This is a genomic window from Mesorhizobium sp. M0139 (assembly GCF_040322455.1).
In the GTDB taxonomy this organism is placed as follows: Bacteria; Pseudomonadota; Alphaproteobacteria; order Rhizobiales; family Rhizobiaceae; genus Mesorhizobium.
This window is the reverse complement of the sequence record NZ_JAMYTN010000002.1, coordinates 279,490-335,424: the sequence shown is the minus strand read 5'-3', so window position 1 is coordinate 335,424 and position 55,935 is coordinate 279,490. Positions and strand designations below refer to the sequence as shown.

Genomic DNA, 55,935 nt, shown 5'->3' with positions numbered 1-55,935 from the left:
TCGCCGGCTTCATCACTGATGGCCTCGTGCGCGACGTTGTCGGGATCGAGGCTGTCGGGTTGCCGGTCTACTGTGCCGGGGTCATTGCGAATTCGCCTGCGCGCAATGGTCCAGGCACGGTCGGATTCCCGGTGGTGCTTGGAGGAGTGACTATCTCGCCGGGAGACATACTGGTCGGCGACCGGGACGGTATCGCCGTGGTCCCCCGCCTGGAGGCTGAGACTGTGCTGGCGCGGCTCGCCGCCATCAGGGCGTCCGAGCAGGCACTTGATGCGCTCGTGCGCCAAGGTCTTGAAGTGCCCGACTTTGCCAAGGTCGTCCTCAAATCGAACAGGGCGCGCTTCGTTGACTGAGATGTGAGCTTCTCTAGCTGCGGGACATATGAAGCGCAACACGATTTCGTCCTTCCGATTTGGCACGAAACAGAGCCAAATCGGCGGCATTGACGAAATCGTTTGGCGTCTCGTTCTCGGTGGGCACCGCTGTTGCGACGCCGACGCTGATGGTCACGCGATCCGGGCCGTGGGGTATGTTCAACTCCCGCACGCTCTGGACGAGCCGCTCGGCGATCGCACTGGATTGTTCCAGTATAGTGTCGACCAACACGATGACGAACTCTTCGCCTCCGTACCGCGCAGCGAGATCGGTGGAGCGGCCGGAACCGCTCTGGATTACGCGGGCGATTTGCTTGAGCACATCGTCGCCGGCCATATGGCCATAGGTATCGTTGTATCGTTTGAAGTTGTCGGCATCGATCATCAACAGCGACAGTGGGGACTGTGCGCGAAAAGCGCGTTTCCATTCAGCCGCCAGATATTCGTCAAAATAGCGCCTGTTGCCGAGACCCGTCAGGCCATCGATCCGCGTCAGACGTTCAAGCTCTAGATTTGCACTGATCAGCTGTCGCTGGCTTTCCCTCAGCGCTCGGTGTGCCGAGTCTCGCTGGACGTGATCCAGATAGGCCCGCGTGTGATATCGAATGCGTGCAATCAACTCGATACGATCCGGCAGTTTGACGAGATAGTCGTTCGCGCCCGCAGCGAAGGCTTCGCCCTTGGTGGCTGGATCTTCCTTGCTCGACAGCACAATGACTGGCACCGCGCGTGTCGACGCATGCTTCCTGTATTCTCGCACCAGATGCAGCCCATCGACCCCTGGCATCACGAGATCCTGCAGGATAACGGTTGGCTTTACCTCATCCGCGACCGTCATCGCTCTCAACGGGTCGGTGCAGAAGTGTAAGGAAATATCGGGCTCGTTGGCTAGAGCGCGCCTGACCGCCTCGCAAACCATGATCTGATCATCGATGAGCAGAACCATGGATGAATAGTTATCTGCGAGTGGCGGGACCAACTCTGGTTCTTGCGTCATCGGAAGGGGCCTTTCACGTGGAGCGCTCGCAGGCTTCGATTATACGTGAGCCGATCGCACCCAAAGGAAGAATATCAACAGCCGCGCCGATGTCGGCGGCGGCCTTCGGCATGCCATAGACGGCACTGGTTGCTCTATCCTGCGCGATTGTGAGATGCCCCTTGTCACGGAGCTGTCTCAGCCCGCGCGCACCATCCCTGCCCATGCCTGTGAGCAGAACACCAATCACCGGGCCAGGCCACCATTGCGCCGCACTTTCGAAGAACACATCTACGGACGGCCGATAAACATTGTCCTTGGGGCTGGGCGTATAGCCAAGTTGCTGAGCTGACTTGAAAACCAGATGATCCGCAGAACTGGCAACGAGAACGGTGCCCGCTTGAGGGCTATCCCTTTCCCCCGCCGGACGGATCGGGAGACGCGTATGCTGCCCTAGCCAATCAACAAGGCCTGGAACGAACTGAGCATCGAGATGCTGGACGAGCACAATCGCGCCGCCAAAATCAACGGGAAACGCGCTCAGGACTGCGGCAACGGCAGCCGGCCCGCCCGCAGAGGCGCCGATTGCTATCAGGCGTCGAGTTGACGGCTCAGCCGCACGTGACATCCGCCTTTTTGCCTGGGTAGGCGCATCACCGATCAGCTTGCCTATCGTTAGTATCTTGTTCGTCAAAAGCCGGGCGGATTGCGAGGACGCGTTGCCTTCGATGCCCACTGACGGAATATCGACTGCGTCAAGCGCGCCATGACCCATTGCTTCGTAGACGCCGGCGAGGTTGGCTTCGATACTGGCGGTCACCAGCAAGATTGAGCACGGGGTTTCCGCCATGATTCTGCGGGTCGCTTCCACGCCGTCCATCTCTGGCATCGCTAGATCCATGAGTATCAGATCCGGCAGATCACGTCTGCAGACCTCGACCGCCTCACGCCCATTAGTCGCGATCCACGCGACCTGATGTTCGCCGGTCAACAGAACCAGTCGACGCAGAAGTTCAACCGCCATCGGCATGTCGTTAACTACGCCGATTCTCATTCGCTGGCTTCCAATCTCGATCTCATTCAGCCGCCTCGCCAATCATGTCCACGACGGCATGGATCAGCGCCTCGTCCTGAAAACTACTCTTGGTCAGATAATAGTCCGCACCTGCGTCGAGCCCGCGCGCGCGATCTTCTTCCCGATCCTTGTATGAAACGATCATAATGGGTGTGTTCTTGAGATCAGCATCCTTTCTGATCAAACTCACCAGCTCGATGCCATCCATGCGAGGCATGTCGATGTCGGTGACGACGAGATCGAAAGGACCAGACCGGACGGCATTCCACCCGTCCATGCCGTCTACCGCCACTTCGACCTCATAACCGTAATTGCCGAGCATCTTGCGCTGGAGTTCGCGAACCGTCAGTGAATCGTCAATCACGAGCACGCGCTTGCGCCTGCTCGCTTCGGGACCGCCCGCGGCGCGCCGAAGAGCTCGAAATCCGCTGGACGATGCAAGCTTTTCCACCGATCGGATCAGATCGTCGACGTCGAAGATCAGAACAGGCGAACCGTCTTCCATCAGGGCCGCTGCGCTGATGTCCTTGATCTTGGCAAACCGTGGATCGAGAGGTCTGATCACTAACTCGCGTTCCCCGAGAAAACGGTCAACGATCAGGCCGTACGCATCGCCCCGACCCGCATCCACGACGACGACCGATAGTTCGTTCGGTTCCGATCCGGGCTCACCTCGATCGAGCACCTCGCGAGCGGTGACCAGCCCGATCTGTCGATCGTTCAATCGAAAATGCGGCCGGCCCTGCAGGACGTTGATCTCCGTCCGTTGCAGTTTCAAAGTCTTGGAAATGGCAGCGAGTGGAAAAGCATAGGGCTCTCCATCGACATCGACGAGCAGCGTGCGGAGGACCGACAGTGTCAGCGGCAATTGCAGTTGAAATCGGGTTCCGTGGCCAAATTCTGAGGAGACGCTTGCGACTCCCCGGACTTCCTTCGTCATGGCTTGCACTGCATCGAGCCCCACACCGCGACCTGAGACGTCGGTAAGGCCCGCTTTCATGGAAAAGCCTGGCAGAAACAGAAACGCGAGCAATTCGCTTTCGCTGAGTGTTTCAGCACTTTCCCTGGTTGCAAGTTGCCGGGCGACGACGGCCTCGCGCAGCTTCGAGAGCTCTATCCCCCTGCCGTCGTCCACCACGGCTATCTGCAGCAGCCCGGCATTGTGCCTCGCTTCGAGCCTGATGAGCCCCTCTTCGGGTTTGCCCATCGCGAGGCGCTCCTCAGGCGGTTCAAGCCCATGGTCTACAGCGTTGCGCAGAAGGTGCCCCAAAGGGGCATCGAGCTGCTCGAGGATATCGCGGTCGATGCCGGTCGAGCCGCCTACGATCTCCAGTCGCACCCGCTTGCCAAGGGTACGACCGAGGTCGCGGATCATTCTCGCATAGTGTCGCACGCCGTCCTCAAAAGGCCGCATCCGGCTCGCCAACGTTTCGTCGTACAATCTGTTGGCAAGATCGGTCGCTTTCCGATCCACTGAATCCAACTCATCGAAACGCTCCGCCAGGAACGCTTGGCTCAACCGAAGCTTTCGCTGCGCTTCAGCCAGCGCCTCCACCACCGCCGCATCGTTTGAAACCGGCGGCAGCACTGCATGGAGATTGTCGAACGCACTTGCGAGGTCCGATTGAAGTCGCTTCAGCCGTAGCAGCCCGTCAGCGAATGGCCTGAGCCGCCGAGCTTCCATCAGCGACTCGCCAGCCAGCCCGAGCAATCGGTTCAGGCTGTCTGCCGTCACCCGAACCATTCTATCAGAGCCGATGCTGCCGTGGGCTTGCGGTACCGCCGCAACGAGGAGGTTCGCGGAAGAGCTCGTCGTCAGTTGCTCCTGGGCATGATCTGGAGTTGCGAAATCAGCTGCAGAATCTTGGGGCCCGGGCTTTGCCTGGGGGAGGGACAACCCCTCGAACTTCGCGAGAAAGGTTTCGACTTCTGAGTTGGCGCTCTCGCTCGATGATCCCGATGCGATCAATTTCAAAAGGTCAGAACCTTGCAGAAGCGCATCTATATGCTCCCGTCGCACCCTCAGATGCCCGCGTTGCGCTGCGACCAGGCAGTCTTCCATCGCATTTGCAACTTTGACTGCGGGCATCAGGTCGATGATGCGGGCAGCTCCTTTCAGAGAATGCGCGGCACGCATGCATGCTTCCAGGGCGTCGGCGGCGATAGGATCGCGTTCGAGTGCCAGAAGTCCAGAGGTTAGAGCCCGTGACTGCGTCTCCAGTTCGGCCTGGAAGAGGCTGAGCATCGAAACCTGGCTGAAGTCTTCATCTGTCATGCGATGCTCCGATCCAGCATCGTGAGCAGTTGTCGTGGATCGAGACAGCCAACGGCTCGTCCTTGCCATGGCAGCACGGCAACCGTAGCGGCCGACAGTGCCTTGCCAATCATGGCCGGAACAGCGAGAGTGTCGCGTTCCTGGTACCGATGTAAGCCGTGGATCTCATCAACCATAAAAGCAACCCGCTTGTCGCGCTCGCCTACCACGACAAGGCGGCGAAATACCTTGGTTCGTGTGCCTTGTTCCCCTTCCTTGCGCTCGTCTATCCCGAGCAATTCGGCCAGGGACAGGCAAATGAGCAATTCACCACGGACATTCGCAATGCCGAGCAGTGCACTGTTCCTGCGATGTGGAAGTGAATGAACGCGACGAGATTCAGCCACTTCATGAAAAATACCGACCGGAAGTGCCAGCCATTCCTCCCCCAAACGGAAGAGAACGGCCGTCTGCAGCGCGTCGCTGTCTGCCGAATCGATCCCTGCACGACCAGCGTTGTCAGGCCATTCGTCGCGAGATGCCGAGGGAGCTGCACGGTCGAGGAGGCGTCGTGCGATCTTCTTGTAGGTCGGGCAATTGCGGCAGTGGAGATGCTGCTCTAGTAGCGGACATGACTTGTCACCCCGTACGCCTATTTGCCGCCAGCAGTCGTTGATTTCGATCTCCTCCACCGGCTGAGCGATCCTTGTCGAAGCCGCCATCAACTGCCGCTCCTTTTCTGGACCCGACCCAGCCGGCCGGCCAGCGCCTCGGCGCCGTTATGGTCGCCTTGCTTGCTAAGCAGCAAGGCCAGATGGACAAGAGCTTCTCGATGATTTGGCGCGAGATAGAGCGCCTTGCGATAACTTTGCGCGGCTTCGGGTGCAGAACCATCCGCATCCTGGACGAGGCCCAGCAGGTAGAAGATTTCTGCGGAAGGACCGAACTCCCTGAGATGCGCCAGGGCGACCTCCTGTGCCTCCTTTACGCGTCCTGCATTGGCGATCCGTTCAACCGCGATGAGGCTTTCCGAGGCGTGTGCAAGCGGCTTGGCCGGAGCCTGCCCGCGGCCTTCATTGCCAATTGTCGGTCGGAACGGACGAAGAGGCTCGCTCTTGTTGACCTTAGGGCTTGGCGTCCGCACCGGGACGGCGGCCGAAACCTTTGGCGCCGTGGTCTTGACGGGCTCCGATTTCAGAAAGGCGAAGGCCAATGGCCATTCAGCGGAAAGAAAGCCATGCACCCTTGGAAGAGCTGCTTCCGCCGGACCGACCAGAAGAAGTCCGTCTTTGGCCAGCAAGTCCTTCAGGCAGATCAATGCGCGATCCTGCAGCTCTCGATTGAAATAGATCAGCAAATTGCGGCAAAGCAGGATGTCATAGACCTCTTGCCCGAAAGGCGCGTGAGAACCGAACAGGTTTCCTACCATGAACCGAACCTGTTTCAGCACCCCAGCAACAGGCCGCAACCCGCCCTCGGCCGCTTCGAAATAGCGATCCTTGAATTCTAAATGGCTGCCGCGAAACGAATTGCGGCCATAGATGGCGTGTTCAGCCGTCGCGATATTGCGGCTGCTGACGTCCACGCCATCGATCTTGAACTCATGCGCCTCAAAGCCGGCATCGAACATGGCCATGGCGACCGAGTAAGCCTCTTCGCCGGTTGAACATGGCAGGCTCAGGATTCTTAGCGGCTGAGCAGGCTTGTGCGCGCTCGCATGCCGCGCCAGCATCGTGAACGCTTCTCGGTCACGAAAGAACCAGGTCTCTGGGATCACCACCGCATTGATCAGCTCCTGCAGCTCCTGCGAGGAACCGGCCAAGTGTTGCCTATAGGCCTGAGGGTTGGTTATCCGGCATGCTTCCATCCGTTCTCTGACCGCCTGACGAACCACTGTCGGACCAACGCTGGCACTGTCCAGTCCAATGGTTTCCGTCAGGAGCTTTTCTATTGCTCCGGTCATTGATCACCTATTGCCGCCTGGCGGAGCAAAGCGGTACGAATCTCTTCCGAAAGCAGCGCTTCCACTTTGACCCACTGAATGACCTCCAAACCATCGGAAGCCACCGGCCCAAGATAGGGCGGGGTTCCTGGTTCCAGTCCGAACGGCGCGAAATCGGCCGGGTCTCGCTCGATCGTATCCGTCACCCGTTCCGCGATCAGCCCCAGCAGGCGTCGCTCGCCATCATCCGCCGGATAGCGCGTCACAACGATCCGGGTGCTCAACAGGCGCTCCGATGGTCGGCCAAGCGCAAGAAGGGTGACATCGATCAGGGGGATGGGTATTCCGTTATAGCTGACCAAACCCACCACACCAGTTGGCGCACCCGGAAGAACTTTCACGTCGATATAGGGCAGCACCTCTTCAATTTTGTGGACATCGATCAAGTAGCGATCCGGACCCATGCTGAAGGCGAGGAATAGCATTGTCACCTCCTACTGCCGGCTCGCTATGCTCGTAGCTTGAACCTCGATATGCTACTTCGCATGCCGCCTGAGACTTGATTGAGCTCCTCGATCGCGAGCGTCGATTGCTGAAGGGACTCGACTGTTTGCTGAGCTGCCTCGCTTAGCTGGGTTAGCGTGTCGCTGATCTGCCCCGCGCCGGTCGCCTGTGCTTGCATGCCTTCATTGGCGACTTCGAAACGTGGCACCAGCCCCTGAACCTGCTGAATGATCTCGAAGAGTTGCCCGCCGACCTGCTGGATGTCCTGCATACCCCGACGGACCTGCTCGGAAAACTTGTCCATGCCCATCACCCCGGCCGCGACTGCCGACTGGATGTCCTTGACCATTTGCTCGATATCGTAGGTGGAGACAGCTGTCTGGTCCGCGAGCCTTCGGATTTCCGTCGCCACCACTGCAAAACCCCGGCCATATTGGCCTGCCTTCTCCGCCTCGATGGAAGCGTTGAGCGACAACAGGTTCGTCTGATCGGCCACTTTGGTGATGGTCGTCACCACCTGATTGATGCTGCCGGCTTTCTCGCTCAGGATCGCCAGTTTGGAATTGATCGCGCCAGCCGCTTCCATGACCTGCTGCATGGTTTCTTCCATACGGGTCAGCCCCGCTTGCCCCCCGCCAGCCACGGCAGCGGTTTGTTCGGCAACTGTGGAGACCTCGTTCATCGTGCGGACCAGTTCGTTTGATGTGGCGGAGATTTCCTTGGCTGTCGCTCGGATTTCTGTTGTGGTCGCTGCGATTTCAGTCGCAGTTGCCTGCTGTTGCTTGGAGGTGGCGGCGATCTCAGTTATCGACGTGCCGACCTGTATGCTGGACCTTTGAACCTGACCAATGAGGGTTGTGAGATCGTCCGCCATTGCGTTGAAGCCGTCGGCAAGCACGCTGAATTCGTCTCGGCGCCTCAGATCGAGCCGTTCGCTGAAGTCGCCTTGCCGCATCAATTGAACCGCGTCGACCAAACGGGTGAGCGGACCTGTAATGGCGCGAAACAGCTGGTAACCCAAAAGAAGGGCTAGCCCGAGGGCTATCAACAAGCCAACGCTCAAACCGACTTCGGCCGTTCTGACGATCGAGCTGATCCGCTGCGTCGCGCTGTTTGCCTCGCCTCTGTGATCCTCAACCATGGCCTGCAGAGCGGACTGCAATTTTACAAAGATCGGCTCTACTTCGTTCTTGATAGCTGGGCTTTCATTGGGAGTTTCACCTTTCGACAAGGCAGCCCGGCTTGTTTCCAGCACAGCAGTTTCAGCCAGACGGAATTGGTTGGCGAGTTGTTTGACGGCTGCATAATTCTGCTTGTCGATATCGGAGACGATCGTTGCCTCATAGTCGTCCATCGACCGCTGCACCTGGTTGCGATTGGTCGTGATCGCGTTTTCAACCGTGCTTCTGTCTGACGGGTTGTCCTGAAGGGCATATTCCTGAAGCAGACTATGGGCCGCCATCTGGCCCGTCATGATCTCGGTACTGTGATAAAGGTCCGGAAGGATGCCCTTCTCGACCTCAGTCGCCTCCTCCCCCGCCTGAAGAAACCAGGCGTACGCGATGAGGGCTATCACGGACATGACCACCAGAACGGCTGCGAAACTGACGAGGATGCGGTGGCGTATTGTCAGACTCTTCATGGAACCGGTTCACCAATGGGGGGCATCGTGGGCTGCGCGACAAGCGCTCGTTCCGACATAGTCGAAAAGGTGCGTCGAAAAGCGGTAGTCTGATGCTGAATGGTTTCTTTTCCGTTCCATAGCTAATGATGGCGAGGCGGCTCGCCAATCGGCGCCGCCAGAAGCGGTGGTCAAAGGACGACTGCCGTCCACGCACATCAGCCCGACATCGGCTGGATGGCACGCCGCGTCAGGAGGAGCGTGGATGAGCTGCTTGAGGCCACGAATTGAATGACTGCTTAGGCCAGGTCGAGGCAAGAAAGCCGACGTCCTGCTTGCTGCCCCTAAGCTGCCAGGCGGGAACGCGCCTCATATCAGCCGTCCAGCATGATCGTCGCTACTGAAAGCGGAATCGCCGAAACCAGATGTCGCAAACTGGCCAGCGCGTAGATTGGCGTCGAGTGCGGGTTCGGCATTTGCAGGTGACGATAACTAAATGGCAAGCGCCCCCGCCTGAGGCCCTCAGGACTAAAAGATCTTGAGAAAACCAGTTTCAAATGCGCATCCTCAAGCGGCGGCCGCCCACCGCACGAGGATGGGCACAACGTGACGAGCGCTCTGGAGCCTAGAGAGAACTGACCCGACACCACCTTCCTTTGCGGCATTGCGGCGGCGCAAAAAGATTACGAGATGGAGCAGGCGTATTGCCAAATGGGTCCACCAGCGAGAGTTCGCGTTTTCCGCCTCGGCTGTGAACCCCACTTCCATTCGCGGGTCTTGCTCAGGTCGAGGTCTACTTTGCCATCGAGGGCTCATGTTGCAGCTCATAAGCAGGCGGTTGGGTAGGTCTCGGCCAGCACACGGTCCGGTGGCACTCACTGCGGTCCACACCGCAGTTGAAACTGACCACCCGACCCAGGGTTCGAAGACGGTCCCCGATCGGAACACCGAGCAGAGTGTGCTCGCGCTCCTCAAGTCACCGATATCCTTGGTGAAGACGTTGAAGGCGTGTGCAAAGGACGCCTCGGCGGAGTGATTAAACGGCTCGGCTACCGGATGCTTAGACATCGTTGACAAGGGTGCTATGGGATCATAACGTACCTGATTGGTATAACAGGTATGCCACATGATCGGAGTTCTGATCAAGCAGCGGAAGCTTTCGGACGAGGTGGCAGCGCACCTCGAACGGATGATCCGAGAGGGAGAGTTGGCCGAAGCCGACCGTCTCCCATCTGAACGGGAACTCATGCGGCAGTTCGGGGTAGGGCGGCCTTCCATCCGTGAGGCGCTGCTGCATCTGAGCAAAATGGGCCTTGTCGAGGTAAAATCGGGGGAGCGTGCCCGCGTCACTCGACCCACTCCTCAATTCGTGATTGACGCCCTTTCAGGGCCGGCTCGGCACATGATTTCGGCGCCGGGAGGGGTTCACGACTTCCAGAGCGCGCGCTTGTTTTTCGAGGTCGGTCTTGCCCGCAACGCCGCTGTGCATGCTACCCCGGAAGACATTGACAGCCTCAAGGAGGCGCTCGAACTCAACCGGCAGTCGATCGGCGATCTGGCGCGCTTCGAGCGCACGGACGTAGACTTCCATTACGTGCTGGCGGTAATCACCCGCAATCGGATCTTTACAGCTATTCACGCGGCCTTGGCTGAATGGTTGCTCGAACAGCGTCGCACCACATTGGCCAAGGGTGAAGACCGCAAGGCCTACCAGGCTCATCGCGAAATCTTCGAGGCCGTCGCCGCGCGCGATCCAGACGCGTCAGAGACGGCCATGCGCAGCCATCTCGAATATGTGGCCAAGCGGTATCTGCAACTTGCGAGGCCCAAGTGATGACCGGATTTGTCGTCTGGGTCGATTTCCGCCTGAGGCCTGGTGCCCGGGACAGATTCCGAGAACTTGTCGACGCCAATGCGACCGCCTCGATGCGCACCGAGGCCGGCTGTCGCCGCTTTGACGTGACGGAGGCGCGCGGCGAACTGGATCGGGTCCTGCTCTATGAGATTTACGATAGCGAGGCCGCATTCGAGGACCACTGCCGCACCGCTCATTTCGACGAATTCAATACGCAGAGCGCGCCGCTCGTCGTGACCAAGTTGGTGACGACCTGCGACCTCGTTCTTGAAGCCACGCATTGAAGCGAACAAAGGCGGATTGGCCCATTGGGGCGAACGGGAGGAAGTGCATGTCGGAGCCAAGTCTCAGGGCGTTAGCTTCTCACAGGCGGGTCAAGCTCGGTACGCTCGTCGCCGAGTTCGCCACGCCGGGAATCGGTCACATCCTGAAGTCCGCTGGCTGCGATTTCGTCTTTTTCGACATGGAGCATTCGGGATTTAGCTTGGAAACGCTGAAGAGTGCGATCCGTTATTTCGAGGCGGCCGATCTGCCGGTCATGGTGCGTGTGCCGTCGCAGGACTACCATTTCCTCGCCCGCGCCATGGACATGGGCGCCGAAGGCCTGATCGCGCCGATGGTGAGCAGCGTCGAACAGGCGCAGCACATCATCAACTCCATGAAATACCACCCTGCCGGCGCCCGCGGCGTGGCGCTGCAGATCGCTCATGACCGTTACCGTCCGGGCGCGGTCGCTGACAAATTCGAGGCCGCCAACAAGCGCTCGACGTTCATCTGCCTGATCGAGACCGCCGACGGCGTCAAGAACATTGACGGCATCGCGGGACTGGACGGGGTCGATTGTCTGTGGGTCGGACATTTCGATCTGTCCGTCTCGCTCGGCATTCCTGGCGGCTTCGCCCACCCCACTTTCACTGCTGCAATGGCCAAAATCGTTGCCGCCGCCAAGAAGCACAACAAATCGCTTGGACGCTTGGTGCCCAACGTCGCCCAGGGACACGAGTTCTACGCACAGGGCTTCGATTTCATTTGTTATTCAGGCGACGTTTGGGTCCTGCACGACGCGATCGCCGACGCGGTTTCCAAGATCCGGGCCGGGTGCCAATAGGAGCGGAGGAGACGATGGACAGCGTGAAATTCAGGGTGGCGCTTTCCGGTGATTTCCGCAGGCCGGACGGCTCGCCGACCTACCCAGATTTCGATCTGGAGCCGCTGCGCAATGCGACAGGTGTCGAGATGGTGTTCCTGGAGTCAAACAGTCCGCTTCGCGCCGACCAACTTGAGGATTTCGATGCGCTGATCCTCCTCGCCCATCGTTTCGATGCCACGAGTGTCCCCAGGAGCGGCCGCCTGGCCGTCGTTGCCCGCTTCGGGGTCGGCTACGACACTGTCGACGTTGAGGCATGCACCGCAGCCGGTATTGCCTTGGTCATCACGCCCGATGGCGTGCGACGGCCCGTCGCCGTATCCGTCGTCACCTTCATGCTGGCGCTGACCGGCAAGCTGCTGACAAAGGACGCGCTCACCCGCAAAGGGTCTGTTGGTTTTGAGAAGCGCTCCGAACATATGGGGGTCGGCCTCGTCGGGCGTACGCTTGGGTCGCTGGGCATCGGCAACATCGGTGCCGAGGTCTTCCGCTTGGCGAAGCCCTTTGACATGCAATTCATCGCCCATGACCCGTTTGCCGACAAGGGGGTCGCTGCCGACATGGGCGTCGAGCTGGTAGGGCTGGAGGATCTGTTTCGCCGCGCCGACGTGCTGTCGGTGAGTTGCCCCCTGTCGCCCCAGACCCACCACATCGTCAATGCCGAGCGGATCGCCCTGATGAAGCCGACAGCTTACCTGATCAACACCGCGCGCGGCCCGATCGTCGACCAGAAAGCGCTGACGCAAGCACTGCAGGAGCGCCGCATCGCCGGCGCCGGTCTAGACGTGCTGGAACAAGAGCCTCCCGACGCAGACGATGCGATCCTCAAACTCGACAATGTCATCCTGGCGCCGCACGCGCTTTGCTGGACGGACCAGTGCTTTGCCGGCAACGGTGCCGCGGACGTCAAAGCGGTAATGGAGGTGCAGCGCGGTCGCGAGCCGCGCGGCGTGGTCAATCGCGAGGTGCTTTCGAGCGAGCTGTGGAAGACCAGGCTGTCTGGGCTCGCCGCCCGCTTTGGAACCTAGGAGGACACTGATTTTCGGCGCGCCGCCGCGGCCTGTTTGCGGCGACCTTACGGGAGGAAATGCTTGACCGCTGCGCCGGCGGACGAGTGAAGCAAAAGGAAAATGGGAGGACCAAGCACTATGAACGATCGTGAAAAACGTGACTTTCAGGCAGGTCTCGAAGCAGAGGTCGACGCCTTCATGCGCGGCGAAACCACCCGCCGAACTTTCATCACCCGCTTCGGTCAGATGACCGGCATGTTGGCCGTGTCCGGCCCGCTGCTGGGGATGATGACCGATTGGGCGCTGGCGCAGCAAACATTGGAATTGGCGGACGGCACGTCGCCGCTCGGCCAGGCGCAGGCCGCAGCCCTGAAAGCATCGAAGGAAGGGCCTGCGGACGGTTCCGCCTTTCGCGCGGCGGAGGCGGCCAAGGCGCATTCGGGCGTCACCCTCAACATGACCTACGAGGCTGGCCTGCAGGCACTCGACCCGCGCAATTTCAGCGGGCCGATGTGGGAGCAGCTTACCGGGATGAAGTCGAATGTCGTCGAGCTGTCGAACCCGGACCAGTACTCCAAGGCGGTCGCCGAGCACATCGCCGGCTCGGGTGCCTATGACGTCCTCGACATCTCGCCGGCCTGGACGCCGTCGCTTGCCGATGGCGGCGTCATCGCCCCGCTAGACGACTACATCGCCAAATACATGAACCCGGCAGACCTCGAGGACTATCATCCCCTGTACAAGGCGCTGCCGACCTACAAGGGCAAGATCTGGGGATTCTTCGACGACGGCGACATGTTCGCTCTCTACTACCGCAAGGACATTTTCGAGGATCCGAAAATGATGGAGGCTTACCAGGCGAAGTTCAACGCCAAGCTTGGACCGCCCAAGACATGGGAAGAATATGCCCAGATCGCCCAGTTCATCACCGACCAGATGGCGCCAAAGGTCTATGGCGCGGGACATTTCCGCAAGGCGGGCAGCCCCGGCAATCAGTTCGACTTTCTGCAGCAGTACCGGGCCAACGGCGGAAAACTCTTCGGCGACGACATGAAGGCAGGTTTGGTTTCGGATGCCGGCGTCAAGACGCTGACAAACATGCTCGCCGCAAACAAGGCCTCGATCCCCGGCAACAACGAGCTCGACGCCGTCTCCTTGTGGGCGGCTTTCCTGACCGGCAAAGTCGCGATGATCTATTCCTGGCCTCCTAGCGGCCGTATGGCGGCGAACTATTCGCAGTCGGCCACGGCAATCAACTTCATTCCGCAGTCCCAAATCGCCGGCAAGGTCGGCTATGCCGTGGTTCCGGGAAATCCGGAACATGCCACCGGCTACAACAAGGCACTGTCGGCCGACTCGCCCAACCCTGAGGCGGCGTATCTGTTCATGCAGTGGGTATGCTCGCCACCCGTCTCGCTGGCACGTTGCATGCTGCCCTACGCGCTACGCGACCCGTACCGCATCTCGCACTTCAAGTCCGAGCTCTACGGCGCGCTCTTCCCGAGTGCCAAGGAGTACCTTGCCAACCTCAACAACTCGGCAAACGTCGGTCTGCTCGACCCGATCATGCCAGGCGCGCAGGACTACTTCTTGAGCATCGATCGCATGTGCACGGCGGTGTGGGCTGGTGCGGATCCGAAGGCGTCGCTTGAAACGGCGGCCGCCGAGTGGAACGAGACGACCGACCGACTGGGTGTGGATTCGCAGAAGGGCTTCTACACCGAGTTCTTGAAACTGCCTGGCGCCACCGCCGACAACACGGTGGAAAAACTTGGCATGGCGGTCACCCTCTGAAGGGAGGCGGACTCTCTGGAGCAATTGGTGTTGCGGGCGCTTGGCTCGCAACACCTCCCCGCTAAGCGGCGATTGGATACGCCTATGCAGCCCACAGCCACGATCCGCCATTTGAAGGCCGCCGGCGCACCGCCCCGGCTGTCTGCCTTTGCCCAATGGGCTGACCGTCATTTCAAGTGGCTGCTGGTCGCCCCCGCTGTGCTGCTGATATTGGCACTGTCGATCTATCCGCTTCTGTTCTCGCTGGTGGTATCCTTCATCAACTACGACTTCCAGGTGCCGGGCCACGCCTTTGTCGGATTGAAGAACTTCGAGCGGGTCGTGTTCGATCCCGTAGCACGTTGGTCCCTGTTGCTGACAGCATCGCTGTCGGGCATCAGCGTCGCTATAGAATTCGTTCTCGGCCTCTTGGTGGCGCTGACAATGGTGCGCAGCTTTCCGGGCCGCGGTGTGATCATGTCGATCCTGATCGTGCCGCTGTTCATCAGCCCGGTCATCGTCGGCCAAGCCTGGACGCTGCTTTTACAGCGGCCTTTCGGACCGACGAACTATATCCTGACGCAACTATTGGGGCAGGAGGTTACGATCGGCTGGATGACGGAGCGCCCGTGGCTCTACGTCTCGCTGATCATCGCCGATGTCTGGCAGTGGACGCCGTTCATGTTCGTCATCCTGCTCGCCGGGCTGACCGCAATCCCACCCAATCTCTATGAGGCGGCAGAACTCGACGGCGTCAACGCCTGGCAGGTTTTTTGGGCGATCACGCTCCCGCATCTCGGGCCGATGATGCTGCTGGCGCTGACCTTCCGTCTGCTCGACGCAATCCGTATGTTCGATACCATTTTCATCATGACAGGGGGTGGCCCGGGAACACAAACCTACACGGCCTCCTATTATCTTTATACCATCGGCTTCACACAGTTTCATCTGTCGCAGGCAACAGCAGGAAGTTGGCTGTTCCTGATCTTTACGGCGCTCATCGTGACGTTGCTGGTGCGTCGGCTCTTGAAGGTAGAACCGGTCTGATGGCCGCCGTCGCGCCCGCCCGCCGCAGGAAACGCCGGTCGTTGCCGATCGGCCGAATTCTGCTGCTGGGGTTCTTCCTGGTGTTCGTGCTGTGGCCGCTCTACTGGATGTTCAACACCTCCATCAAGCCCAGCGACGACTACCTCACCGTACCGCCTGTCTGGTTCCCCGCCGCTCCGACGCTTGTCCACTACAAAGCTGCGCTGTTCGCCTATCGTGGTCTCGACGGGCTCATCAACAGCCTGATTATTTCGCTTTCGGCCACGGTGCTTTCGGCGCTGCTCGGCACGCTGATGGCCTATAGCCTGGCGCGCTACGACACCGGCGGCAAGCATCTGTCTTTCTGGGTGCTGTCGCAGCGCTTTTTGCCGCCGATCGGGATCGTGCTGCCGGTGTTCCTGATCTATCGCCAGGTCGGGCTCTACGACACTCATGTCGGCCTGATCATCGCCTATACGGTCTTCACGCTGCCGGTCTCGGTGTGGATGATGTTCGCCTATTTCCGCGGCATGCCGAAGTCGATGGAGGAGGCGGCCCTCGTCGATGGCTGCACGAGATGGGAGGCGTTCTGGCGCGTTGCCGTGCCGCTCGCAGCACCGGGCATCGTCGCGGCGGCTGTCTTCGCCTTCATTGCATGCTGGACGGAGTTCTTCTTCGCTCTGATCTTGACCAGCCGAACTGCCTTTACACTGCCAACGGTCTTCCGCGCCTTCATCGGCTTCCAGGGCGCGCAATATGGCGAAGCCGCGGCCCTTGCCATCGTCTCCCTTGTGCCATCGATCGCCCTCGGGGTCCTTGCTCAACGTCATCTGGTGCGCGGGCTGACGCTCGGCGCCGTTCGCGGTTAGGAAAGCTCCCGCATGGCCGAAGTCAAAATTACCGGCTTGCACAAGCGCTACGGCGCGTTCCATGCCGTGCGCGGCATTGACCTCCACATCCGCGACGGCGAGTTCACCGTCCTGGTTGGACCGTCCGGCTGCGGCAAGTCCACGCTGCTCCGGACCATCGCCGGCCTGGAGGAGATATCGGAAGGCACGATCGAGATCGGCGGCGAGGTGGTCAATGATTTCCGGCCGCGCGATCGCGACGTGGCAATGGTGTTTCAAGATTATGCGCTCTATCCGCATATGAGCGTGGCCAAGAACATTGGCTTCGGCCTCAAGGCTCGCAAGATGCCGAAGCCAGAGGTCGAGGTGCGCGTGGCCGAGGCGGCACGCATGCTTGGCATCACTCCCTTGCTGGGGCGTTTTCCGCGCCAATTATCCGGTGGCCAGCGCCAGCGCGTCGCCATCGGCCGCGCCATAGTCCGCAACCCCCGCATCTTTCTGTTCGACGAGCCGCTGTCCAACCTCGACGCACAGCTTCGCGACGAAATGCGCGGCGAAATCAAACGCCTTCACCAGGACATTGCGACAACGATGATCTACGTCACCCATGACCAGATCGAAGCGATGACGTTGGCTGACCGTATCGTGCTGATGCGCGACGGGTCGATAGAGCAGCAGGGCGCGCCACTCGAGTTGTTCGAGCACCCGGCCTCAACGTTCGTCGCTGGGTTCCTGGGTTCGCCGCGGATGAGCTTCCTGCCAGGCACCCTTGCCTTGGACGCAGGCGCCGCTGCCATCCGGCTCGCAGATGCACTGCTACCCTTAGCGCCCGGCAGGGGGCTGAAGGGCGTCGCGGACGGACAGCAGGTGCTGCTCGGGTTAAGGCCAGAACACCTCACTCGTGCGCACACTGCAACGCCGGAGCAGGGCACGTTTCGCTATGAGGCAACGATCGACCTGCTGCAGCCGACCGGCTCGCGCAGTTACGCGACATTCCGACTGGCCGGCGCGCCGGTGATGGCTGAGCTGCAGGCGCACGATGTCAGCCGTCCGGGCGAGAAGCTTGCGATCGACATCAACATGAACCGGGCTTCGATCTTCGACGCCACGACGGAGCGGGCAATTTGACCTCGACAGCTTCCCTGGCAGTCCGCTTGTGTGGCACCGAACAGCTCGAGGCACCGCTGCGCACGCTGCGCGCCGGATCCTTGTCGGTCGCGTTCGACAATGGCGCCTTGCGTTACATCCGCATCGGGACGATCGAGGTCTTGCGCGGAATCTCGTTTCTTGTACGGGACGAAAACTGGGGAACATGTACCCCCGTTCTCGATGATCTGCGGATCGACGAGAGGCCGGATGCGTTCGCCATTGAATACCGTGCAACATGTGCCGCAACATCCGGCCGCCTGGTTTACCGGGCGCGCGTCTCAGGCCGTGGCGATGGTGCGCTGTCGTTTGTGGCGGAGGCAGAGCCCGAGACTGACGTTTTGACGAATCGGACCGGCTTCGTCGTCCTTCATCCGATCGAGGGCTTAGCCGGCAAGCCGATAAAGGTGCTGCATGAGGATGGTCACGACGAGCTATCGTTCTTTCCGGACCACATCGATCCAAAATGTCCGTTCACCGACATCCGGGCGTTGTCGCACGAGATCGCGCCTGGGATCTGGGCGACATGCGCCATGGAGGGTGATGCCTATGAGATGGAGGACCAACGCAATTGGTCTGACGCCTCGTATAAAACATATGTCCGCCCTCTGCGTCGCCCGTGGCCTTACAGACTGCCCAAGGGCCAGAAATTCACGCAGGCCGTCCGGCTTCACGTGTCAGGAACGCTCCCTACCGGGACGTCTGAAAATCGCAATCCACTCATCAACCTGACCATCGGCGGACCGGTCGGCCGAGTGCCCCGCACTGGCGTCGGCGTCGCCGCCGACGAGGCAAAGCACGCGCTCGAAACCCCCGAGCTCCTACGACGAATGGCTCCCCAGTGGATGGTCTGCCAGGTCGATCTCCGGATCGCACACGGCCAGGACGAACTAGAAAGCTACGCCGCGCTCGCACGGCTGACCGGCGCTGGAGTGGTCCTCGAGATTATCACCAAGGGCACGCGCGATCCATTCGGCGAATTGGCGCCGGTCGCGGATGCTGTCCACTCACTCGGCCTCAAACTAGAAGCTGTCTCCGTCTTTCCGGCGCAGGACATGACATCCGTACAGCCGGGAGCACCGTGGCCGACTATGCCCAGCTTCCACGAAAGCTACTCCGCCGCTCGCCGGGCTTTCCCGGGCATCGCGCTGGGCGGCGGCATGGCCGCTTACTTCACCGAACTCAACCGCAAGCGTCCGCCAGCCGAAGCGCTCGACTACGTGACCTTCACCACCTGTCCAAGCGTGCACGCCGTAGATGATGTCTCGGTGATGGAGACACTTCAGGCAATCCCCCATCTAATCCGTTCCGCGCATGCTTTCATGGGGGAACGCTTGCCACTGCGTATCGGTCCCATCCAGCTCGGCTGCCGTGAGAACCCATACGGAAAATCCACTGCGCCGAATGAAGCGAACGCTCGCGTCTGTCTATCGCGCATTGATCCTCGTCAGCGCGGGCTGTTCAATGCGGCTTGGACTGTCGGATATTTCGCGGCCTGCGCTCGCGAAGGAATCGAGGCCGTCGCGTTCGGTGACTTCGCCGGCCCCTTTGGCCAAATCCATAGGAAGGCTGATTTCGTGCAGCCATGGTATGATCAGCAGGATGGCCCAACGGTCTATCCCGCTTTCCATGTCTTGGCTGGTCTCTCAAAGCTCGGCGGAGCCACCTTGCTGTCGGTAGGAACTGCCGGCGCTGACGGCGTCGCCACGATCGCGGCTGAAAAAGATCGCCGCGTGACCCTGTGGGTCGCTAACCTTACCGCCAAGACGCAATCTGTGCGGCTTTCGGATTCGCCGAGCAGCGCCCGCATTGCTCTTCTCGGCGCCGAGCAGTTCGAGCGGGCGGCAACCGATCCCGACTTCATGGAAAGTTCCGCAAGACCGCTGGATGATCAAAGCATCTCGCTTGGCGCCTACGCCGTCGCGCGAGTCGACCTCGATCGATCGTCTTAGGCCTAGTGATGTTCGCTGTTTGGCCAAACCCCCGTCAAAGATGAGGGTGGTAGTTCCATACTCTAAGGCAGCGCGTGGAATCCATCTCGCTTATACGTTGTACTATCGCGACGGCGACCAGGCTCGCTAGGTTCCGCCTGCCGAGACGCCAAGTTTTGAGGACGCTCGCGCCGAAGCGATCCGTTGCGGAATCGGCCTGTTGGCTGATCTGGGCGATGACGATATGACCGGATGGTTAGTGCGCATGCGCGATCAGGCAGGCAACGAGCTTTGCACGATCAACGTCTGCGAGGCCGAAGCCGCACCGCAAACGGAAACAAGCCGGTTAGGCAGCACCGCTCATGTCTGTGTCGATACGCCAGCCCTTATTCAATTAGATCGTCGCCAGTCGGAACTTTTGTGATGTTGAGCCCTTGTCCATTGAACAGTGGAGGTACCAATGGCTAACCTGGGAAAATTGGCGATCGCGATGCTCGGCGTCTTGGCATACCAAAATCGCGACAAGATCGGCGACATGATCCGTGGAGCGGGTGATCGCAACCCAAATGATCCGCAAGGCGGGATTCTGGATCAGCTTTCAAAAGGCGTTTCGGGGACCGCGCTTGGCGATATTCTCGACCGGTTCAGAGGGGCAGGCGCCGGATCGAAGGTCGATTCGTGGGTAGGCACCGGGCCGAACGAGCCGATCCAGCCAAGCGAGGTGGAAGCAGCCATAGACGAAGACACCCTGACTTCCCTCTCGATGCAGACCGGCCTTTCGCGCGAGGAGCTCATAAGCCGGATCACGCGAGATTTGCCTGAGGCCGTCAGCAAAATGACGCCTACTGGTGAATTGCCCGTTGAGGCGCCGAAAAGCTCCGGTGAGACGACCTTGCTCGACGACGTGCCATCGCACAGGACGCAAGCGAATTCAGGCGGTCAAAGCGATATCTAAGGTGACGGCTATCCATCAGGGAGAGATACTAAATCGTACTGGCGCGCGAGTTGGCATGATCGGGCAGGGCGGTCACGGTGGTGATACAGCAAACGTACTTGCCGAGTTGGATCTATTGGCCGCGCTACTCGATTCCCGCTGGCGCATTCCAGGCACATCAATTCGTTTTGGACTGGATGCGCTCGTAGGTCTGGTCCCCGTACTCGGAGATGCGGCGACGGGCATTGTCTCGGCCTACATCGTCTTGCGAGCTCGAAACGTCGGTGCCGGAAATGGGTTGGTCGCCCGCATGCTAGGCAACGTGCTGCTGGATACGCTCGTAGGAAGTGTCCCAATTCTCGGCTCGATCTTCGACGTCTATTTTAAGGCGAACAATCGCAACATCACTCTGCTGCGCCGCCACATCAACAAGTGAGGCGGATAACCAATCGTCGCGATGCAATTCTTCTAAAAGGCTCGGAACCGACAGGGGCGCTGGGGCTTGAGTCGCGATTCCTGGAGTCGCGAGCATATGACCAGTGCCATTGACCGGCTTTCGTTCATCGAGTTCCAATCGCCCACACTGGTCGAGAAAGCTCCCGAAGGCGGAGATTGGCTTCACGAGATCAAATATGACGGCTACAGGACGCAGCTGGTCGTTGAAGGCGGAAAGGCGCGAGCATTCACGCGTCGCGGCTACGATTGGTCCCACCGTTACAAGAGGATTGTTCAGGCCGCGGCAAGCTTGCCGGTCAAATCCGCTATCATCGATGGTGAAGCTGTCGTCCTGGGCGACACCGGCCTGCCGGACTATCAAGCCCTGGAACGTGAGCTGGGCAACCCAAGTTCGCTGCGGATGACTCTCTACGCATTCGACCTCCTGTACCTCGATGGCCGTGATCTACGGGAACAACCGTTAGTGAAGCGCAAGGCTGCGCTGAAGAAGCTGCTGACCGAAACCGAGCCAACCCTGACTTATGCCGAGCATCTGGAGGTGAACGGCAAGGATATGTTCGACCATGCCTGCCGGATGGGCATAGAGGGAATCGTATCGAAGCGAGCGGATGCTCACTACCGCTCGGGCGTCCAGACCAGTTGGGTCAAGGTCAAATGTGTCAAGAGCGACACTTTTCCAATCGTGGCTTTCGTCGAGAAACTTGGCGCGCAGCCGCGCCGCATCGCATCGTTGTACATCGGCAGGCGAGAGGGCGACCGGCTGCTTTATGCCGGGAAGGCCCAGACCGGCTATACGCTGGACGCAGCCCGGCGCGTTAGGGAGCGGCTTAATCCGCTTGTTGTCGCCAAGTCACCGCTGTCGGAGCCGATCAAGAAGCCCAAGGCGACATGGGTCAAACCAGACGTTCTTGCCGAGGTACAATTCAGTGGCGTGTCTGACCGCGGCATCTTGCGGGAGGCGGTCTTCAAGGGACTACGCGAGGATCTTAAGGCAATCCCGCCCAAGCCTCCATCGCCCTCCAAGCGGAGGTCGGAAGGACAACACGGCGTCCCGCGCGAGAACATTCTCCAGCTGCTACCCGATGCGGTTGCACCTTCCAAGGAAGAGCTGGCAGACTATTGGCGGCGGGTCGCTGATCAAGTTCTAGTTCATCTCGTTCGGCGACCGCTGAAGCTGGTCCGCCACGCCTCTGGCGCAACCTTCTATCACAAGGGACCGCTACCTCGGATACCGGTGTCCGTGCACCAGCTCCGCGTTCAAAAGCGCGAAGGCGGCGAAGGCATTCGGGTATGGATAGATGACATGGATGGTCTGCTTGGCTTGGTCGAGATGGATGCCGTTGAGCTTCATCCTTGGAACGCGACGATTGAAGACATCGAACATGCGGACCGGCTCGTCCTCGACCTCGATCCCGGAGAAGGCGTGCCATGGGACGCTGTGATCGAGGCCACGCTGGCGCTACGGGGCATCTTGGAAGCGGCAGGCTTGGAGAGCTGGCCAAAGGTCACTGGCGGCAAAGGCATCCACTTGATGGCCCCGCTCGTTGCGACGATGAACCATGACAGCGCCCGGAAACTGGCCAAGTCGCTCGCCCACCGTCTGGTTGATACCGATCCTGACCGATACCTGTTGTCAGCTGACCCCGCAGCCCGAGGAGGCCGGATCTTTCTCGACTATCTCCGCAACGGACGGGGCAATACCGCAATAGGCGCTTTTTCCCCGCGAGCGCGGCCCGGCTTCCCAATTGCCCACCCGGTCACATGGAAGCAAGTCGAGGCGGGCATCCGGCCAGACGTTTTCACGCTCGCGCAGCCTTTCAGACCCGCTCGTCGAAAAGCCGCGTGATGCGTCGCGACCATCAGCCGATATCAGCCCGTTTTCTTGCCTCGCGTTCGAGCCTCTTCCGGTCGTTGCCGTGTTCTCTGATTAGCTCGCGGACCTGTTCTGGCGTGATACGATGCTGTTTGGCGAAATAGCGAACCTCATAATCTTCATCGACTGATACACGATTGCGATCTCGAAAATCACGCTTGCTCTTATCGTCTGCCATTATCTTTCCTCCTGATCAGAGAAACAACGACCGACGTTGTATGTTCCCGGCGCCTCACTTCGGCCGCCAGATGCGCGGGCTGTCTGACCGTACTGGGGCCGCAGGCATTGCGAAGGTGATCTGGCGAAAGTTGGTTGGCCAAAGGCGAGGGTGATTTCGTTTGCTGTTCGGGATAGCTGACCGTCGATCGAGCCTGCCTGCGGGCCTCTTGGTTTTTACGACGCCAGTCGGAACCCCGACGGGTCGCAGATGATTCAGATGCGCATCCGGGCTATCAACGAGATCGTGATCAAAATGGCGGGGGGTGACCACGAAGGCGACAAAGCTGAGCTCCGGGAGCCCAAAGTTTCGTCTAGGACGCATGACCCGGGTCACAGCGCCGCGGCACGAGTTCGACTTCATCACCAAGGTCGGCCGCATAGACCACGCCGGAGCTCTCGCAATGTTGCAGAGGCATATGGGAGATATAGAGGCGGTCTTTTTCGGAACTGATGTTTTGGCTAAAGCGCTAGACCAGCCTGCCGAGTGACGCTCAGTTAATCCCTATCGCGGCGCCCAGCCTGCCTTTCCGTTGCCGCTCAGTAAGCCGGCACAAGGCGCGTGTTTCGCAACGGCAAGGCCATGGTGAACTGCAAGCCGTCACGATGGTAGTTCAATTCGATCTTTGCGTTGCATTGCACGGTCACGACTTTTTCCAGAAGTGTCGTGCCAAACCCCCGGCGACTGGGCTGCTCGACTTTCGGCCCATCTCGTTCCCGCCAGTCAAGATTGACGATCTGTGTATCGCCGGACCCGCCTAACGACCAGCGGACATCAAGGCGGCCTCCCGTTTGCGAAAGCGCGCCAAACTTCGACGAATTGGAGGCCAGTTCGTGGAAAGCCATCCCGACGGGGACCGCAATGTCGGCGACTAGCGCTACGTTCGGGCCTTCCATAACGATACGCGGCCTGTCGCGCGTCTCATAGTGGTCAAGCTCGCTTTCGAGCAGCTTGTGCAGGGAGGCAGTCTGCCAATAATCGTCGGTAAGCATCGAATGGGTCTGGGCCAGGGAAACGAGCCTGGCTGAAAAATCGCGTACGAAATCATCGACGTTGCCGCTCGACTTGGCCGTCGCGCCCATCATGGCGCGAACGTTGGCCAGCGTGTTCTTGACGCGGTGATGCAGCTCGCGGATGAGCAATTTCTGCCGATCGGCGACCTCCCGCTTCTGTTCGATGTAGGACTGGACCTCACGCTGGCGGGCGCGGGCACGCAAGGCGGAGCGCACCGAGTTGGCGAGGCTCGAAGCCAGAAATGGCCGTTCAAGCACGATCAGATAGCGGTCCAGAAATGCCATCCGCGTGTCGACTTCGTTCCCCCGCATCGTCAGAAGCACGATCGGAAAATCCGACCATGCGGGTTGGGCTTCAAGCCAGGCCGCAAACTGCGTTCGATCGGAACTGAGCAGGGCCTCCTCGGCCACGACAAGGCACTGAGCCTCGTCGAGAAGCGGCACTGCCTCTTCCAAGCTGCCGCACACACGCGAGGCAATCTGGTTTGTAGCCAGGATGGAGGCCGCGATCCTCGCGTCACGGCCAAGCGGCGCCAGCACGAGAACGGCGGGGCTGGACGACATCACAGCGCCTTGTCCCTCAGAAGGTCTGTCTGCTTGCCTTCAAATTCCGGAGATCCCATCAGGATGCCGCGGAATTGTTCCAGTGGCTCACCTACGGCCACGCCGTTACCGCCGATTTTAAACTCACGAATCGTCTCTTCATGGGGGCCGACACGTTTCTTGACAACCGAAATCGCGCGTCTCAACTGACCTGCGTTCTCGAAGAAGCGTAGAAGCATGATGGAATCGCAGAGATAGGTCATATCGACCGGCGCTGCCGTTTGCCCAAACAGCCCGTGATTGGCCAACAGCAGGATCGTCGCCACTGCCTTCTGATTGAGATAGGTGAGGATCTCGTGCATCTGAAGCACCAGATGCTGTTCTTCGGACATGGCATTGAGATAGCCGGTTAGGCTGTCGATCACGACGATCCGCACATTGGATTCTTCGACGGCCGCTTGGATGCGCGAAGATAATTCGCCTGGTGAAAGCTCAGCCGGATTGACACATTCAAGCATCAGCGTGCCGTCCTCGGCAAACGGCTCCAGGTGCATGCCGAGCCCGGCGGCGCGCGCCAAGAAGATGCGCTTTGTCTCGTCAAACAAAAGCACCAGCACACGCTCGCCACGCTCGAGTGCGGCATAGCAATAGGTGCAGGCAATGGTAGACTTGCCAACGCCAGACGGCCCCATCAGCATCGTGCTGGTACCACGGGCCAGCCCGCCGCCAAGCAGGGTGTCGATCCGGTTGTTGCTCATGGCCGGCGTATCATGCTCGGCCACCTCATGCTCGGCTGCAACGAGCCGCGGATAGGCGACAACGCCGCCTGGGCGAATTACGAAATCGTGAAAGCCGCCCCGGATCTGCACGCCGCGCATTTTGATCACGCGTAGCCGCCGACGCTCTCCACCATAGACGGGCGACAGCTGCTCCATCCGAATGACGCCGTGACTGATCGAATGCAAATTGAGGTCATCCTGCTCAGCCGTCAGGTCGTCGAGCATAAGCACCGTCACATTGTTGAGCATGAAGAAGCTCTTCAATGCCAACACCTGGCGCCGATACCGCAATGACCCTTGCGATAAAAGTCGAATTTCAGAGAGCGAATCGAACACCACGCGATCGGGTCTGACGCGTCCGATCTCGGCCATGGCAGACTGCACGGTTTCGCCGAGTTCCAATTCCGAGGAATGGATCAAGGTCTGTAGCTGCGCCGGATCGAAACTGAGCTCCGGCGGCACAAGTTCAAGAATTTGCACCGCCTTCAGGTCCCAGCCGTGACGGCCAGCAACCGAGAGCAGTTCGCGCTTGCTTTCTGACAAAGTGATGTAAAGGCATGTCTCGCCTTTCTTGGCGCCCTCGATCAAAAACTGGAGGCCAAGAGTGGTTTTTCCAGAACCTGGTTTCCCTTCGATAAGATGGGAGCGGTTCCTGGCGTAGCCGCCACGAAGAATGTAGTCGAGCCCGCTAACTCCAGTTGCGATCGCTGAGGCGTCGTCTCTGTCCAACTAATCCCCCAATGTAATTTCGAGAACCAGATAACGACGGGCACCTTTGGCGGTTCCACGTCTCTCCGTGAGCGCTATTGTCGTGAGACGAAAAGGCGACAGGAAGCGCGGCAAAAAAGGGCGCCGTACCTCTCGGAGCCCTTTTTCAAGTTCAGTTTGGAACCGGCGACCTACCAGCCTTGCCGGCCATACCAGTCATCGATGTCGCGCTGAGCGCGGTCCTTCTCAATGCCGTAGCGCTCCTGAATCTTGCCTTCCAACTGATCGCGGTTACCGGCAATACGGTCCAGATCATCGTCTGTGAGTTTGCCCCACTGTTCCTTGACCTTGCCCTTTACCTGCTTCCAATTGCCTTCGACACGGTTCCAGTCCATGGCACCTATCCTTGTTTGTTTCGGACTGAGAAAAACGCCGTAACGCTACCGGAGTTCCCGTCAAGTTTGAGCAGATCGACCGATCGAAGCGTGGCGAGGTAGGCGGCCCCGAAGCAACCCGCTCTGGAACGCGATGATGGCTTGCCGCGCCGGCTGTGTTCTCCACAGTCTTGGCCACAGTCGCTCGCGAGACCAGCTTCGTTGGACAAACAGCGACAGGGACAGCGTGAAGCCAACTATGCTGCGTTGGTCATCCAAGCCTGGCGTCAGATACTAATTCTTGCTGTTGGGAGCCATGTTCCCTGCGGCTTTTGCCCTGAAGCGCCTTACCCGGCTGCGTGTGCCGCAGCTCTCATCCGAGCACCACCGCCTGCGCCCGCCACGCGAGGTGTCAATGAAAAGCCAACCGCAGTTCGGCCCGGTGCACTCGCGCACGCGGCGGCGGTCATTCCTGGACACCAAAAACTCGGCTGTCTCAAAGGCCACGCGGTGGCCGATCGTGTTCAGACTGGCTGCGTCGGTCCACTGCCAAGCGAGGCGGTCGCCGGACGGGAAAAGCGAGCGCTTCGGCAGGGCTAGGGCGACTGCATCGCGCACGATTTGCAAGGCATCGTCCGGCACCCGGGCGCCTGCCGCCTCGGCGTGGAGAGCCGCGTAAACGGCCTCGCGCAAAATCTTGGCCTTTTCCAATGCCGCCTCCGCAAGGAGCGGGCGGGCGGAAGCCTCCGCGAGCAGTGCTCGCGCCTCATCGACGTCGATCAAATCGGCACGTCCAGCCCAGACGACCAGGTCGGCATAGGTCTGCAAGAGGTCTGGGCCCCATACATCGCGTCGCGCGCCGACCGTGTTGACGAAGTCCAGGCAGGCGTGACCGCCAACCATGCGCATGTCGACGATAGTCTTCGCAAAATCCATCCCGGAAACATCGGTTGGCGGAACCGTATTGGCAAGAGGCCGTTGTAACGAAATAAACGTCTTGTGGCCGTTACGACGAACCAACAACGCCCAGCGAAGGCTGCTTCCGATGAACCGCAACACAGCGACATTTTTGGTTTTATGTGTGATCTGGGGCACCACGTGGATCGGTATCAAGGCAGGGATCGCCACCGTGCCGCCTCTGATGTTCGCAGGCACGCGTTTTACAGTAGCCGGCTTGCTGATCCTCAGTGCGACGCGCCTAAGGGGCGCTGCTCTACCAGGGGTGGCGAAAAGGAGTTGGCCGCGCCTTTTCGTTGTTACGTTGTTTATGATTCCGCTTTGCTATGGCCCACTCTTTTGGGGCATGCTCTACATCGATACGGGCACCGCGGCTGTTCTTGAGCTTTCGCTGACCCCCGTCACGCTGCTTGGCTTTGCGTTGCTTCTGGGGGACGAACGCTATGACGGCCGCAGGCTCTTTGCGATTTTGCTCGGTGCGGCCGGTCTGTGCGTCCTGTTCGGGCCCGAAGCCTATGCTAGTTGGACACACGCAGACCAGCAGGGCAGGGGGCTCCGGCTGCTGGCGATGACAGCGGTGGCGTCGGCAGCTGTAATCTATGCATGGGGTTCGGTGCTCGCGCGGCCGCTTCTTGAGGTATATTCATCGGACTTCATCGCCGGCTTCACCACCCTTTTCGGGGGCGCATTCCTAATTCTCATCTCACTCGTTGTGGAGCCAGGCGCGGCCGCGGCTCTAAAAGGCGATTGGGGCTGGCCGGCCTGGGTCGGGTGGCTGTTCCTCGTGCTGTTTGGTTCGTTCATAGGCTACACACTCTTTATCCAGCTCCTGCACGAAATCGGCGCCTCGCGCGCCGGAGCATTTGCCTTCGTCTCACCCGTGATTGCCGTCGTGCTTGGCATCATCACCTACGGCGAGGAGGTTAGCCTGATCGACATCATCGGCATGGCTATCATGCTCTTCGCAGCGTTTCTTGCGCTACGCGAGCGCAAACAGGAAACATCATCCGCTTCCCCGCCGTTGATTCCACGCTCCGCGCGGGCCGATGGCAGAATATGAAAGACGGCGCGCGCATCCAGCCGCCAATCAGCCTTGAGATGGAAAAGCACAAGGTTCGCGTCTATGCGAAAAGAGGGCTTTCCCGGCAGCGTATCCCGCCTACCACCGGCGGCGAGGAAAGCTCCAGCTCATATGACAACACTAGTCGGCGAGGGATTTTGCCGAGTTGCTGTCAAGATTGCAGGCGGGATTTGATGGAAAAATCGCGAGGCTGCAATCAGCGACCTATTCGTTCCGATCGCGATGCAGGCTATCCGCCAACGCGTCGACAAAGTGTCAGCCGCATCGCTTCAGTTCCGCCACCTGAACGCCGAGACGGAATGCCTGACCATCGGCGTAAGAACGTGCATAGCTTTCTGCTTCGAACGGAAACGTCAGGGTGCTGCCGTAGGCGGTGACGCGGACCGTCCACTTCTTGTCGCGAACGAGTTCGACCGAATTGTCGGGCGACGTCATGATTTCCTCCGGCACCAGCAAGGCGAAGGCACGGATAGCGTCGCAAAGGTTGTTTGAATGCAAACAATCCGACACGCTCATGTCGCTTGTTCTATACGCCTCGACCTTCTCTCGATTAGCGTAGCGCCACGGCTGCAATGTTGGTGGCGCTAAGTCCCCTAGCTGCCAAGACCTTTCCCATCGCGTCGGTCCCCTTGCGGCGTCACGCAGCGACCTTTCTGAACCCAATCGCCGAGATCGTCAGCCCGCAGTGTCATCGAGAGAATAGCCGGCAAGCCGCACGGTGCGAATGGCAACTCTGCGACGACTGCTTCAACAACTTTCGCGACTGGCTCATGTGAACGTCGACCACCTGGGCGCTCACACTGGCTTTCTGCGACCAGCCAGCTGCGATGAATTCATCTGATCACCTTTCAGGATTCTCGAGCCATGTGGCGCAGCAACTTGAACTCGATCGGACCAAGAGGAATTTTCCCCGGTGCTGCAAACACGGTGGTATCGAGCTCCATCTCGACGTCGCGATATGTCAGTGGTCTGCGCTTCTGCGCCAATTTCGTGACGGTAGCCCAATCGCGAGCCTTCGCAGGTGGTCGAGGAGCTATTGCGGCGCAAATGGTCTGATGAAGCGTTCGTCGACCCGGGCTGCAACAGCCTGTGCTGACCTTCAGCGCCTGGGGATATCAAGGCGACACAGGGCAGGGAATTGGTCCGGGCATCCCGCTTCAGCCGGCCGCTCCCGTCGCCAGCTCATTGTCTGGCCGACAGTCCAGCACAATTCCCACGCACCGGCCTTTTCGCGGCAAGACCTAGCGCATCATCGATCGAGCGGGCCAGCTTGCTGCCGAAACCATCCACCTGCAGAATGTGGCCTCGGAGCAGGTAGAACTCCGCATCCTGCGAGGGAGATGCACCGGCCGCGGCTCCGTCGAACTCAGCGAGGGAAACGGAAGTCAGCTCTTCGCAGTTCAACTTCGAGAGCAGACGTTCCTGGATTGGCCTTGGCACATTTGTGAACGGTCGATTCCAATGGCTGTCAAAGAGTACGGCGCGATATTGAGGCGCCAGCGAACCAGCTCGAAACCGGTCGAGCTAGTATCCGGGCCGGGTCAATCCGAGACAATTTCGTAGTGAAGAAGCTGGGCTTCGTCGAGGGCCGACTTCACTCCAGGCGAGATGACGCCGGAGCCGAAGAGGATAATATCTTCACGGCGTACGAATACTTCGTGGCCGAGTCCCATGGACACAAATGTGCCCGAAGAGCTTCGTTCGAGAAGCCGAGCTCTGCCATTCAATATGGTGAAGGCGGCGTGGCGCCTCGATACCCAGGGCCGCTCGACGATGATATCGCATTCCGCCGATCTGCCGATTGTCACGGATTCGCCGTTTCGACAGGATCGCAGCTGATCTCTGTAGCGGATGACCAGATGAATCTGCCGCGGCAGGACCGAGCGTCTATCTGTAGTGGCGCCATGGCTGGTGATCTGCGTACCGGGGGCCCCATCGTCGCTCCACAGCGTGTAGACATCGAAGAACTCTTGCTTCCCCTTCAAGGCCATTTTGTCGAGGAGCCGCAGGCCCTTGCGGCTTCTCGGGGAAAGGGCTTCGCAGAAGCTCTGGCTGATCAGCACCTCTCCGGGGTTCGCCGTGGTGGACAACCTTGCGGTGACATTGACAACGTCACCGAATATCGCGCCCCGCGCGCGAATGACCGCCCCGAAATGCAATCCGATACGGGCGCTCAACGGCCCTTTAGTCAGTTGATGGGTAATTTGGCAGACGGCCCTCAGCGCCATTTCCGGGCTCTCGAAGAGGCTGAGTATGTCATCGCCCTTCGAGTAAATGAAATCACCACCGTGCTTGGCGACGATCTCGCGCATCGTGTCCAGGCAATCCGAGACCTGCTGTAGAGCGGCATCGTCTCCGATCCGCTCATAGAGTGGCGTGCTGCCCACGACATCAGCTAAGAGGACTGCGGCAAGAAGCGTTTCCTGGTCCATCGATCTCGTGTCCGACCCAAAAAGTCAGCGTGCGTGTATAACACACGAGGTTGCCTGCGACATATCTGCTCGTGCGCCAGGGGCCGGGGCGATGCCTCAGGTGATCGTCGCGGACGGACGGGCGTATGCCATTCGTCGGCTTCGTGCCGACATCCAGAACCCTCTTCGCCCCAATCGTTCGCGACTTCGGTGCTATGAGTGGACTTGGTCTTTTAGGCTGACCGAGTTGCAACGGGCGACGGCCTTCTCATGCACCATCAACCACGACCCGATCTCGGCCCTCCGACTTCGCACGGAATAGTGCCAGATCGGCGGCTTTGACGAGATCATTCGGGCTCTCGTTCGTATTTGGGACCGGTGGCGACGCCAACGCTGTGCTTTGCGATAAGATCACGGATCCATTGATCAGATTTCAGGTATATTCTCTTTGAAAATCACCTGAAGTCGTGGTTGATGCGGTTCATAGTTCAAGTGCCTGACAGAGTGGCTTAAAATATTGAGCGCTTCCCGCGCCTCGACGCGCGGATTTTGATCTATGACCGCATCGAGCGTCCCATCCAACAAAAGTTCCTTGGTGCCGTCTGTCACCTCGTGGCCGAGAAAGAGAATGTCTTTGGCGCGTCCACGCTCCTTGAGCGCCCGAGCGATGCCGGTGTTGCCGGCGCCGACATTGTAGATCGCGGCAAGATCGGGGTGCCGGTCCAGAAGCGCTGATGCTTCCGAATAAGCCTTCTCTCGGTCATCCAGCATTTCGCGCATCTCGACGATCTTGAGATTGGGCGACTCCTCGGTCAAGATGTGCCGGAATCCCATCTCGCGTTCCTCATGGCCGCGATAGGACAGCGAGCCGGCGAACAGCGCCACCTTGCTTGGGCGTTCCGATCCCATGAAGCGGTTGAGCAGATAGCCGGCCAGCCGCCCCGCGGCGCGGTTGTCGATGCCGATATAGGCCACTCTCGGAACATGCAGGATGTCGGAGGCGATGGTCACCACCTTGACGTCATTGGCCGACAGCGAGCGGATCGCCTCGCGCACCGTTGGATGATCGAGCGCGATCACGCCGACGCCTTGTGTCTGTCCACGCAATTCTTGCAGCAGGCGGGCGAGCCGGTCGGGGTTGAAGCCCTCTATGGTGGCGATGTGGACGTCGAGATCGGGGCGCGCTAGGGCCTGCGCCTCGATGTGTCGATGCAGCATCTTGATGAAGGAATTGGTGCCGGCCGGCAGAGCGAAGTCGAGACGGATGACCTCTCCAGGTGAGGGCCTGGGCGGCGCTCCGTTCGGGCCCTCCGCGATGTAGCCGAGGCGCTGCGCCATTTCGAGCACTATCTCACGCGTGCGCGCCCGCACACCGGGCCTGTTGTTCAGCACGCGGTCGACGGTGGCGGCGGAAACGCCGGCTTCCCGGGCTATGTCAGTCAAGGTGGAACGCACCGTCTTCATCTCCTCAATGCATAAGATCGCACAATGCCGCTAGCCCGTCCGACGGCCACAGCTGCCAGCCATCAGCGATTCTGATGGGAAATGATGTATCCAGCCTAAGCCGATGCGCAAGGAAGTTGGGCTAAATCGCGTCGCCCGGCGTGATAGTCGCGTGCCAGAAAGGCAGATTTCCCATCAAATCGAGGCATTGAGCCGGTGTGTCGACCTTTGCATGACGTATTTTCTCCGCAGTTGCGGTGTTACGATGTATTTTGAGTATTTATGATGTTGACAGCCTTCCGGTGCTGCCGTCAATATCCCTCAATGGGCTCGTGGAGGAAACATCGGGCCTGAGGGAGGAATTCCAATGTCTGATTTGATCCGCATATCGCGACGCGGCTTGTTGGCGTCCGGAGGAAAGGCGGCGGCGTTCGTGGCTGCGGCCGGTATCGCACCGCAATTCATCCGTCCCGGCCGTGCCGTTGCGGCCGACGCGCTGGCGCCAGGCATGGTAGGCGGCCCCACCGGTTTCGAGGGCGCCGAGCGCTATCAATATGGCGCCGACACGCCGGAAGGCCGTGCCGTTGAGGCGGCCAAGGCCTTGAAGGGAGCAGGCAAGGCGCCGGCCAAGATCGTGCTTGGCCTGTCGGATGGCTCGATTGGTCAACTCACACAGCCTTTCCCGGCGGGTGCGCCGTCGATCAAGGAGCTGTGGGAAAAGGAAACCGGCATCCAGATCGAGATCGTCGGCCTGCCGAACGGCCAGGAATTCACGAAGACGATGCAGGACATCTCCACCAAGGGTGGGGCCTATGACATCTACTCGACGGAATGGAACCGCCTCGGCGACCTTGCCGAGACCGGCGGCATCGCCAAGCTCGACGACTTCGTCGCCCAGTACAAGCCCGAATGGGACGATCCCAAGACCGGCTATGTCGACGGCGCCAAGGGCGTGTCGCTGCTCAACAAATATCGCGGGTCCAACTATGGCGTGTCGCTGGACGGCGACTTCCAGACCTGGGTCTACCGCACCGACCTGTTCGGCGACGCCGCCGAGCAGAAGGCGTTCAAGGACAAATTCGGCTACGATCTGGCGCCGCCGAAGACCTGGAAGCAGCACAGTGACATCGCGGGCTTCTTCCAGCGGCCCGACAAGGGCCTGTTCGGCTCCACCGACCTGCGCAACCAGGGTTGGGGCTACACCAACTGGTATCAGCGCTATGTCTCGATGGCATCGCCCAACCAGTTCCTGTTCGGCGACGACGGCAAGCCGCTGATCAATTCCGAGCACGGCATTGCCGCCACCAACGAATATGTCGGCTCGCTCGTTCATCACTCGCCGGACGCGATCTCCTGGGGCTGGCCGGAGCAGTATGGAAATTTCGCCAAGGGCGGCGCGGCGATGACCTGCGCCTTCTCGAACCTGCCGAAATTCCTCGACAATGCCGGCAACAAGGATTCCGCCGTCACCGGCAAGATCGGCTCGATGCTGCCGCCCGGCCGCGAAGTCGACGGCAAGCTGATCAGCCGTTCCGTGCTGTGGTTCTCGCTGACCGGCATGGTCTCGTCTCAGTCGAAAAACCAGGAGGTCGCCTACCTTTTGCTGCAGTGGCTGGGCTCCGCCCGCATATATGCCTGGATGAGCGCCAATCCGGGCGGCTATCTCGATCCGTTCCGGCTCTCGGATTTCTCCGATCCGCTGGTGCGCCAGACCTACCACGCCTACCACATCGACGTGGTGCGCGAGACCGTCGCCCGCACGGTGCCGACGATCAACTATCCCGGCGCCACCGCCTTCCACAACGCATTGGACGAAAATCTGATGGCGTCGCTGACCAAGGCCAAGACAGCGGAACAGGCGATGGCCGACACGGAAGCGGAGTGGAAGAAGATCGCCCGCCGCATCGGCGAGGACAAATTGCTCGAAGCCATCAGGACGAACAAGGAGGCCTGGCCGACGGTTCTCGACCCGATCAGCTGATCCGTCTCCCTGGATCAGCGCTGGAGGGGAGGAGCATCTGTTCCTCCCCGCCGCAGTCAACGCCACCAGCAAAGCAGCCAGATGAAGCGTTCCGTCCCCTTCGAGATATTCCGCTACGCCGCGATCTTCGCGGCGATGGCGGTGACGCTGGTACCGATCCTGTGGATGGTGTCGATGGCCTTCAAGCCGATCACCGAATGGTCGGCGACCGGCGCCGACCTGACATGGTGGCCGAAGAACCCGACGCTCGGCAATTTCCAGTTCGTCTTCGGCGAGTCCAACAACAATCTGATCGTGGCGCTCGACCGCACCGCGCTGAAGCCGATCCTGTCGTCGCTGCTGTCTTCGGTGTTCGGCACGGCGATCGCAATGTCGGCGGGCACGGCTGCGGCCTACGGGCTGTCGCGTTTCGGCTCCGGCCAGAACCTGCCGCTGGCGCTGATCCAGCTCAGGCTGTTTCCGCCAATGGCGGTGATGATCCCGGTCATGATCATGTGGGCCTTCCTGAACTTCACCGACAGCTGGTTTGGCCTGGCCCTGATCTACGGCATCGTCACCCTGCCATTCGCTTTCTGGCTCATGAAGACCTTCTTCGACGACATGCCGCGCGAGATCGAGGAAGCGGCGCTTGTCGAAGGTTGTTCGCGGCTGCGCGTCTTCACCCGCATCACGCTGCCGATGATGCGCGCACCGCTGGCCAGCGCCGCCCTCTTCGTCTTCATCCTCAACTGGTCGGACTATCTGATCGCGCTGCTCCTGACGACGCGCGAATGGGTGACGATCCCCATCTACATGGCCTCGCTGTCCTCCTCGATGACCGGTCAACTCTATGGCGCCAAGGCCGCGCTCGGTCTTATCGCCGCGGTGCCGCCGGTCATCATGGGCATTGCCATCCAGCGCCATCTGGTGCGCGGGCTGACGTTCGGCGCGCTCAAGCAATGAGCGCGGTGACCGTGACTGTCTCGAAGGACGCAAAGGCCGCGCTTGGCAAGCCCGCGCTGCGGGACGAGGGAGCGCGGCTGGGATTCCGGCTGACGCTGCCGGCGCAGATCCTGGTGCTCTTCATCTCCGTCTTCCCGCTGCTGATGCAGCTCTACATCAGCGTCACCGACTGGTCGCCGCTCTCCGGCCTCGGCTGGTGGAACGCATGGGAGATGTGGAACAGCTTCGCCAACTACACCGACCTTGCCGCCGATGCGCGCTTCTGGAGCGCGCTGAGGCGCACGGCCATCGTCATGGTCGTGTGCGTGCCCGTCGAATTCCTGCTTGGCCTGGCATTGGCGACGCTGTTCGCGGACGATTTTCCGGGCAAGCGGATCTTCTATTCGATCCTGCTGATGCCGATGATGGTGGTTCCAGCGGTGGCCGGCTACATGTTCTTCATGCTATTCCAGTCGGGCGGACCGCTGAACGACATCCTGTCGGCACTCAGCGGGTCACGCGTCACCATCGCCTGGCTGTCGGACCCGACGCTGGCGCTGATCGCGGTGATCATCGCCGACATCTGGCAATGGACGCCGCTGATGTTCCTGATCCTGCTTGCCGGCCTGGTCGGCGTGCCGCAGGACCAGATCAAGGCGGCGACCCTGCTCGGCGCCAATGCGTGGCAGCGCTTCGTCACCATCGTGCTGCCGAAGATGAAGACGATCATCATCATCGCGCTGGCGATCCGTGTCATCGAGAACTTCAAGATCTTCGACACGCTCTACATCATGACCGGCGGCGGCCCCGGCGTCGCCACGGAGACGATCTCCGTCTACATCTACAAGGTCACGACGCAGGACCTGATCTGGGGCTATGTGGCGGCGATCGCGCTGGCCATCCTGGTCGTGCTTTCGATCGTTGCGGTATTGGCCATGAAGCGCATGGCGCGCGCAAGGCTGGTGCCGGCATGAGCGCGATCCAGCTGCGCAACCTGGTCAAGACCTTTGGCGAGTTCACGGCGCTGAAGACCATGGACCTCGACATCGCCGATGGCGAGTTCATGGCGCTGCTCGGGCCTTCGGGCTGCGGCAAGTCGACAACGATGAACATGATAGCCGGCATGGAGGAGCCGACCAGCGGCAAGATCCTGTTCGGCGAGCGCGACATGGCCGGCGTGCCGATGGGCCGGCGCGGCGTCGGCTTCGTTTTCCAGAACTATGCCATCTTCACCCACATGACGGTGCGCCAGAACCTTGGCTACGGGCCGCGGATGCGTGGTGCGGCGAAAGCTGAGATCGACCGCCGCGTCGGCGCCACCGCCGAGCTGCTGCAGTTGACGCCGCTGCTCGACCGCAAGGCCGACCGGCTCTCGGTAAACATCCTGCAGCGGGTGGCAATCGGACGCTCGGCGATCATGGAGCCGGCCATCTTCCTGCTCGACGAGCCGCTGTCCAATGTCGACGCCGCCTTCCGGGCGGTAATGCGGACCGAGCTCAAGCAGCTGCAGCGCCAGTTCAGGCAGACGATGGTCTACGTCACCCATGACCAGCTCGAGGCCATGACCATGGCCGACCGCATTGCCGTCATGGATCAGGGCGTGCTGCAGCAGGTGGGAACGCCGCTGGAAGTCTACAACAATCCAGCCAATGTCTTCGTCGCCCGCTTCATCGGCGCTCCGGGCATGAACCTGCTGAAGGGAAGGCCGGCGGAGAGCGACCGGGGCCTGGTGGTCGATCTCGGGCAGCTGGGGGTCACGCCGACGCTGCCGGATGCGCTGGCCGCCACCTTGCGTGGATCGCGCTCTGAGGTGCTTTACGGCTTCCGGCCCGAACAGGTGTCGCTGGTGCAGAGCGGGCAGGGCCTCGCCATGCCGGTGAGCTTCGTCGAGCGGATCGGCGCGAGGACCATCGTCCATCTCGGCGATGGCGAGACCGCCGTGAAGGCGGTGTTCGACAATAATGTCGGACTGTCGATCGGCGAGCTTGCCGTCGTCGCCCCCGTGGCATCGTCCGTGCGTGTCTTCGATGCCCGCAGCGGCATTGCGATGAAGGCAGGTTGACATGGCCGATATCGTCTTTCGCAATGTCAGCAAGCGTTACGGCACGACGCTCGCCGTCGACGACGCCTCGTTCACCGTCAATGACAACGAATTCTTCTGCTTTTTCGGGCCGCCGCTGTCGGGCAAATCGACAATCCTGCGCCTGGTGCTCGGGCTGGAGACGCCTGACGCCGGAGAGATCCTGATCGGCGGCAAACCGGTCAACACCGTCTCGCCGGCCGAGCGCAATGTCGCCATGGTGTTCCAGAACCTGGCGCTGTTCCCCCATATGAGCGCGCGCGACAATGTGCGTTTCCCGCTGGTCGAGCGCAAGGTCGCCGAGGCCCAGATCGAAAAGCGTGTCGCCGACGTCGCCGCCAAGCTGCATATCGGCCACATCCTTCACAAGCCGCCGGCGCAGCTTTCCGGTGGCGAGCGGCAGCGCGTGGCCATAGCCCGCGCCCTGGTGCGCGACCCGAACGCCTATCTGATGGACGACCCGATCTCTGCGCTCGATGCGCGGCTGCGCGAGGAAACGCGCGTCGAGCTCAAGCGCATCCAGCGCGAACTCGGCAAGACGCTGATCTACGTCACCCATGACCAGGAAGAGGCGATGTCGATCGCCGACCGCATCGCCATTCTGGAGAATGGCAGGATCCGGCAGATCGGCGCTCCGGCGGAGATCTACGACCGCCCGGCGAACACCTATGTGGCGCGACTGCTTGGTTCGCCGATGATGAACATCCTCAAATCCGTTCGCGGCGACGGTGGCATCGAGGCCGCAGAAGGCACGGTCAGCATCGCCGATCGCGCTGCTCCGGCCGACGCGATCGAAATCGGGCTCAGGCCGGAGGACATCCAGGTCCGGCCCTGGGTCGAAGGGGGCGTTGGCCGCCCGGCACGCGTGTTCGAGGTCGAGCCGCTTGGCGGCTACACGGTGGTAACGCTCGCCGCCGGAGAGGCGCGGCTGAAGGCGCTGCTGCGCGGCCAGCCCGACATCAGGCCGGATGCGGTGGTAGCGATTTCCTGCGAGCCGGCCCGGGTGCATTATTTCGGGCAGGACGGAGGCGCGTTGGCGAGATGATCGCGGCTGCGAAAACAGAATTTCGGGAGGAAGACATGGCGAGCGAAGGCTTCGAGCCGGACGTGAAGGTCCGCACCAGCGAATACCGGATCGGCTGCATCGGCGCCGGCATGATCATGGCCGAATGCCATCTTGCCGCCTATCGCGAAGCGGGGTTCAACGTGGTGGCGATCGCCTCGCGCACCCGTTCCAATGCGCAGAAGGTCGCCACGCGTTGGGACATCCCGACCGTGCACGACACGCCGGAACAGCTGATCGAGAATCAGCAGGTCGAAATCGTCGACCTTGCCTTTCCGCCCGATCTGCAGCCGGCGCTGATCCGCCATGCGCTGAAGCAGCCTCACATCAAGGCGATCCTGGCGCAGAAGCCGCTGGCGCTGTCGGTCGATGAAGCCGTGAAACTGCGCGACGAAGCCGCCAAGTCCGGCAAGATCCTCTCGGTCAACCAGAACATGCGCTACGACCAGTCGATGCGCGTCCTGAAGCAGATCATCGACAGCGGCGCGCTGGGCGACATCGTCTTTGCGCAGATCGACATGCATGCGATCCCGCACTGGCAGACCTTCCTTCAGGACTACGACCGGCTGACGCTCGCCAATATGAGCGTGCATCATCTCGACGTGCTGCGCTTCCTGTTCGGCGATCCCTCGGAAATCACCACGCTGACACGCAAGGACCCGCGCACTACATTCGAGCATAGCGACGGCATCACCGTCTCGACGCTGCGCTTTCCCTCCGGCATGCTTGCCGTGTCGCTGGAGGATGTCTGGTCCGGACCGCGCCAGGAGGGCTATCTGGACGACCAGCACATCAACTGGCGCGTCGACGGCACCAAGGGTGTCGCCAAAGGCACGATCGGCTGGCCGAAAGGCGTGGCCTCGACGCTGACCTATGCCTCGACCGAGACGACCGGCGGCCAATGGGTCAGCCCGAGCTGGGACACGATGTGGTTCCCGCACGCCTTCATCGGCGTCATGGAGCAATTGCAGCATGCGGTAAAGACAGGCGCGCCGCCGGCATTATCGGTGGCCGACAACGTCAAGACGATGGCACTGGTCGAGGCCGGCTATCGCTCGATCGACGAGGGCCGCACCGTCAAGCTTTCCGAAATCTCGATAAAATCAGCCAACTGAATCGCTTACAGGGAGGAATTCACATCATGATGCAGGCAGGTATTTTCACGGGCTATTTCCCGTACGGCCTCGAAGAGACGGCAAAGAAGATCCGCGGGCTCGGTTTCAACACGGTGCAGCTCGACCTGCATTTTAGGGATATCGATCTGTCGGCCGGGCAGATCACCCAGGACAAGGCCAAGCAGGTGCGCGACGTCTTCCGCGACAACAACCTGCCGATCTGCTGCGTGTCGGGCTACACCAACATCATCCATCCCGACAAGGCCGAGCGCGACAAGCGCGTCGGCTATCTCAAGGAGATCATCCGCAACGCCCGCGACTTCGGCTCGCCTTACGTGATCTCCGAAACCGGCACCTACAACACCGAATCCGACTGGGTCCATCATCCCAAGAACAAGACCGAGGAAGGATTCGAGGAATGCCGCAAGGTGATCGCCGAGCTTGCCCAGACGGCTTACGACCACGGCGCGGTGTTCCTGCTCGAAACCTATGTCAACAATGTCGTCGGCTCGGTCGAGGAGACGGTCAAAATGTTCGCGCAGGTCGACCATCCCGGCCTCGGCCTGCTGATGGATCCGACCAACTATTTCGAAACCCACAACATCGACAGGATGGACCAGATCCTGAACCAGGTGTTCGATACGCTGACCGACAAGATCAAGATCGCGCATGCCAAGGACGTCAAGCGTTCGGGCAGCGACAAGTCGGAAAAGCATGCCGACATCGGCGACGAGGATGCTATGGAGAGCCACACGTTCCGCGGCGTCGGCGAGATCGAGCTGCCGGCGCCCGGGCTGGGATCGCTGAATTACGATCTCTATCTGCAGCGGCTCAGTGAGAAGCACCCGAACATCCCCGTCATCATCGAGCATCTGACCGAGGACGACGTGCCGCGGGCGAAAACATTTCTCGACGGGAAGTTCCGCGCCAACGGCCTGTGAGTGCCGGTTGCGCCGCCGGCGCATGGCGGCGCAACTCCAACCAAGGGAGGAATGAATGTTGAAATTCGCATTGAAAGTGGCTGCCGCGGCAACGCTGGTAGCCGGGGTCTCCTTGAGCCTGCCGGCATTCGCGCAGGACGGCCAGAAGACCTTCTATCTGCTGTCGCATGGTGGCCCTTCGGACGCGTTCTGGATCGACTGGAATGCCGGCGCGACCAAGGCCTGTGACCAGCTCAAGGTGACCTGCAAGATCTCGTTCAGCGGCGGCGACATGGCGGCGCAGAAGGAGGCTTTCAACTCGGCGCTCGCCGCCAAGCCGGACGGCATCGCTACCACCTCGGCTCAGCCCGGCCTGTGGACGGAGGAGGTGAAGGCCGCCAAGGCCGCCGGCATACCGATCGTGTTCTTCAACACCGATGATCCGGCGACCGGGCGGCAGGCCTATGTCGGGGCCGACCTCAGGGAAGCGGGCGTCATCTGGGCCAAGTATCTCGTCGACCACAAGATGGTGAAGCAGGGCGACAAGGTGTTCCTGCCGGTCGAAGTGCCGGGCGCCAGCTACCAGCAGCTCGAGACCGAGGGCATCGCCAGCGTCTTCGATCCGCTCGGCATCAAGTACGACGTGGTCGATTGCGGCACCGACCCGGCCGGCATCATCGCCAAGATGACCGACTACATGGTCGCCAACAATCCGCCGGCAATCATTGCACTCGGCGATTCCGTGGCAGCAAGCATCAAACGCGTCTTCGACGGGGCCGGTGTGTCGGCCGGCAAGGTCCCGGTCGTCGGCTGGGGCAACTCAAAGGAGACGGCCGAGGCGGTCAAGTCCGGCTTAGTCAATGCTGCGGCCTGGCAGTACCCGTCGGCGCAGGGCTTCATGCCGGTGGCGCTGCTCGGGCTTGCGGCCTCTGGCGAGCCGATCGGCTACGACATTCACACATTCAGCCTCTACGACGCCTCGAGCGTCGAGCCGATCCTGAAACTCTACAACAAGTGACGACAATCAGCGCCCGCCCCGAAATGGCGGGCGCCGGACGAAACGCATGGTCCTGACAGATATGGCAATCACAGCAGACGACGACACGCAGCGAGCGAAGGGCAGGTCTGCGCTGCTGCGTTCGCCGCAATTCTCCTCGCTCATCATCCTCATCGTGCTGCTCGTGGTATTCGCCATCGCCGACGGCAACTTCCTGTCGCCGCTCAACATATCCAACATGATGGCGTTCCTGCCCGAGCTCGGCATCATCGCTCTCGGCATGACGCTGCTGCTGACGGCGGGCGAGTTCGATCTGTCGGTCGGCGCCGTGTTCGGCCTTGCGCCCGTCGTGGTGATGCTGCTGGTGCAGAATGGCGGTATCGACATCGGCGTCGCCCTCCTGGCCGGGCTTGTGCTGTGCATCGCGATCGGCGCCATCAACGGGCTGATCGTCACCAAGATCGGCATTTCCTCCTTCCTGGTCACGCTGTCGATGCTGCTCGTCGTGCGCGGCGCGGCGCTCTACATCACGCAGGGATTCCCCCTGAAGTCGTGGGACCAGCCCGGCTTCTTCGTCACGCTGCTTGCCGGCAGCTTCAATGTAGGCTCGTTCCGGTTCTACACCTCGCTCTGGTGGTTCATCGGCCTGTCGCTGCTGGCGATTTACATCCTGCGCTACGCCAAGCTCGGCAACTGGATCAGCGCCATCGGCAGCAACCGCAACGCAGCGGTGGCGCGCGGCGTGCCGGCCGACGCGGTCAAGATCTGGCTGTTCATCCTGACCTCGGTGGTGGCCGGGCTGGCCGGCATGATCAGCGCGTTCCGGATTTCGGCCGCCTCGCCGGTGGCCGGCACCGGCTACGAACTCGAAGTGATCGCCATGGTGGTGGTCGGCGGCACGGCGCTCACCGGCGGGCGCGGCACCATCCTCGGCACCATCGTCGGCGCCCTGATGCTGCGCGCCATCCGCAACGGCATCGTGCTGATCGGTGTGCCGGGCTTGGCATACAACATCTTCGTCGGCGTCATCATCCTCGCCATGCTCATCCTGCACGCTTTGCTGCAGAAGAACGCCGCAAGGAGCTGAGGATGGAAGTGCTGCGTCTGCAAGACCTGCAAAAGTCCTTCGGCAACGTGCGTGCGCTGAAGAACGCCTCGTTCACCCTCAACGAAGGCGAGGTGGTTGCCCTGCTTGGCGACAATGGCGCCGGCAAGTCGACGCTGATCAAAGCGATCTCCGGCGTCTTCCCGGCCGACCACGGCGACATCTTCGTGCGCGGCGAGAAGGCGTCGATCCGCTCGACGCGCGACGCGATGGACCTCGGCATCGAGACTATCCATCAGGACACATCGCTCGCGCCGGACCTCAGCATCGCGCGCAATCTTTTCTTGGGTCGGGAGCCGGTCAATTTCGGCTGGCTCGGCGTGTTCGCGCCCCTCGACCTCGCCAAGCTTCGCAACGCCGCCTCGGCGCTGCTGAAGCGGGTCGGCATTTCGAAAAAGCTCGATGCCGATGCACTGGTTAGCACGCTCTCGGGCGGTGAGCGGCAATCGATCGCGATCTCGCGCGCCATGCAGTTCGCCGCCAAGGTGATCATACTCGACGAGCCGACCAACAATCTTGGAGTCGAGGAAACCCACGGCGTGCTGCGCTTCGTCAAGGAGGTGCGCGACGCCGGCCACTCGGTGCTGCTCATCACCCACAACATCCACCACGTGTTCCAGGTCGCCGACCGCATCATCGTCATGCGCCGCGGCGAAATCGTCGCGGAACAGACGGTCGCCGACACCGACCTGTTGACGGTGGAAAGCATCATCACCGGCGCCGACATGTCGGCCTTGCTCAAGGAGGCGAGGGCAAAGTGAAGGACGTCGCATGGTAGAGCTTTACGGCAAGACGCTGTCGCGAAGGCAGGTGGCCGAGCGGTCCGGCATGCTGTCGCAGTTTGCCGGCGTGCGGCTGATGACGCTCGGCGACGGCGTGGAGCGCGGCATCCGGATGCTCGAGTTCCGCACCGGCTCCGGCCTGCGCTTCACGGCGCTGGTCGACCGGGCGCTCGATATCGCCGATTGCGACTTCCGGGGCCAGGCGATCGGCTGGCATTCGCCGAGTGGCTTTCGCCACCCCGGACTGCACGAGCATGAAGGGGAGGACGGTTTCGCCTTTGGCCGGTCGTTCTCGGGGCTGCTCGTCACCTGCGGCCTCGATCATATACTGGGCCGGCAAGACGTGCCGGCCCAAAGCTACAATTATCCCGGGCGCAAGCGGGTGTTGCACTCGCTGCATGGCCGCATCGGCACCGTGCCGGCGCGGCTGACCGGCTACGGCGAGGCCTGGGACGGCGACCGTTGCGTGCTGTGGGCGGAAGGCATCGTCCAGCAGGCAACCGTGTTCGGCGAGGATCTCCATTTGCTGCGCCGCATCGAGGCCGATGTCGGCGGAAGCGAGATCCGGCTGTCGGACCGCGTCGTCAATCATGGTTTCAGCCGCACGCCGCACATGTATTTCTATCACGTCAATGTCAGCCATCCCTTGCTCGACGAGGGTTCGCGCTACCTGGCGCCAATCCGGGATGTCGTCTGGGCGGCGCACGCCGGCGATCGTTACGAGGCGCAGAAGGTCGGCTACCGAACCGTGCCGGCGCCGCAGCTGGGATTCAGCGAGCAGGTCTGGGAGCACGAGCTTGGCGCCGATGCGGCGGGCGAGGTGCCGGTGGCCGTCGTCAATGACCACCTGGGCCTCGGCTTCGAGGTCGTTACCCGCAAGGATCAGCTGCCCTGCACGTATCAGTGGCAGAACTTCCAGGCCGGCCTATATGCGTTGGGAATCGAACCCTCGACGCATCATGTTCTGGGCAATCTCGCCGCGCGGGAACGGGGCGAGATGATCTGGCTGGACCATGGCGAAAGCCGCTCCTATGACGCCGTGTTCCGGGTGCTCGACGGTGCCGGCCAGATCGCCCAAGCGGAAGCGAGGATAGCTTCGATCGCCCGGCAGCCGCAACAGGATTACCCTGTGCCGTCGGGCGCTTTTGCGAGACTGCAGGTGTGACCGGCTTGAAACACACCATCGTATGCCGCGGCGGGCGGGAAGTGCGCCGGAATACGGAAGCAGGCGCGGCCCGGCCGGCCCCAGGCGGCCCTCGCGGAGCGCAGGCAGGAAAGCGGAGATGATGATGACGGCAAGCAGGAAGCGTGACTACAGCCTGGTCGGTGAAAGCACCAAGCGCGCCATCGAGACCGGATTGGCTTCGGCCGAATGGTATCACACCGATGTCCCGCGCAAGGCGATCAAGGAGTTGATGCAACGCTCCGACGGGCCGGCGATCCGCGACACGATCATCTGGGTCGCGGCGATCCTGGTGTCGGCCGCCGGCATCGTATGGTTCTGGGGCACGTGGTGGGTGGTGCCGTTCCTGTTAGTCTATGGCGTGCTTTACGGCTCGTCGAGCGACTCGCGCTGGCACGAATGCGGCCACGGCACCGCGTTCCGGACGCGCTGGATGAACGATGTCGTCTACCAGATCTCAAGCTTCATGCTGATGCGCAACCCCGTGCAATGGCGCTGGAGCCATGCCCGCCATCACACCGATACCATCATCGTCGGCCGCGATGCCGAAATCGCGGTAATGCGGCCGCCAAATCTGATCAAGGCGGCGCTGGCCTTCACCGGTATTCTCGATTTCCGCTATTCGCTGCCGACGCTGGTGCGCCAGGCGTTCGGCAAGCTGTCCGATGAAGAGAAGAGCTATATCCCCGAGATGGAGCAGCACAAGGCGGTGATCGCTGCGCGCTGGCATGTCGCCATCTATGCGGCGACAGTCGGGCTGGCGTTGTTCACGTGGTCACTGCTGCCGCTGGTGCTGATCGGCCTGCCGCGCCTCTATGGCAGCTGGCACATGGTGCTGACAGGGTTGCTGCAGCATATCGGCCTGGCCGACAATGTCGTCGACCACCGGCTGAACACGCGCACCGTCTACATGAACCCGGTCAGCCGCTTCATCTACTGGAACATGAATTACCATGTCGAACACCATATGTTCCCGATGGTGCCCTATCATGCGCTGCCAAGACTGCACGAGCTGATCAAGCACGACCTGCCGGTGCCGAACCCGTCCATGTGGCATGCCTATCGCGAGGTCTGGCCGGTGCTGCTTCGACAGCTGAAATATGAGGATTTTTATCTCGAGCGGAAATTGCCGCCGACAGCCAGACCCTATCGCAGCGAATTTCACCAGGTGGATATGTCGGCGGCCGCTGAATAGCGATAGCGAATTTTGCCGGAGCCGGAGATGGCTGACTGGATGAAGCGTGCGCGGTGGACGACATCTCGAAAGAGGATGTCATCTGCTTCGATCCTCGCGGCCGCAGCTTCGCGGTTTGCCGCTCGCCCAATGACGAGTTCTTCGCCACCGACGGATATTGTACGCATGAGAAGGCGCATCCGGCCGAAGGGCTGGTGATCGACGACGTCATCGAATGCCTTGAAGCATATTGGCCGCTTCAATTGCGGCCGGCCAAGGCCAAGGCGCGCCGGGTCTGCGTCAATCTCGCGATCTATCCGGTGAGAATCGAGGCCGGCAAGGTGATGCTCCAGATCTGACGCTTGGTAACCGGTCCAGCACCGCGTTTAGCAAAGCAGAGTGACGTTTTCATAGCCGAAAGAGACGGACCGTGGCCGATCTGCGCCATGAAGGCTAAGCCAGCTGACCATGCTGCGCGTGCTGGTCATTGACGTGGCCGAGGGGCGCCGAGCGGGCAGGGGTCGATCGTCTCGGTACCGCTGGAGCTGTGCTGAACCCTATATCGCGATGCGGCCCCCAGCCTGTTCACCGTGCGGGCTAGAATTTCTTCGAGATCGGCACCGCCGGCGGTTTTCTTAGTTGGGCTTTCCGCCTCTGATCGACGAGGTCCTGATTCACTGCTGCTTCTGCTGATCAGCTTTGAGGTGCTGATTGTGCGGTTTGATCTGGCAGCGTTGATACTGGGCGCCACCGCGATCGAAGCGGATGGACAGCGCCTACCGCAGCGGCAAAACGACCGCTGAGCAAGATCAGTGTGAGGGAAGGAGATGGAATTTATTGGTGCGCAGCAAGCGCGGCAAAGCTGCGCAGCTGATCGTGGCTGGAAAGCGTCGCTACAAAGGCGGTGCGTTTGTCAGTTTGGAAGCCGACACGCGTCCGGCAGGCGACGGCGATCTCGCTGGCTGACTGCGGCGCGGGATTATTGTTGAACGACGGCAGGAAGTAGGCTCGGTCCGCCGTGCGTCCAGGACTCGCGTTCGAGTGGATTATGGTTCGGGGTGACGATAGCCGATCTGCGCAGCCCCGAACCTCCAGCGCTTTCCGCATGTTGGGCAGGGGTAGAATTGTCACTTTCACGCTCGATCTGCTCCGCGTGTGCGTCAGGATGATGCTACACTCAAACTCTCGAAGGTTCATGATCCTCTTCGGTAGCGACGGATTCATGCCGTAAGCGAGCCGCCCCGGGAAACTGATTTCAATTCCTTCGCAGCCGCGGTCAACGAGGCGCGGTCATTCCCGGCGGCTTTGATGAGCTCCATCACCTGCTCAGGCGTGATGCCGTTCTGCTGGGCAAAATGCTCGACTTCGTTGCGTTCGTTGGACGAGACCCGGTTCTTGTGGCGAAAATCACGCTCGGTTTTATTGTCCGTCATCATCTTCTCCTTTCAACCTCAATTCGCCGGCCCCAACCGCCCGCTGGAGCAAAAGTTCCGAAACCGCCGTACGCGAAGGCCCATCGAGCCTCGCTAGGGCTGCTGTGAGTAGAAGTAAGCTCCAGCTGGCGAAAGCTGGGGAGCTTGTCCAATGCCGGGGTGGGCTCGGCGCACGCCGTGGCATCGCTCCGGCGACTTTCACCACCCGCCCAGAACACGGGTGGGAGCAGCCTCGGAATGTTTGCCCGACCGCCAGGCAATGAAGATGGAACTACGCGACACCGAGTTCCTCGTCCTGTGGCATCAGCAGACGCTCTCGTGGATGTCTTACCCGGCATTCTCGCCCGAATGATCGAAGTGGATGGCGAGGCCAAAGGCGAGCGCTCGCTCGGCGATCATATTGACAAGATGGCTTTCGCCGATCGACAGCGCCGGAAGGGCCTCTTTCAACGCCTCGAGAGCATGCCGTGTCGACAAAAGACCCCGCCGCTTGCGGCTGCTCACATATTGATCGATCAGGGAATCCAGTGGCATCTGCCTGCCTCCGCTTCGGACAGGATCTCGTAGCGTGGCTGCGGAGCGACAGCATTCACATTGGTTAAGAGACGGCGGCGAACGCCATCATGCATGCCGCCAACAGACGGCGGTGGGGCTGATTTACGCCGGGTTGGAGCGCTATCCTAGGGTAAGCATGGCGCGACCGTCGCGCCGGGTTCGGACATTTCGATGCTACTGCTCCGGTACCGCGGAGGTTTGTGGATGGTTGCGTGCCGCCTCGGCGATTTCCGGAATGAACTTCGTCGCGGTGCAGCTTCGGTTTACATTGGCGCGGGCGGTAAATACCTCTTGCCCGCAGACTTGCGAAGCGAGCGCGATCGGCACATGCACCGCCAGTGGCAACTCGGTCTCAGCCACTCCTAGATGTCTTGCAACCTGTTGCTTCACCTCCGGCCGGCCGAGCGAGACGTCAACGCCGACATCATCCTTGGCGGTCGGCGACGATCCTTGCGCCGGCAGACGATCGTGCTTGCCTGTTTGCGATGAGTCGCCGGATTGTTGAGCCGGCTGACTTGTCTGCGCAGATGCCTGGGCGCCCAAAATCAGCGAGGCCCCCAGCCCCAAAAAAGCCCGGAGCCCCAAAGACACAATCCGAAGTCCGAATGTGCTCATTGTCATGTTCCTCACCGTGGGTTCAAACTTGGCGCCGCTCAGAGGTCGGTGTTGCTTCGGCCTCTTTCGAAGACAGGGATGTCTTCCTCGTCCTCATCATTGTCACCGGTTGGTATGTCCTCGGCGTAGCTGCGGGTCAGTTCCTCGGTTTCGCTTAAGCCGTCCATCGTCTCATTGGCGCCTGCCCCTTCATCATGACGACCGGTAATTTCGCTGCGGGGCCTTGCGCCGAGCGGCTGGTCGACATCGTCGGCTCCCACGAAACCTGGCTCCGCGCCGTGCCTGTCTTCGTGGCCCACGGGGCTGTCCAACACGGCGGCATCCTCCGGGCGAATGGGTTCATCATTGGCGAAGTCACTTCGTCTCGAATGCGAGGTCTCGTTTTGCTTTGGCATGTCAGGTCTCCTGTTCGTTTGGCAACTTCGACGACGCTGGTGCTTGCACGCCGGACTACCTGAGCGACGCACCTTTAGAGTTCCTGCATCGACCACCGCTTAAAGGTTGCAGCGTCCCTGAGCGCGGAGGCAGTGTTGGCCACAGACTCCACAGCGCCGCGAAGAACCAACGTCGTGGCCAGATCCACTCAGCCCTGAGAACCGCTCTTGCTCAGTTGCTGGGCATGTTTGAAATGCTGCCGGATCACCGGCGCGGTCTTTTTCGCATGGGCCGCCAGATGTTTTGCCTGACCGTTTTCTGCATAGGAGGTCATCAGCGTCAGGGCTTCCTGGTGCGCTGCCACCTGGGTGTCGATATAGGCGTTATCGAACGCCCCGCTGCTGTCGTTGCTCAACGCTTCCAATTGGGCAGCATGCTTGCTTGTCATCTCCGGCGCCACTGCGACGTCGTCCTTCTTTGCCGCCGCAATGAGCCGCTTGGAAGAGGTCGTGTGGTCCTTGATCATCATGCGAGCGAATTCCTTCACTCGTGATGTCTTCGATTTCCGCAGTGCCAATTCACTCGACTGGATCTCGAACATATCTGAGCTCGCAGCTGCTTTGACAAATTCCTGCGGGGACGTCATCGCGGTCTGAGCCATTGCCCCCGGGCTGATGAGACCGATGGCGATCGCAGCTAAAAGCGCTTTGACGAAATGCATGTGGTGCTCCTGCAATATTGCTTAACTGGCCCAACACGGCCGAGCTGCCGTTGTTCCCCTTTTGGTGACAATAAATACGGGGCGGCAGGCGTGGACCCCGGATGGCTCCGGCTCAGGGCTTTGATCATAGATCCGGCCGTAGCCAAGACCGGTGACTGCGCGGAGCTCAGCGCGGCCGTCGGCTTGGTGGGCAGCACGTTGTGCGACATTCAAATCTCCTAAAGAAATCGTCGGCCATCGTCGCGATGCGTCACTATCGGGTCCGTAAATGCCCAAAAATGTCCCATCCTTTGAAGGGCAACAAGGAGGCGTACTATGGCAAGAATTTTTGAAATTCTTATGGGCAGTCTGACTGCCGGATCTGTTCTCGCAATTCTTTGCATGCCAGCGACAGCAGCTGGAATTAAATGTCGGAGGCGTCGGCGGGTATCCGTCGGCAGCGGAGGCGCCAGCGCTAATGTGGGCGGCAACAGCGGCGCTACGGCTAGCGTGTCCCTAGGCGGTTCTGGGGCAAATGCCGCAGCCTCCGTCGGCGACACTGGCGGAGCGACTGCTTCCATCGGAACCGGCAGCGCCAATGTCGGTGTCGTCACCGGGGTTGGTACCGACGTAAATGTCGGCGTTGGAACCAATCCAGCCGCCAACCCCAGCAACCCGACCGCTTCGAGCAACCCGAATCTGGCTAGCGTTGTCGGCGATATGTCGAACGCCCAGGTCACTCGGATGAAGAAGCGCTGCGTCGAAGTGCTTAGCAACGAAGACACCTATGATCGTGACCTGCGCCGGCTCTGCCTGCTGATCTCGCGCCGCTAACCAGCGACCCCTTTCCGACCTGTCGGGGCTGTCGACATGACACTCTCCAGTTCCGACAGTGGAAGCCCGCCCGCCGAAAGGTTGGGCGGGCTTTTACAGTCAGCGTCCTTCCATCCGCAGCAGACAATCGCGCTTGGCATCAGCGACCTGGCCGAGCAAGCGATGGAAGACCGCGCGGACAAGCTGGGCATATCCTGCGCAGAGGAAGTCGGCAGCGTGTACGCGGCGATTCTCGGTGCTATCGTGCACCGCGATGCCGCTTGGCTGACTGACCGAGGCCGCGCTATATCGCGCCCGGCGGGCGTATTCAGTTCAGCGAGCCTCTGCCGGGGGGAAGCCAAGACCATCTTTCACTTGCTCGACAAGGCCGGACTTGAAGGCAAGGTGTCGAAGCGCAAGGACAGCAAATACCGTCGACCAACTGGCTGAAGGCCAAGTGCTTTGCGAACGACGAGTTCGATCTGCTCGGCGTCGAGCGTGAAGCGGGCAAGCCGGCGTTCGCTGAGGATGACACAAATCGCCGTGCCTAAGAAAGATCAGGAGCGCGCCACCTACGCCTGGATGTACGGCGCCCAAGCGTGCAAGGATGGCAAGGAGCGTGAGGTGCCATTACTGGCAGGAACATGGGTGGCTGCAGGGTTTTGACGGTGTGCCGATGGCTGGTTTTGGATAGACCAAGACCGTCAACGACGAGATGGAAGCCGAGGTCGACGAAGCCGCCGTCGAGCGGCCCGACGAATAGCCATTTTGCCATGTGCCGTATGTTCGTTTTTGATTGAAGAAAGGGTTTCGTTGGGCCTATAAAGATTGCGTTTACCATTGCCTTTTTGGGAGGATGCGATGGTTGCAACGCCCATAGATATCGCTCAAGCGGCCACTGCGACTACGGCCACCTTGCTGAAGTGGCAGAAGTCCATGGAGGAACGCGCCACGTTTCGCCAGAACATGGATCAATCGCGCAGGGCGATCCAAGCCTCACGCGATCTGCTGAAGCGCCTTCGTCAACGTCATCGCGACGACGATAGCGGCGCGGATGCGCTAAAGGATTAGCCGCCAGGGCAGATGTGAGACGGAGGTCCGGGAACGGATTGGGGCCACGTGCGGCACCTAATGTCGCGATGGTGATGGCCGATGATGTGCTTGAACAGGAGATTGCCCATCTCCTGCATTGCCGTCATATCCGGGTAAGCCGCTAAAACGGAGCCTTCACCACCGACGCTGCCGAGCAGCGGGATCAACACGAAGCTGTCATCCCGAAACTTGCTTATGGTGGTGATCGTGAAATCGTAGTCGGGATAGGCCTCATCAAGCAGGGCGCTGATCTCGGCGAGGAATTCAGGCGTCTCGAACTGTGCGCCGATCGGCGGCACCACAATCATGTCTTTGCATACTTGCATCTCGCGCCTTCCCAAGCCGTCTCATCGTGAGCGGCTGTTCCGCCAAGGTCAAATCACGTCTTCCCTGCCGATGATCTGGAGTCAGCAAAGTTATTCACACGTCGACAAGATGGTTAGAATTGTCGCGGTTCGGTTAAGACCTCGATCATGAGGCGTGGCGCATCGTGTTGTTGGGTCTACATATTGCCTTCCTGACCCTACCCGGTAGCTCAAGCCCGTTGCCGTAATTGGCAACGGGTTTTTTTACGTCTTCATCTGGCACAGTTGATCTAATTGTATGGAACCGCGACGACAACCAAGCAATTCTGCCTTAAGCGGTCGATTCCTCGGATGTAGCCGTGCCTACGAAAACCCGCTGTTGCGCGCGCGGCGGGGTTTCTTGGCATCAAGACGCTACCCCGCCCTCAGGCCCGTTGCTTAATTGCGGCGGCCTTTACAGGTCCGGCGCCGCTGCTGAATAGGTGGAGTCACGAGACCCGGAAAGGGCAACACGTTGCCGCCCGTCCCCCGCCGGCGGCGCAGTTCAATCTCGCGATAGACGAGGATGCCCATCACCATTTCCGCGCTGGCGATTTCCGATCTCGATGGCAACGACTTGAGCAATTGGTGCAGTTGTCGCGTTTCCATGGTCGCAATGTGGGCGGCAATGGCTTCGATGCTATCGCCCAAATTCGCCAGTAACCCTGCGGACATCTGCATCGCGCTACTCTACAGCCGGGAAAACGTGTTGAGATGCAGACGCGTCCTTTGGCCTTCTGCAAAGGCCAAAGCATAGGATTCGAGCTTGAATGATCGGGTGAGTTCCTGGTCTTCCTCGACCACGCGAACAAACCACTCGCCACAGGCTTCGCCAACTTCGACACAAGGGCGTGCTTTGCGAATTGGAATGATGTCAGCCAGGGCGTTGCCTCCCAGCAATCAGGCCAAACGGGATTGTAACGTCGTAAGCGGTCTTCAACAAGAAGAGTTTGGGCAGCAATACGAAACTGAGGTGTGGGCCACAAATGGCCGGCGCCATGGGTTGGGGAACCTGGGTGGGCACCGGCCAAGAGCGGACAGGTCCGCCGCGATGCATACATCGTCGATTGGTGCCGCGGTGGTAATGGTGTGATCGCGGAAGCTACGCTTTAGCCTTAGCCGCCGGCCTTGCCTTGCCCGTTACAGTTGCCGTGGGCTGCGGTGCCTTCCTACCCAGACCGATCGACTTCGCCATGGCAGACCGTGAGGCCGCATAGTTGGGAGCGACCATCGGATAGGTGGATGGCAAGTTCCACTTTGTTCGATACGCGTCAGGAGTGAGACCGAAATCCACGCGCAGATGTCGCCGAAGGGTTTTGAACCGCTTACCATCTTCAAGACAGATGATGTAATCGGGAAATACTGACTTCTTTGGATTTACCGCAGGCACTGGTTCTTCGGTCGCGGCAGCCACGCGATGGCCAATCCCAGACAGCGACGCGTGCACTGAGGCTATCAGGTCCGCCAAACCCGCGACCGGCACGGGATTGTTGCTGACGTACGCCGATACCACATCCCCCGTGAGTTCTACCAGTTCAGGGGCGTGGTCGGGGGCGTCGGTCATGGTGTGAGTCCTCGAATTTGAGAACGATCTATTATAGCTGCTGCCGCAGCTGCGCAACTCGAGGCCCGATGATGGGCCGCTTCCCTCGTAAGCACCAATCCTGTTGAGCCTGTGTTTGCCGATGGAGGAAAGCACCATCCGAAGCAGTGCCAGACTTATCACAGGTTAAGTCGGTCCGGTGTTTATGATATAAGGTCGGGCATCATTCGCGTTCTGCTGGCCGCGGATGACTGAGAGACCATAGCGCTCCCGCCCAAACGGAGAGCCGACATGCTTTATCAAAGCCCATTAACCGCCAAGTTCCATCGTGCCTTCACCCTCACGTCAGGTGAGCGTCAAGCTCTCGACGCGGTAAGAATAAGGATCGTTGCGATTGGCGCAAACCAGAACTTGGTTCGGGAAGGCGACCAGCCGTCCCGGTGCATAATGGTCCTGGCTGGCTTAGCCAGCACCTCGAAGGTAACAGGAGACGGGAAGCGTCAGGTCACTGCTTATCATGTGCCTGGCGACATGCCCGATCTGTTGAGCCTGCACCTCGATCTGTTGGATAGCGACGTTCGAACGGTGAGCGCTTGCAGTGTTGGCTTCATAGATCACTCGGCTATCCGGCTGCTCTGCGAACGCCACCCCAGGCTGGCGGCAAATCTTTGGCGAACGACACTGGTTGATGCATCGATTTTCCGCGAATGGGTGGTCAATGTCGGGAAGCGCCAAGCGCTTGGCCGAGTGGCCCACCTTCTCTGTGAAATCATGCTACGTATGGAAGACGCCGGACTCGCGTCTGATCAAACCTGCGCTTTTGCTGTGACTCAAGCTGACCTTGGCGAGGCGACAGGGCTGTCGGCAGTCCACATCAACCGCACGCTCAAGTCTCTTCGGGAGAAGCGCCTTACATCACTTGTGAATGGCCAATTGACCATCCATGATTGGGAAGGACTGGCCTTTCTTGCTGAGTTCCGGCACGATTACCTGCACTCAGCAAGGACCAATAAAACGGCCGAGTTCATGTCAATGCACTGATTGCTCCAGGGGAAAATCGCCAGAAATGCGGATTGGCTCCAAGGGTAGCCGGACCACTTGTTGGCCTTCGCTGACCATCAGCGGTGCGATCGCCCCCCAAACATGTTTTGCCATGGTGGCGCGGCGGAAATGATCAGCAGGTTGGTACCAAGCCTGTCTGGCTTGCTTCTTCTTGATGCGGCAGGCGGGGGCGCCTTGCCCCAGGCCAAACGCAGGCCCCAAGCGAACCCGGCCTCACTTGGTGCAACGCTCCTTTTACCGCGCGGTCAATGCTTTGATGGCGCGTCGAAGCGTTAGCGCAAGGGGTTCACTTGCGCGCAGAGTGCATTCGAATGCTTACCGGCCCACACGGGCGTTGACTATCCGTATAGCCGTCTGGGTCGTGGAGGTTAACTGGGACGGGACACCTGCTCTCCTTGCCAGCCTTCGGGACGTTTCCTCGCAGCGTGCGCAGGAGGAACGTCGACGTCAATCCCAGAAGCTCGAAGCAATTGGCCGCCTCGCAGCCGGCATAGTTCACGATATCAACAATCTGATAGCAGCGTTCGACTCGGGCCTGCGGCTCCTGCAAAAGCAACTCGCCGAAAATCCCGGCGATCCGAAATCAGCCATCCTGATCGAAGAACTGCTCAGGCGAACACAGAACGGCGGGGCACTTACGCAGGAATTGCTTGCGTTCTCTCGGCGCCAGTCGCTTACGCCCGAAAGCACTGATCTGAACGGACGGATCGAACAGCTTTCGATGCTGCTGGGACGAACGCTCGGGAGTGGAATCAGAATTGAACGCAACTTGGACGCGGCGCTTGGCCCTGTTCTGGTGGTCGACCCAGCTCGATGTCGCCATGCTCAATCTGGCGGTGAACGCCAAGGACGCCATGGCCGGCGTGGGAACGCTCACAATCGAGACTAGCGATGTCCCGGACGACATCGACGATGTGCATTCACTGTCGGGTTCGTGCGTTCGTATGACCGTGCGCGATACCGGTTGCGGCATGAACAAGGAGATTCTGGCGCAGTTCTTCGAGCCGTTCTTCACCACCAAACCCGATGGACGCGGGACCGGACTTGGACTTAGCCAGGTTTATGGCTTCGTCAAACAATCCGGTGGGCACATTCGGATCGAGAGCGAAGCTGGTGAAGGGACAAGCGTCCATCTTTTTCTGCCGCGTGTGCAGAAGCAGTAACCAGGCTCTGCCGGTATCGTCTTTGCATTGGGTATCGCGGAAGTGACGTGGCCAGTCCGCCAAAGCAATCCCGTAGAGCGACATAATGGGTGGTTAGCGGCCGCTTTAGAGATAGGGTGCAGAGGGTACACGGGCTTTTCCCCTTTATCCTTTTTTCTCCCGGCCGCGCCACCGTCTATTATCGGCGGCTAGGCCGCTATCACCTTCTGAGCGGGTTAGCGATGGAGTGCCTTGGACGGTGAAAACGATTCCGGCATCCTCAAACGCTTTGCGGATGGCGGCGATGTTGTGGGGACGCGGTTTCCTGTATCCGTTCTCAAAAGCGCTGATCACCATCTCGCTAAGATTGGCCTTGGCGGCAAGTCGCACACGCGGCCAGTTCAATAGGGCTCGTGCTGCTCTGACTTGATCTGCTGAGAGTACGGTTCGGCTGTCCATAGCCAGTCGAACATTTAGTATCGCTAAACTGTTCCTCTTGACCTTCTGCGATTTCTAACGGTGTGAGGCCGGCCTGTCGCAAGCCGTCATCGATTGTAGCTGCAACCTTTCGGACGGTTGTTACCTCGGCTCCAACAAGACGTGCTGCCTGCATTCTTGCTTGGAGATCAGCCAAGCGGGCAACCAGGGCTTGCGTCCTCTCGAGTTCAG

General features: G+C 60.4%; 57 protein-coding genes and 2 pseudogenes (1 of these 59 only partly in view). 34 read left to right on the top strand and 25 right to left on the bottom strand.

Annotated elements, in window-relative coordinates; all coding sequences use genetic code 11:
* On the top strand, positions 1-353 hold the 3' portion of the coding sequence (locus NKJ58_RS04175) for an RraA family protein (RefSeq protein WP_023715423.1). Its footprint begins 337 nt before the window's first position; 353 of the gene's 690 nt are visible here — the last part of the coding sequence; the start codon falls outside the window, past its left edge; it ends in the stop codon at positions 351-353.
* A gap of 13 nt (positions 354-366) precedes the next feature.
* Here NKJ58_RS04175 and NKJ58_RS04170 read toward each other — a convergent pair whose 3' ends face one another.
* The 8 genes from NKJ58_RS04170 to NKJ58_RS04135 form a co-directional block, all read right to left on the bottom strand.
* Complete coding sequence (locus NKJ58_RS04170; RefSeq protein WP_023669440.1) at positions 367-1,320, bottom strand: response regulator; 954 nt, start codon at positions 1,318-1,320, stop codon at positions 367-369.
* A 64-nt stretch (positions 1,321-1,384) separates the two neighbouring features.
* A complete protein-coding gene (locus tag NKJ58_RS04165; protein WP_023705673.1) occupies positions 1,385-2,404 on the bottom strand; it encodes a chemotaxis response regulator protein-glutamate methylesterase in 1,020 nt (339 codons plus the stop codon).
* 22 nt (positions 2,405-2,426) lie between these two features.
* Positions 2,427-4,700: a hybrid sensor histidine kinase/response regulator gene (locus tag NKJ58_RS04160; protein ID WP_352560718.1), complete on the bottom strand. Its 2,274-nt coding sequence runs from the start codon at positions 4,698-4,700 to the stop codon at positions 2,427-2,429.
* The gene (locus NKJ58_RS04155) at positions 4,697-5,401 is read right to left on the bottom strand and encodes a chemotaxis protein CheW (RefSeq protein WP_023819373.1); all 705 of its coding nucleotides are present in this window, start codon (positions 5,399-5,401) and stop codon (positions 4,697-4,699) included. Before NKJ58_RS04155 ends, NKJ58_RS04160 begins: the two co-directional genes overlap by 4 nt.
* Positions 5,401-6,642, bottom strand: a complete 1,242-nt coding sequence (locus tag NKJ58_RS04150) for a CheR family methyltransferase (protein WP_023829458.1) — start codon at positions 6,640-6,642, stop codon at positions 5,401-5,403. The genes NKJ58_RS04155 and NKJ58_RS04150 overlap by 1 nt, the downstream gene beginning before the upstream one ends.
* Positions 6,639-7,106 carry a chemotaxis protein CheW gene (locus NKJ58_RS04145; protein ID WP_023829459.1) on the bottom strand — a complete coding sequence of 156 codons (468 nt, stop codon included), beginning with the start codon at positions 7,104-7,106 and terminating at the stop codon, positions 6,639-6,641. The genes NKJ58_RS04150 and NKJ58_RS04145 overlap by 4 nt, the downstream gene beginning before the upstream one ends.
* A gap of 23 nt (positions 7,107-7,129) precedes the next feature.
* Complete coding sequence (locus NKJ58_RS04140) at positions 7,130-8,767, bottom strand: methyl-accepting chemotaxis protein (protein WP_023682282.1); 1,638 nt, start codon at positions 8,765-8,767, stop codon at positions 7,130-7,132.
* A 353-nt stretch (positions 8,768-9,120) separates the two neighbouring features.
* Positions 9,121-9,303 (bottom strand): hypothetical protein, encoded by a 183-nt coding sequence (locus NKJ58_RS04135; protein WP_155923174.1) that lies wholly within the window; start codon positions 9,301-9,303, stop codon positions 9,121-9,123.
* Positions 9,304-9,872: 569 nt separating this feature from the next.
* Here NKJ58_RS04135 and nanR point away from each other — a divergent pair.
* The 13 genes and pseudogenes from nanR to ligD all read left to right on the top strand — a co-directional run bounded on the left by nanR (position 9,873) and on the right by ligD (position 22,718).
* Positions 9,873-10,580, top strand: coding sequence for a transcriptional regulator NanR (gene nanR / locus NKJ58_RS04130; RefSeq protein ID WP_023682279.1), 708 nt, complete (start codon positions 9,873-9,875; stop codon positions 10,578-10,580).
* The gene (locus tag NKJ58_RS04125) at positions 10,580-10,885 is read left to right on the top strand and encodes a putative quinol monooxygenase (RefSeq protein WP_023669450.1); all 306 of its coding nucleotides are present in this window, start codon (positions 10,580-10,582) and stop codon (positions 10,883-10,885) included. The genes nanR and NKJ58_RS04125 overlap by 1 nt, the downstream gene beginning before the upstream one ends.
* Positions 10,882-11,709: an HpcH/HpaI aldolase family protein gene (locus tag NKJ58_RS04120; protein WP_245263055.1), complete on the top strand. Its 828-nt coding sequence runs from the start codon at positions 10,882-10,884 to the stop codon at positions 11,707-11,709. Before NKJ58_RS04125 ends, NKJ58_RS04120 begins: the two co-directional genes overlap by 4 nt.
* 14 nt (positions 11,710-11,723) lie before the next feature.
* On the top strand, positions 11,724-12,776 hold the full coding sequence (locus tag NKJ58_RS04115) for an NAD(P)-dependent oxidoreductase (RefSeq protein ID WP_023819375.1): 1,053 nt from the start codon (positions 11,724-11,726) through the stop codon (positions 12,774-12,776).
* Between the two features lie 120 nt (positions 12,777-12,896).
* Positions 12,897-14,552, top strand: coding sequence for an extracellular solute-binding protein (locus NKJ58_RS04110; protein ID WP_023682276.1), 1,656 nt, complete (start codon positions 12,897-12,899; stop codon positions 14,550-14,552).
* A 27-nt stretch (positions 14,553-14,579) separates the two neighbouring features.
* On the top strand, positions 14,580-15,578 hold the full coding sequence (locus tag NKJ58_RS04105; protein ID WP_245260451.1) for a carbohydrate ABC transporter permease: 999 nt from the start codon (positions 14,580-14,582) through the stop codon (positions 15,576-15,578).
* Positions 15,578-16,426: a carbohydrate ABC transporter permease gene (locus NKJ58_RS04100; protein WP_023827582.1), complete on the top strand. Its 849-nt coding sequence runs from the start codon at positions 15,578-15,580 to the stop codon at positions 16,424-16,426. The genes NKJ58_RS04105 and NKJ58_RS04100 overlap by 1 nt, the downstream gene beginning before the upstream one ends.
* Before the next feature lie 12 nt (positions 16,427-16,438).
* Complete coding sequence (locus tag NKJ58_RS04095; RefSeq protein ID WP_023682273.1) at positions 16,439-17,533, top strand: ABC transporter ATP-binding protein; 1,095 nt, start codon at positions 16,439-16,441, stop codon at positions 17,531-17,533.
* A complete protein-coding gene (locus tag NKJ58_RS04090) occupies positions 17,530-19,503 on the top strand; it encodes a D-apionate lactonase family protein (protein ID WP_023682272.1) in 1,974 nt (657 codons plus the stop codon). The genes NKJ58_RS04095 and NKJ58_RS04090 overlap by 4 nt, the downstream gene beginning before the upstream one ends.
* 154 nt (positions 19,504-19,657) lie before the next feature.
* Positions 19,658-19,906, top strand: a pseudogene (locus NKJ58_RS04085) (hypothetical protein); the annotation flags it as partial.
* A 36-nt stretch (positions 19,907-19,942) separates the two neighbouring features.
* On the top strand, positions 19,943-20,437 hold the full coding sequence (locus tag NKJ58_RS04080) for a YidB family protein (protein WP_023682271.1): 495 nt from the start codon (positions 19,943-19,945) through the stop codon (positions 20,435-20,437).
* A 55-nt stretch (positions 20,438-20,492) separates the two neighbouring features.
* Complete coding sequence (locus NKJ58_RS04075; RefSeq protein ID WP_032911339.1) at positions 20,493-20,852, top strand: DUF4112 domain-containing protein; 360 nt, start codon at positions 20,493-20,495, stop codon at positions 20,850-20,852.
* Between the two features lie 96 nt (positions 20,853-20,948).
* A complete protein-coding gene (ligD, locus tag NKJ58_RS04070) occupies positions 20,949-22,718 on the top strand; it encodes a DNA ligase D (protein ID WP_352852791.1) in 1,770 nt (589 codons plus the stop codon).
* 13 nt (positions 22,719-22,731) lie between these two features.
* On the opposite strand, the gene NKJ58_RS04065 is transcribed toward ligD, so the two are convergent.
* From NKJ58_RS04065 to NKJ58_RS04045, 5 genes are all read right to left on the bottom strand, one after another.
* Positions 22,732-22,923 (bottom strand): DUF3606 domain-containing protein, encoded by a 192-nt coding sequence (locus NKJ58_RS04065; RefSeq protein ID WP_023715431.1) that lies wholly within the window; start codon positions 22,921-22,923, stop codon positions 22,732-22,734.
* Positions 22,924-23,501: 578 nt separating this feature from the next.
* Complete coding sequence (locus tag NKJ58_RS04060; RefSeq protein WP_023746308.1) at positions 23,502-24,539, bottom strand: sensor histidine kinase; 1,038 nt, start codon at positions 24,537-24,539, stop codon at positions 23,502-23,504.
* Positions 24,539-26,026 (bottom strand): ATPase domain-containing protein, encoded by a 1,488-nt coding sequence (locus tag NKJ58_RS04055; protein ID WP_023682267.1) that lies wholly within the window; start codon positions 26,024-26,026, stop codon positions 24,539-24,541. The genes NKJ58_RS04060 and NKJ58_RS04055 overlap by 1 nt, the downstream gene beginning before the upstream one ends.
* A gap of 170 nt (positions 26,027-26,196) precedes the next feature.
* Positions 26,197-26,400 carry a CsbD family protein gene (locus NKJ58_RS04050; RefSeq protein ID WP_023682266.1) on the bottom strand — a complete coding sequence of 68 codons (204 nt, stop codon included), beginning with the start codon at positions 26,398-26,400 and terminating at the stop codon, positions 26,197-26,199.
* Positions 26,401-26,673: 273 nt separating this feature from the next.
* Positions 26,674-27,438, bottom strand: a complete 765-nt coding sequence (locus tag NKJ58_RS04045; protein WP_352852790.1) for a CGNR zinc finger domain-containing protein — start codon at positions 27,436-27,438, stop codon at positions 26,674-26,676.
* Here NKJ58_RS04045 and NKJ58_RS04040 point away from each other — a divergent pair.
* The gene (locus tag NKJ58_RS04040; RefSeq protein WP_023682264.1) at positions 27,425-28,396 is read left to right on the top strand and encodes a DMT family transporter; all 972 of its coding nucleotides are present in this window, start codon (positions 27,425-27,427) and stop codon (positions 28,394-28,396) included. The two genes, NKJ58_RS04045 and NKJ58_RS04040, sit on opposite strands and share 14 nt — an antisense overlap.
* 276 nt (positions 28,397-28,672) lie before the next feature.
* Here NKJ58_RS04040 and NKJ58_RS04035 read toward each other — a convergent pair whose 3' ends face one another.
* The 3 genes from NKJ58_RS04035 to NKJ58_RS04025 all read right to left on the bottom strand — a co-directional run bounded on the left by NKJ58_RS04035 (position 28,673) and on the right by NKJ58_RS04025 (position 32,283).
* The gene (locus tag NKJ58_RS04035) at positions 28,673-28,933 is read right to left on the bottom strand and encodes a hypothetical protein (RefSeq protein WP_023682263.1); all 261 of its coding nucleotides are present in this window, start codon (positions 28,931-28,933) and stop codon (positions 28,673-28,675) included.
* Between the two features lie 1,025 nt (positions 28,934-29,958).
* A complete protein-coding gene (locus tag NKJ58_RS04030; RefSeq protein ID WP_023715432.1) occupies positions 29,959-30,849 on the bottom strand; it encodes an adenylate/guanylate cyclase domain-containing protein in 891 nt (296 codons plus the stop codon).
* A 405-nt stretch (positions 30,850-31,254) separates the two neighbouring features.
* Entirely contained in the window at positions 31,255-32,283 is a 1,029-nt protein-coding gene (locus tag NKJ58_RS04025; RefSeq protein ID WP_023669472.1) for a LacI family DNA-binding transcriptional regulator, read from the bottom strand.
* A 355-nt stretch (positions 32,284-32,638) separates the two neighbouring features.
* Here NKJ58_RS04025 and NKJ58_RS04020 point away from each other — a divergent pair, with 355 nt between their 5' ends.
* From NKJ58_RS04020 to NKJ58_RS03955, 14 genes and pseudogenes are all read left to right on the top strand, one after another.
* On the top strand, positions 32,639-34,252 hold the full coding sequence (locus NKJ58_RS04020) for an extracellular solute-binding protein (protein WP_023682259.1): 1,614 nt from the start codon (positions 32,639-32,641) through the stop codon (positions 34,250-34,252).
* An 81-nt stretch (positions 34,253-34,333) separates the two neighbouring features.
* Positions 34,334-35,194 (top strand): carbohydrate ABC transporter permease, encoded by an 861-nt coding sequence (locus NKJ58_RS04015; protein WP_023715433.1) that lies wholly within the window; start codon positions 34,334-34,336, stop codon positions 35,192-35,194.
* Positions 35,191-36,147: a carbohydrate ABC transporter permease gene (locus NKJ58_RS04010; RefSeq protein ID WP_023752938.1), complete on the top strand. Its 957-nt coding sequence runs from the start codon at positions 35,191-35,193 to the stop codon at positions 36,145-36,147. Before NKJ58_RS04015 ends, NKJ58_RS04010 begins: the two co-directional genes overlap by 4 nt.
* Positions 36,144-37,235: an ABC transporter ATP-binding protein gene (locus NKJ58_RS04005; RefSeq protein ID WP_023715434.1), complete on the top strand. Its 1,092-nt coding sequence runs from the start codon at positions 36,144-36,146 to the stop codon at positions 37,233-37,235. Before NKJ58_RS04010 ends, NKJ58_RS04005 begins: the two co-directional genes overlap by 4 nt.
* Before the next feature lies 1 nt (position 37,236).
* Positions 37,237-38,298 carry an ABC transporter ATP-binding protein gene (locus NKJ58_RS04000; protein ID WP_023715435.1) on the top strand — a complete coding sequence of 354 codons (1,062 nt, stop codon included), beginning with the start codon at positions 37,237-37,239 and terminating at the stop codon, positions 38,296-38,298.
* Positions 38,299-38,333: 35 nt separating this feature from the next.
* The gene (locus NKJ58_RS03995) at positions 38,334-39,431 is read left to right on the top strand and encodes a Gfo/Idh/MocA family protein (protein WP_352518864.1); all 1,098 of its coding nucleotides are present in this window, start codon (positions 38,334-38,336) and stop codon (positions 39,429-39,431) included.
* 26 nt (positions 39,432-39,457) lie between these two features.
* Positions 39,458-40,372, top strand: a complete 915-nt coding sequence (locus NKJ58_RS03990; RefSeq protein WP_352518863.1) for a sugar phosphate isomerase/epimerase family protein — start codon at positions 39,458-39,460, stop codon at positions 40,370-40,372.
* Between the two features lie 55 nt (positions 40,373-40,427).
* The gene (locus NKJ58_RS03985) at positions 40,428-41,369 is read left to right on the top strand and encodes a sugar ABC transporter substrate-binding protein (protein WP_023715436.1); all 942 of its coding nucleotides are present in this window, start codon (positions 40,428-40,430) and stop codon (positions 41,367-41,369) included.
* Positions 41,370-41,430: 61 nt separating this feature from the next.
* Positions 41,431-42,435, top strand: a complete 1,005-nt coding sequence (locus NKJ58_RS03980) for an ABC transporter permease (protein WP_050586906.1) — start codon at positions 41,431-41,433, stop codon at positions 42,433-42,435.
* Complete coding sequence (locus NKJ58_RS03975; protein WP_196814833.1) at positions 42,432-43,214, top strand: ATP-binding cassette domain-containing protein; 783 nt, start codon at positions 42,432-42,434, stop codon at positions 43,212-43,214. The genes NKJ58_RS03980 and NKJ58_RS03975 overlap by 4 nt, the downstream gene beginning before the upstream one ends.
* Before the next feature lie 10 nt (positions 43,215-43,224).
* Entirely contained in the window at positions 43,225-44,400 is a 1,176-nt protein-coding gene (locus tag NKJ58_RS03970) for an aldose 1-epimerase family protein (RefSeq protein WP_352518862.1), read from the top strand.
* Between the two features lie 124 nt (positions 44,401-44,524).
* On the top strand, positions 44,525-45,613 hold the full coding sequence (locus NKJ58_RS03965; protein ID WP_502897156.1) for a fatty acid desaturase family protein: 1,089 nt from the start codon (positions 44,525-44,527) through the stop codon (positions 45,611-45,613).
* 27 nt (positions 45,614-45,640) lie between these two features.
* Positions 45,641-45,951 (top strand): annotated as a pseudogene (locus NKJ58_RS03960) (Rieske 2Fe-2S domain-containing protein).
* A gap of 406 nt (positions 45,952-46,357) precedes the next feature.
* Complete coding sequence (locus tag NKJ58_RS03955; RefSeq protein WP_156929821.1) at positions 46,358-46,558, top strand: hypothetical protein; 201 nt, start codon at positions 46,358-46,360, stop codon at positions 46,556-46,558.
* Positions 46,559-46,812: 254 nt separating this feature from the next.
* Here NKJ58_RS03955 and NKJ58_RS03950 read toward each other — a convergent pair whose 3' ends face one another.
* From NKJ58_RS03950 to NKJ58_RS03930, 5 genes are all read right to left on the bottom strand, one after another.
* Positions 46,813-47,028 carry a DUF3606 domain-containing protein gene (locus NKJ58_RS03950; RefSeq protein WP_352518861.1) on the bottom strand — a complete coding sequence of 72 codons (216 nt, stop codon included), beginning with the start codon at positions 47,026-47,028 and terminating at the stop codon, positions 46,813-46,815.
* Between the two features lie 324 nt (positions 47,029-47,352).
* Positions 47,353-47,559 carry a hypothetical protein gene (locus NKJ58_RS03945; protein WP_352518860.1) on the bottom strand — a complete coding sequence of 69 codons (207 nt, stop codon included), beginning with the start codon at positions 47,557-47,559 and terminating at the stop codon, positions 47,353-47,355.
* Positions 47,560-47,754: 195 nt separating this feature from the next.
* A complete protein-coding gene (locus NKJ58_RS03940) occupies positions 47,755-48,195 on the bottom strand; it encodes a hypothetical protein (RefSeq protein ID WP_023749387.1) in 441 nt (146 codons plus the stop codon).
* A 38-nt stretch (positions 48,196-48,233) separates the two neighbouring features.
* On the bottom strand, positions 48,234-48,590 hold the full coding sequence (locus tag NKJ58_RS03935; protein ID WP_023743177.1) for a hypothetical protein: 357 nt from the start codon (positions 48,588-48,590) through the stop codon (positions 48,234-48,236).
* Positions 48,591-48,778: 188 nt separating this feature from the next.
* Positions 48,779-49,291: a DUF4142 domain-containing protein gene (locus NKJ58_RS03930; RefSeq protein WP_352518859.1), complete on the bottom strand. Its 513-nt coding sequence runs from the start codon at positions 49,289-49,291 to the stop codon at positions 48,779-48,781.
* Positions 49,292-49,606: 315 nt separating this feature from the next.
* On the opposite strand from NKJ58_RS03930, the gene NKJ58_RS03925 reads away from it, so the two are divergent.
* The 3 genes from NKJ58_RS03925 (at position 49,607) to NKJ58_RS03915 (ending at position 51,154) form a co-directional block, all read left to right on the top strand.
* The gene (locus tag NKJ58_RS03925; protein ID WP_352650088.1) at positions 49,607-50,104 is read left to right on the top strand and encodes a hypothetical protein; all 498 of its coding nucleotides are present in this window, start codon (positions 49,607-49,609) and stop codon (positions 50,102-50,104) included.
* A gap of 36 nt (positions 50,105-50,140) precedes the next feature.
* A complete protein-coding gene (locus NKJ58_RS03920) occupies positions 50,141-50,533 on the top strand; it encodes a hypothetical protein (protein WP_352518857.1) in 393 nt (130 codons plus the stop codon).
* A 411-nt stretch (positions 50,534-50,944) separates the two neighbouring features.
* Positions 50,945-51,154, top strand: a complete 210-nt coding sequence (locus NKJ58_RS03915) for a hypothetical protein (protein ID WP_023708908.1) — start codon at positions 50,945-50,947, stop codon at positions 51,152-51,154.
* Here NKJ58_RS03915 and NKJ58_RS03910 read toward each other — a convergent pair.
* The 3 genes from NKJ58_RS03910 to NKJ58_RS03900 all read right to left on the bottom strand — a co-directional run bounded on the left by NKJ58_RS03910 (position 51,151) and on the right by NKJ58_RS03900 (position 53,083).
* The gene (locus tag NKJ58_RS03910; protein WP_023709722.1) at positions 51,151-51,516 is read right to left on the bottom strand and encodes a hypothetical protein; all 366 of its coding nucleotides are present in this window, start codon (positions 51,514-51,516) and stop codon (positions 51,151-51,153) included. The two genes, NKJ58_RS03915 and NKJ58_RS03910, sit on opposite strands and share 4 nt — an antisense overlap.
* 402 nt (positions 51,517-51,918) lie before the next feature.
* A complete protein-coding gene (locus NKJ58_RS03905) occupies positions 51,919-52,200 on the bottom strand; it encodes a hypothetical protein (protein WP_352518856.1) in 282 nt (93 codons plus the stop codon).
* Between the two features lie 421 nt (positions 52,201-52,621).
* A complete protein-coding gene (locus NKJ58_RS03900) occupies positions 52,622-53,083 on the bottom strand; it encodes a Ros/MucR family transcriptional regulator (protein ID WP_352852789.1) in 462 nt (153 codons plus the stop codon).
* Between the two features lie 270 nt (positions 53,084-53,353).
* Between NKJ58_RS03900 and NKJ58_RS03895 the strand changes: the two genes are divergently transcribed.
* Both NKJ58_RS03895 and NKJ58_RS03890 read left to right on the top strand, forming a co-directional pair.
* The gene (locus NKJ58_RS03895; protein WP_023708903.1) at positions 53,354-54,103 is read left to right on the top strand and encodes a Crp/Fnr family transcriptional regulator; all 750 of its coding nucleotides are present in this window, start codon (positions 53,354-53,356) and stop codon (positions 54,101-54,103) included.
* Between the two features lie 803 nt (positions 54,104-54,906).
* Positions 54,907-55,287, top strand: coding sequence for an ATP-binding protein (locus NKJ58_RS03890; RefSeq protein WP_352518854.1), 381 nt, complete (start codon positions 54,907-54,909; stop codon positions 55,285-55,287).
* A gap of 144 nt (positions 55,288-55,431) precedes the next feature.
* Here NKJ58_RS03890 and NKJ58_RS03885 read toward each other — a convergent pair whose 3' ends face one another.
* Complete coding sequence (locus NKJ58_RS03885; protein ID WP_084566257.1) at positions 55,432-55,725, bottom strand: helix-turn-helix domain-containing protein; 294 nt, start codon at positions 55,723-55,725, stop codon at positions 55,432-55,434.
* Positions 55,726-55,935 lie beyond the last annotated feature (210 nt).

What these genes read in the sequence shown, in the direction of transcription:
- NKJ58_RS04170 (WP_023669440.1), bottom strand. Translation starts at nt 1,320, where the DNA reads ATGGTTCTGCTCATCGATGATCAGATCATGGTTTGCGAGGCGGTCAGG.
- NKJ58_RS04165 (WP_023705673.1), bottom strand. Translation starts at nt 2,404, where the DNA reads ATGAGAATCGGCGTAGTTAACGACATGCCGATGGCGGTTGAACTTCTG.
- NKJ58_RS04160 (WP_352560718.1), bottom strand. Translation starts at nt 4,700, where the DNA reads ATGACAGATGAAGACTTCAGCCAGGTTTCGATGCTCAGCCTCTTCCAG.
- NKJ58_RS04155 (WP_023819373.1), bottom strand. Translation starts at nt 5,401, where the DNA reads ATGGCGGCTTCGACAAGGATCGCTCAGCCGGTGGAGGAGATCGAAATC.
- NKJ58_RS04150 (WP_023829458.1), bottom strand. Translation starts at nt 6,642, where the DNA reads ATGACCGGAGCAATAGAAAAGCTCCTGACGGAAACCATTGGACTGGAC.
- NKJ58_RS04145 (WP_023829459.1), bottom strand. Translation starts at nt 7,106, where the DNA reads ATGCTATTCCTCGCCTTCAGCATGGGTCCGGATCGCTACTTGATCGAT.
- NKJ58_RS04140 (WP_023682282.1), bottom strand. Translation starts at nt 8,767, where the DNA reads ATGAAGAGTCTGACAATACGCCACCGCATCCTCGTCAGTTTCGCAGCC.
- nanR (WP_023682279.1), top strand. Translation starts at nt 9,873, where the DNA reads ATGATCGGAGTTCTGATCAAGCAGCGGAAGCTTTCGGACGAGGTGGCA.
- NKJ58_RS04125 (WP_023669450.1), top strand. Translation starts at nt 10,580, where the DNA reads ATGACCGGATTTGTCGTCTGGGTCGATTTCCGCCTGAGGCCTGGTGCC.
- NKJ58_RS04115 (WP_023819375.1), top strand. Translation starts at nt 11,724, where the DNA reads ATGGACAGCGTGAAATTCAGGGTGGCGCTTTCCGGTGATTTCCGCAGG.
- NKJ58_RS04110 (WP_023682276.1), top strand. Translation starts at nt 12,897, where the DNA reads ATGAACGATCGTGAAAAACGTGACTTTCAGGCAGGTCTCGAAGCAGAG.
- NKJ58_RS04100 (WP_023827582.1), top strand. Translation starts at nt 15,578, where the DNA reads ATGGCCGCCGTCGCGCCCGCCCGCCGCAGGAAACGCCGGTCGTTGCCG.
- NKJ58_RS04095 (WP_023682273.1), top strand. Translation starts at nt 16,439, where the DNA reads ATGGCCGAAGTCAAAATTACCGGCTTGCACAAGCGCTACGGCGCGTTC.
- NKJ58_RS04080 (WP_023682271.1), top strand. Translation starts at nt 19,943, where the DNA reads ATGGCTAACCTGGGAAAATTGGCGATCGCGATGCTCGGCGTCTTGGCA.
- NKJ58_RS04075 (WP_032911339.1), top strand. Translation starts at nt 20,493, where the DNA reads ATGATCGGGCAGGGCGGTCACGGTGGTGATACAGCAAACGTACTTGCC.
- ligD (WP_352852791.1), top strand. Translation starts at nt 20,949, where the DNA reads ATGACCAGTGCCATTGACCGGCTTTCGTTCATCGAGTTCCAATCGCCC.
- NKJ58_RS04065 (WP_023715431.1), bottom strand. Translation starts at nt 22,923, where the DNA reads ATGGCAGACGATAAGAGCAAGCGTGATTTTCGAGATCGCAATCGTGTA.
- NKJ58_RS04060 (WP_023746308.1), bottom strand. Translation starts at nt 24,539, where the DNA reads ATGTCGTCCAGCCCCGCCGTTCTCGTGCTGGCGCCGCTTGGCCGTGAC.
- NKJ58_RS04050 (WP_023682266.1), bottom strand. Translation starts at nt 26,400, where the DNA reads ATGGACTGGAACCGTGTCGAAGGCAATTGGAAGCAGGTAAAGGGCAAG.
- NKJ58_RS04040 (WP_023682264.1), top strand. Translation starts at nt 27,425, where the DNA reads ATGAACCGCAACACAGCGACATTTTTGGTTTTATGTGTGATCTGGGGC.
- NKJ58_RS04035 (WP_023682263.1), bottom strand. Translation starts at nt 28,933, where the DNA reads ATGAGCGTGTCGGATTGTTTGCATTCAAACAACCTTTGCGACGCTATC.
- NKJ58_RS04030 (WP_023715432.1), bottom strand. Translation starts at nt 30,849, where the DNA reads ATGGACCAGGAAACGCTTCTTGCCGCAGTCCTCTTAGCTGATGTCGTG.
- NKJ58_RS04020 (WP_023682259.1), top strand. Translation starts at nt 32,639, where the DNA reads ATGTCTGATTTGATCCGCATATCGCGACGCGGCTTGTTGGCGTCCGGA.
- NKJ58_RS04015 (WP_023715433.1), top strand. Translation starts at nt 34,334, where the DNA reads ATGAAGCGTTCCGTCCCCTTCGAGATATTCCGCTACGCCGCGATCTTC.
- NKJ58_RS04010 (WP_023752938.1), top strand. Translation starts at nt 35,191, where the DNA reads ATGAGCGCGGTGACCGTGACTGTCTCGAAGGACGCAAAGGCCGCGCTT.
- NKJ58_RS04005 (WP_023715434.1), top strand. Translation starts at nt 36,144, where the DNA reads ATGAGCGCGATCCAGCTGCGCAACCTGGTCAAGACCTTTGGCGAGTTC.
- NKJ58_RS04000 (WP_023715435.1), top strand. Translation starts at nt 37,237, where the DNA reads ATGGCCGATATCGTCTTTCGCAATGTCAGCAAGCGTTACGGCACGACG.
- NKJ58_RS03995 (WP_352518864.1), top strand. Translation starts at nt 38,334, where the DNA reads ATGGCGAGCGAAGGCTTCGAGCCGGACGTGAAGGTCCGCACCAGCGAA.
- NKJ58_RS03990 (WP_352518863.1), top strand. Translation starts at nt 39,458, where the DNA reads ATGATGCAGGCAGGTATTTTCACGGGCTATTTCCCGTACGGCCTCGAA.
- NKJ58_RS03985 (WP_023715436.1), top strand. Translation starts at nt 40,428, where the DNA reads ATGTTGAAATTCGCATTGAAAGTGGCTGCCGCGGCAACGCTGGTAGCC.
- NKJ58_RS03980 (WP_050586906.1), top strand. Translation starts at nt 41,431, where the DNA reads ATGGCAATCACAGCAGACGACGACACGCAGCGAGCGAAGGGCAGGTCT.
- NKJ58_RS03970 (WP_352518862.1), top strand. Translation starts at nt 43,225, where the DNA reads ATGGTAGAGCTTTACGGCAAGACGCTGTCGCGAAGGCAGGTGGCCGAG.
- NKJ58_RS03965 (WP_502897156.1), top strand. Translation starts at nt 44,525, where the DNA reads ATGACGGCAAGCAGGAAGCGTGACTACAGCCTGGTCGGTGAAAGCACC.
- NKJ58_RS03955 (WP_156929821.1), top strand. Translation starts at nt 46,358, where the DNA reads ATGGACAGCGCCTACCGCAGCGGCAAAACGACCGCTGAGCAAGATCAG.
- NKJ58_RS03950 (WP_352518861.1), bottom strand. Translation starts at nt 47,028, where the DNA reads ATGATGACGGACAATAAAACCGAGCGTGATTTTCGCCACAAGAACCGG.
- NKJ58_RS03945 (WP_352518860.1), bottom strand. Translation starts at nt 47,559, where the DNA reads ATGCCACTGGATTCCCTGATCGATCAATATGTGAGCAGCCGCAAGCGG.
- NKJ58_RS03940 (WP_023749387.1), bottom strand. Translation starts at nt 48,195, where the DNA reads ATGAGCACATTCGGACTTCGGATTGTGTCTTTGGGGCTCCGGGCTTTT.
- NKJ58_RS03935 (WP_023743177.1), bottom strand. Translation starts at nt 48,590, where the DNA reads ATGCCAAAGCAAAACGAGACCTCGCATTCGAGACGAAGTGACTTCGCC.
- NKJ58_RS03930 (WP_352518859.1), bottom strand. Translation starts at nt 49,291, where the DNA reads ATGCATTTCGTCAAAGCGCTTTTAGCTGCGATCGCCATCGGTCTCATC.
- NKJ58_RS03925 (WP_352650088.1), top strand. Translation starts at nt 49,607, where the DNA reads ATGGCAAGAATTTTTGAAATTCTTATGGGCAGTCTGACTGCCGGATCT.
- NKJ58_RS03920 (WP_352518857.1), top strand. Translation starts at nt 50,141, where the DNA reads ATGACACTCTCCAGTTCCGACAGTGGAAGCCCGCCCGCCGAAAGGTTG.
- NKJ58_RS03915 (WP_023708908.1), top strand. Translation starts at nt 50,945, where the DNA reads ATGGTTGCAACGCCCATAGATATCGCTCAAGCGGCCACTGCGACTACG.
- NKJ58_RS03905 (WP_352518856.1), bottom strand. Translation starts at nt 52,200, where the DNA reads ATGCAGATGTCCGCAGGGTTACTGGCGAATTTGGGCGATAGCATCGAA.
- NKJ58_RS03900 (WP_352852789.1), bottom strand. Translation starts at nt 53,083, where the DNA reads ATGACCGACGCCCCCGACCACGCCCCTGAACTGGTAGAACTCACGGGG.
- NKJ58_RS03895 (WP_023708903.1), top strand. Translation starts at nt 53,354, where the DNA reads ATGCTTTATCAAAGCCCATTAACCGCCAAGTTCCATCGTGCCTTCACC.
- NKJ58_RS03885 (WP_084566257.1), bottom strand. Translation starts at nt 55,725, where the DNA reads ATGGACAGCCGAACCGTACTCTCAGCAGATCAAGTCAGAGCAGCACGA.